This is a genomic window from Arthrobacter russicus, from assembly GCF_031454135.1.
GTDB classification, from domain to species: domain Bacteria; phylum Actinomycetota; class Actinomycetes; order Actinomycetales; family Micrococcaceae; genus Renibacterium; species Renibacterium russicum.
The window spans coordinates 230,686-285,707 of the sequence record NZ_JAVDQF010000001.1; the positions used below are offsets into that span (position 1 = coordinate 230,686).

Consider the following 55,022-nt stretch of genomic DNA (forward strand, 5'->3'; position numbering starts at 1 on the left):
GACCATCCCGGGTGTGGGAGTTCCGTGCGGGCGGGATCCAGGAGCAGTTTTTCGACCCGCAGGAGATCGGCATCGCGCGCGCCACGGTGGCGGATCTGCGTGGGCAGGACGCGCAATTCAATGCCCAAGTCGCCCGCGATACTCTGGCCGGTGCTACCGGACCGGTGCATGATGCCGTGGTCCTGAACGCTGCGGCCGGTCTGGTGTCGTTCGATCAGGAAAGCAACGGCAGCCTGACGGAGCGGATGGGCCGGGCTTTGGCACGTGCCGAATCAGCCATCGCGACCGGCCAGGCGAACGCCGTGCTGGAAGCTTGGGCCCGATTCAGTTCCGCGCATATCGCCGGGAACGGCTGAGCGGGCTCCGGCCGGTTCGCTGAACCGGCCGGAATCAGTGCTCGAAGCCGAGCGAGAACGCGGCGTCCAAATCGTGCTTGGAATAGGCGCGGAAGGAAATATGCGTCGTGGTGGCTTGGACGCCGTCGACCTTCGAGAGTTTGTCCGCAATGACATCCGCCAAGGCTTCGTGCTGGCTGACCCGGGCCACCGCGATGAGATCCCACTCGCCGGTCACCGAATACACCTCGCTGATGCCTTCGATTTCGGAGATCTCCTGGGCGGCTTCGGGGATCCGGTCCACGTTGGTCTTGATCAGAACGAATGCGGTAATCACAGCATCAGACTAACGCACGCCGGATCGTTCGGCCCGCTTCCGGATCACCAATCCGGCGATCGCGCGGTGGCCCAGCAGGAACAAAGCCAGGACGGCGGTGGCGACCAGCACGAAACTCCATTCGGCGGTCCGGCCGCTGAGCAGCCGCAAAAGCATCCCGGCGATTACCGTGATCAGCCACAGGCAGACGCCGTGCGGCCAGACCCGGATCGGGGCCCGCCAAAGCCGTCCGGCCAACCACCCCAGAGCGGCTCCGGCCAGAAACGGCCACGCCGTGGCCAAGACCCCGAGCACCGGGTTGGCTTCTTGATGGCTTGCCCGCCCGGAGACCGCGAAAACCAAGATCAGGAGGAGGTCCAAAAGCAGCGCGTACCCGACCAGGCCGCGACTCGTGGCCAGGGCCGGCCGAGCTTGGGATTCGGGAGATCGCATCTGGTCCATTCTGGCAGGCTAACAGGGCGTGCTGCAGGATGGGAAAACCGCGAAACCTGCCCAGTTGCGCAGTCGCCGGATCCGGCCGTTTTCACCGGCCAGCGGCTAGAGCGTGGCGCGGACCGCGATCTTTCCGCTGTCCGACCAACGCACTTCGACACTGGCGATGTCGGCCAAGGGGATGTCCACGGTGGCGATCGGCGAAACCACGGTGCCCTCTGAGGCGTCCCAGCTGGCCGCGATGGTTTCTTTGCCGTTTCGTTCGATCACCACAAGCTGATAAGGCGATGGCGGGCCACCGGTGTAGCCGGGAGTGTTCCGGCTAGCCAGGTAGCTGCAGCGCCATTCGATCTGGGTGCCCCAAGCGACCGGCAGCGCTTTGCCGGAAACCGTCACGGTCTGCGATTCGACCGCAGTGAAAATCAGTGGAACGCTTCCGGCTTGGGCTTCCGAAGCCGTCACGATCGGCACCACGACCACGGTGGCAACCACCGCCGAGGCGGCGACCGCTGCCGCGACCCCGATGCTGAGCAGCCGGCGTCGTATTTTCGAACGGCGGGCCCGCTTGGCCAACAATGGAAGGACGTCGGCGACCGAGTCCTCGGCTGCCTCCGGCGATTCCGGGGCGGTCAAGGCGATTGCCTGTTCCTGGCTGAGTCCGGCCAAAAGCCCGGGCATGCCGGCGAGTTCGGCCACGGCGGACGCGCAGCGTGGGCAACTCGCCAAGTGGGCCTCGAATTCGTGCCGTTCGGCGGGCGAGAGGGCACCAAGAACATAAGCGGCGTCCCACTGGGTGTACGGGTCCAGTGAATCGTTCATTGGGTTACTCCTCTCTCCTGCAATGCGAGCTTCATGGCCCGCAGCGCGTAATGCATCCGGGACTTCACCGTTCCCTCAGGGACCCCCAATGCTTGCGCAATCTCCCTGACGGACAGCGAACGGTAGTAGCCGTGCACCAATACCTGGCGGTGTTCCGAGGACAAACCGGACAGCGCCTCGGACACCAGCCATGAATCCAGCACCCGGTCGGTGGCATCGGCCTGGTGCTGCTCCGGCGGGGCGTCGGTGCCCACTTCATGGCGGTTCCGGGCGCTGCGCCAGTCGTCCACCACCAGGTTCCGGGCGACTGTGAAGAGCCATGCCCGGACGGCGGCTTCCGGACGTTCCAGGACGCCCGGCCGCTGCCAGGCCCGGAACAGGGTTTCCTGCGTGACGTCCTCGGCATAGGCGTGGTCTCCGGTGAGCCGGTTCACGAAGCGGCCCAACTCCGCGGCGTGGGCGTCGTGCAGGGCGCGCAGAAGCAGTTCTTGCCCCTCGGCGTGCTCATGGCCCATTTCGCCCTCCTGATTGGTCAAACGGGGCAGCCATCGAATTGGTTCAATCCCAGTCGGAAAATTATCCGAAGCCGATGCCGGCTCATCGCCGAAGCAATGCCGCGGAGAGTAGATCCGGCCGGCTCAACGCCAGCGACTCGGCATTCTCCGGGATGCTTTCCCAGCGCACGGAAGGATGCTGCCGGGACAGCTCGATGAGCCATTGCCGCTGCGGTTGCCGAAGTTTCCGGTCCGAGATCAGCAGCCGAATGGCTGGCTCCGGTGCGCTGAAGTCGTTGAAGCCGATCGGTTCGACGGCCGGCAGGGCGCGCTGGAACGGCAGGATGGCCCGAGCGTATCCGGCCAGTTCCGGGATCGCCAGCTGTTCGAAACCCGGTCTTTCGGCCGCTCGGCTGCGTACCGGCATCGGCAGCATGGCGAGCAGCCCGGCAGCAAGCCGCCTGGCACCGGTCCGTGGCGCCTCGGCACCAAAACCCCATGGGTCCAAAAGCAGCAATCCGGAGACGCGGCGCTCAGCCCGCCGGGCAAGTGCCAAGGCGGGCCGGGCGGAAGCCCCGGATGCCGCGATCCGCAATGGGCGGCCGGCCGGCTCGATCTCGGCGATGGCCTGGGCCAAACAGTCGGAACTCTGCTGGGCATCGGATATCGGCAACCGTTGCTGCGAGGCCCCGACTTCGCCCAAGGGCTCGGCTACCAGGACCCGATAGGCCCGGATCAGCGCCGGCAGCGCCTTGAACCAGGTGAAGCCGGGGGAGTCCTGACCGCCCAGCAACAGCAAAGGGGGCGCCGTCCGCGGGCCACCGCAATACATCCGGATGCTGCCGTGCGCGGTCTCGGCATCGTGGGCCTCGAAGTCGCCCGGAAGCAGGCCCAGTGCGTGTTGGTAGGCCGCCGCGTGGCGCTCTCGTGATTCGACGCTGTGGAACTGCGATACCGCCGGCCGCATGGTCACCTTCCTCGGTTCTGGCTTTCCAGGTTATCCGCTTCGGCTGAATATTCGGACAGATTATTTGTTCTTGACAAATAAAATGGTCGGTGGGAATCTTGAATTTATGGAAGAACTCGGCGTCATCGAAGATCCGGCCGCGGCCGAGGTGCTGCTGGACCCGATCCGGTCGGCGCTGCTGGCCGCACTCCGGGAGCCCGCCTCGGCTGCCGGCTTGGCCCAGCGGCTCGGATTGCCACGGCAAAAAGTCAACTACCACCTCAATGCCTTGGCGCAGCACGGTTTGGTTGCGCTGCTGGAAGAGCGGCGCAAGGGCAATATGACCGAACGCGTGATGCAGTCGAGCGCCCGCAGCTTCGTGATTTCACCGATCGCGCTTTCCGCAATCGAACCGGACCCGGCGAGGCATCCGGACCAGCTTTCGGCGCGCTGGCTGATCGCCTTGGCGGCGCGTCTGATCCATGACGTCGGACGTTTGCTCAGCGGCGCGGCAGCAGCCAAGCAAAAGCTGGCGACCTTCGCCTTCGATGGCGAAATCCGGTTTGCCAACGCTGCCGCCAGGGCCGAATTCGTCCATGAACTGAGTGCGCAGATCGACCTGCTGTCGTCGAAATACCACGACCGCGACGCGCCTGGCGGGCGCGCGCACCGAATGGTTTTCGCCCTGCACCCCAGCTTGAAAAAGGCACCCGCCGAACCGCATACCAAACCCCTTCTCAGCATCGGAGAATCAGCATGAGCCGGAAATTCGACGTCAACACCGAAGCGGTGGCCAACGGCCGCCCGGAGCAGGTCTGGGCGGCCGTCGTCGCCGGCGGTTCCGGTTGGCAGTGGCCGGCGGAGGTGGAACCCCGCCTGGGCGGCGCAGGCCCGTTCGGCAGCGAAGTCACCGCCTGGCAGCCGCCGAATCATTTCGGCATCGAGATGACCGGGCCCGACGGCTTTTTCAACATCCTGGACTACGTCTTCGAGGAACTTCCCGATGAGTCCACTCGAGTCCGCTACCGGCACTCCGGAATTTTCCTGACCGAAATGAGTGATGACGAGTGGGCCAATCAGTACGACGGCGTACGTCTGCACACGGCGTTCTACCTGCACACCTTGGGCCAGTACGTGCAATACTTCGCGGGCCGTCAGGCCGCTTTCGCGGACGTTCAAGGGCCTGATGCATCGGGCTCGGCTCAGGCCTTCGAGGTGCTCAAGCAGGCGATCGGGGCTGAGCAGCAAGGCCAGCAGATCAGTTTCGAGGTGCCTGGCATCGGGACCATTGCCGGAGAGCTGGACTATCTGACCGAGCACTTCGCCGGCGTCCGCACCGCAAACGCGATGTACCGGTTCTTCGGTCGGAATGCGTTCGGCCAGGTCGTGGGCATGACCATCCACGAATTCGGCGAGGCTGCCGAGGTGCATGACGCGCAGTGGCAGGAATGGTTGGCCGGACTCTACTGAGCCGGCGACCGGATTCGGCGGTGCGAATCCAAGCATTGACAGTCGACTTCTGTATGACTAGCGTCATAAGTAGACCGAATTCAATTCAAAGTTGTGGAGTCGCCGTGTCGCGTCCGATCACGTTGTTCACCGGCCAATGGGCAGACTTGCCTTTCGAGGAAGTGGCCCGACGGGCGTCGGAGTGGGGCTTCGACGGTTTGGAGATCGCCTGCTGGGGAGACCACCTGGATGTTTGGCGGGCAGCCGAAGACGACGCCTACCTGCACGACCGGCTCGACATCCTGGAGCGGCACCGGCTCAAGGTGTACGCGATTTCGAATCATCTCAATGGCCAAGCCGTGTGCGACGATCCGATCGATGAACGGCACCAGGGAATCGTCTCGGCCAGGGTTTGGGGCGACGGTGAACCGGAAGGGGTCCGGCAACGGGCCGCCGAAGAACTCAAGATGACCGCGCGGGCTGCGGCCCGCCTCGGCGTCAGCACAGTCACTGGATTCACCGGATCCGCCATTTGGAAAACCGTGGCGATGTTCCCGCCGGTGCCGGAGGCGATGATCGCCCGCGGCTACCGGGATTTCGCCGATCGTTGGAACCCGATCATCGACGTCTTCGACGAGGTCGGCGTCCGCTTCGCTTTGGAGGTCCACCCCTCCGAAATCGCCTTCGATTACTGGACCACCAAAGCGACCCTGGACGCCATCGGCAACCGGCCGGGCTTCGGCCTGAATTTCGACCCTTCGCATTTTCTGTGGCAGGACCTCGACCCGATGGGCTTCTTGTTCGACTTCCGGGACCGGATTTACCACGTGCACGTCAAAGAATCGACGAAGCAGCTCAATGGCCGCAATGGCCGGCTGGGATCGTTGCTGCCTTGGGGAGATCCGCGCCGAGGTTGGGACTTCGTCTCGGCCGGGCACGGCGAGGTCCCCTGGGACAAAATCTTCCGGATGCTCAATTCGATCGGCTATGCCGGCCCGACCAGCATCGAATGGGAAGATGCCGGCATGGACCGCATGGTTGGCGCGCCGGAAGCTTTGGGCTTGGTCCGGAAGCTATCTGCGATCACCCCGAGCGAGGCGGCGTTCGATGCCGCCTTCGCGACGAAGCGGTGACGCCGGCCAGGCATCGCCGGATTACTGGGACGCCTGAACGACCCGGGCCGCTCAGAAGATCTGCCGGGCGTTGCTGCGCACCAGGTCGATGAGTTCATCGCCCTTGCCGGACATCACAGTGCGCAGCGCATAGAGCGCGAAGCCCTTTGCCTGCTCTGCGGTGATGGCCGGCGGAATGGACAACTCCTGGCGTTCCGTGCGCACGTCGACCAAGGCCGGCCCAGGATGTGCGAATGCCGTCCGCAACGCTGCGTCCAAGCCGGACGAATCCTGGACCTGGATGCCCTTGATTCCCATGGCTTCGGCGACTGCGGCGAAATCGGGATTGAGCAAATCGGTGCCGAAGGTGCGGAAGCCGGCCGCTTTCATTTCCAACTCGACGAAGTTCAGCGACGAGTTGTTGAACACCACGACTTTGACCGGGAGCTGGTTCTGGGTCAGGGTGATCAACTCGCCCAAAAGCATCGCCAGCCCGCCGTCACCGGCCATCGCGATCACCTGCCGGCCCGGATTCGAGGCTTGGGCACCGATTCCTTGGGAGAGTGCGTTCGCCATCGAGCCGTGGCTGAACGATCCGATCAGCCGCCGCCGGCCATTCATGGTCAGGTACCGGGCCGCCCAGACCACTGGCGAGCCGACGTCCGGAAGGAATACCGCGTCTTCGTCGGCGATCTGGTCGATCAACCGGGCCAGATATTGCGGATGCACCGGCTGGCCGGCTTTCCGCGGAGTCGCCAGATCGTCAAGCCGCTTCCGGGTCTTGGCGTAATGGGCCAGAGCCGTCTTCAGATGCTTGCCGGGGCGCTTCGGGGCCAGCCGGGGGAGCAGCGCGGCGATGCTTTCCCTGGCTCCGCCGACCATGCCCAGTTGGATCGGGCTGCGGCGGCCGAGATTTTCGCCTCGCAGGTCCAGCTGGATCTTCACAGCATGCGCCGGATAGAACTGCGGGTACGGGAAATCTGAGCCGAGCACCAGAAGCGTGTCGCAGGCCTCCATTGCCCGGTAGCCGGAGGCGAAACCGAGCAATCCGGTCATCCCGACGTCATAGGGATTGTCATACTCAATGAATTCCTTGCCGCGCAGGGCGTGCACGACCGGTGCCTGCAGAGCTTCGGCGAGTGCGACCAGTTCGGCATGCGCGCCTTGGACACCGGCGCCGGCCAGAATTGTCACCTTCGACGAGGCATTGAGCAATTCGGCGGCCCTGGCCAGCTCAGTCTCGGCCGGAATGGTCGTCGAACGACTGGCTTCAATGCGGCTCACGGTTTCGCTGGCCGCCTGGGCGAGCGAAACATCGCCGGAAATCACCAGCACCGCCACGCCCCGTTTTTCCACCGCGGTGCGGATCGCGATATCCAACACCCGGGGCATCTGTTCCGGAGTGGAAACCTGCTCCACATAAACGCTGCATTCCCGGAAGAGTTCCTGCGGGTGGGTTTCCTGGAAATATCCGGTGCCGATCTCCGAACTCGGGATGTGGGCCGCGATCGCCAGCACCGGCACCCGGGAACGTTGGGCGTCATACAAACCGTTGATCAAATGCAGATTGCCCGGCCCGCAACTGCCTGCGCACACCGCCAGTTCACCGGTGAGTTCGGCCTCGGCTGAGGCCGCGAAGGCGGCCGCCTCCTCGTGTCGGACGTGCACCCAATCGATCGTGTCGGATTCCCGCAGCGCATCGGTGAAGCCGTTGAGCGAATCTCCGGAAATGCCGTAAACCCGCTGCACACCACACGCTTCCAGAGTTGACACAATGGTCTCTGCGACGTTGCTCATCTCCCGAGTCTAGGAGTTCCAGCCCGGAATTGATGCGACGTACGCCACATTCCATAGCCGGAAGGTGGACCTTGGGTAACAAACCGGTTGCGCTTTCCGAAGCGTCCATGGTTCTGCGCCGAATTGCGGAATTCGCTTGCTACCGTCGAATTCATGAGCAGCGAGAATTTCGGCGAAAGCATGGCACCCGAACGCGCCATTCCGGTGGACGCGTCATTGGTCACTGGAGTTTTGATCATGATTCCGGTGATGGTCTTCAGTACCGCACTGGGATTCTTCCTCAACATGTGGCTTTTCTGGACGGTCCCGGCTTTGGCCGGCTTGGCGATCTGGGCCGTGCTTTTTTCCAAGGTCCGGGGGCGTTTGGCCGAAGAGCCGGCGGCCGCCGAAGCCGACGAGTCCGCGCAGGGGTTCGATGTCGGGGATCTGGACGGCTTGAAAAACCGCGAGGATCCGAAGGGCGACTCCGCGAAAAGCGCCTGAAGCAGTCCGAATTCTTCAAGCCGGCCGGTTGTCCGGCTTCTATGCTGAATTCATGTTGAACACCAGCACTTTCACGGTTTCCGATTGGCAGTCCGAGGATATCGGCACTGAAATCCAGATTGCATTGCCGCTGAGCCGGGCCCGAATGGTCAAGGTTTTCCGCGGCGAAATTGTGGGACGATCGGAAACCCAATTCACGGCCGCCTATTCCGAAGCCACCGGCGCCGGCAGCTATGTCGCGCTCGAATCCTTCGAAGGTGAGATCTCCGGCCGGGCCGGAAGCTTCAATTTCCTGCACAGCGGCACTACGCTGGGCGAAAGCAAAGTGCATGAGATGCCGATGATCGTTCCCGGTTCCGGTACTGCGGAGTTCGCCGGAATCGCCGGAACCGGCTCCTTGCGGGTGGATTCCGACGCACTCATCACCTGACTCTGGAGTGGCGTATTGACTGAAGACCATCCTCGCTTGGCCGCTGTCTACGACGAGCTCAACAGCGGTAGTTGGGACGGCAAGGCCTTCGAACCGTCGGACAGCCCGGAAATCATCCTCATCGCTCACAACAGTTAGGGAAAACCATGGATTGGACTCTTGAAGTAGTGGTGTTGCCGGTCAGCGACCTGGCCCGGTCGATCGAGTTCTATCGGGACCGGGTGGGTTTCGATCTGGACCATGAAACCGAAAACGAGCACATGCACGTGGCGCAGCTGACGCCGCGCGGTTCGGGCTGCTCAATCGTCATTGGCAATCTGCCCGCCCAGAACGAGATGGCGCCGGGCTCGATGCGCGGCCTGCAACTGGTCGTGGCCGATGCGCAAGCGGCCCGTGCGGAGCTTCTGGAACGCGGAGTCGAAGCGAGTGAACTCACGGTGTTCAGTCCGGAGGACGGCGGCACCTTCTTCGGTTTCGCCGATCCGGACGGGAATACCTGGGCCGTACAGGAACTCAAGGTCCGGGCTGCGAAGCCATTGATCCCGATAGCAGACCGCGGGCGCTTCGGCGTCGCTGACTGATCCGGCGACGGGTTCACGGCGCGGATCGGCGGGGTCGTGATGTACCCCGGATCGGTATCGGGATCGCTCAGCACCGCGTCCGGCTCGGCGCTGAGCCGCACTCCGGCGAGCAGCCCCGCAGCGGTCAGCCGCGCCGACTCCGACGGATCTGCGGCGGCGCGGACCGTGAAGTCTGAATGTTCCCGGGCTGCGCGCATGAGCGTTGCACCCATGGCGCCCACACCGAAGATCCGAAAGCCCAGGGTCGTGCTCGACGTCATGCCAGAATCTCGTTTTCGAATGCGGTCGCACGGTGCGCCCGCAGGTACTCTATTCCATCGCGCTGGTGGCTCAGTCCTCGATCCGGATCCAGATTCCCGGCGGAGACCAGTGGGGGAGAGCCGGGTCGGAAAATCCCGACCAATCGTTGGGCGCATCTGGTGCGAATGCCTTATGACATTGATCGTGGGTCGGAGGAAACCATCATGCGAGCGAATTCAAGCTTTGCCATTTGGACGTTGCTGCTCTTGTCCTCCGTCTGGGCCGTCGGCAGCCTGTTCCTCGGCTTGCAATGGCAGTTCTTGTGCGCTGCTGCGCTTGCCGGGAGCGCGGCGGTCCGACTGGTCTGGCCTCAGCCGGTGGAAGCCCTCCCAGTCGAATTGCCAGCGATCGCGCCCGGCACGCCTCAAAGCACCGCGCGGCCGGATTTGCTGTTGGTTCCGGCCCCGGAACGCCAAGCCGAGGTCGTGCGGTTGCGGCTGGTCAAGCCGCTGCAACTGGAGCCGGCCGGATCTGATCTGCTCACGCCCTCGCTTTCGGCCTGACCTCAGGGTCGGCCGTCCAATCTGGTCCGCTCGGGCCGGGCCGCGGATGTTGATTGCCCGCAGGATGGTCGGCTGGTAGCCTGCCGGTCATGACCATCACCACAGCCTTGGCTGACTGGTTGCTCGACGCCGACCCTGCCCTGCGCTGGCAAGTCGAACGGGACCTCTTGCAGGAACCGGCCGAGGTCTGGCGCGCCACTCGCGGACAGATCGCAGGCTCCGGCTTCGGCTACCGGTTGCTCCAACTGCAGGGCCAAGACGGGCAATGGGCCGGTGGGTCGTTTTTTCCAGCGGGGTTCGATTTCGATGGCCCCGAGGCCGCGAACGGCGCCGGGCAACCCTGGACCGCCACGACCTGGTCATTGAACACCCTGCGGTACTGGGGCCTGGATGCCGTCGAGCTTGCCGGCACTGCCGAATTGCTGGCCGTCAACAGCCGATGGAGCTACGCGGATCTGCCCTATTGGCACGGCGAGGTGGATTGCTGCATTAACGGTTACACCCTAGCCAACGGCGCCTGGCTCGGAGCCGACGTTTCCGGCATCGCGGAGTGGTTTCTGAGCCACTCGATGCCGGACGGCGGCTGGAATTGCGATTGGCTGGACGGTGCCAGCCGATCGTCGTTCCATTCCACGCTCAATGCCCTGATTGGGATTCTGTACTACGAATCGCGGGTCGGTGGTGTGCCGGAACTCGCCGAGGCGCGGCACGCGGCCGAGGAATACCTCCTGCAACGGCATCTGCTCAATCGGCTGTCCACGGGCCAATCCGTGGGCCCTTGGGCGGGCCAGCTCGCTTACCCGTTCCGCTGGAAGTACAGCGTGCTGAAAGCTCTGGACTACTTTCGCCTAGCCGCGGAGCACGACGGCGCAGCACCGGATCCGCGGCTGGCCGAGGCCGTGGAACTGCTGTCAGGCAAGCGCCAGTCCGATGGCACCTGGTGGCAGGAACTCCGCCACCCCGGGCGCGCTTGGTTCGAGGTCGATGTCCCGCCGGGGCAACCGTCGAAATGGCTGACTCTCTACTCGCTGCGGGTTCTGGATTGGTGGGACCGCCGGCACTGAACCGCGGCTACCGCCGCCAACGGTACGGGGTCGTGGTGGATACCTTGACCAGGCCCGACCGTTCCAGGATCGGGCGGGAGAATTCGGTCGAATCGCTATTGATGAAGCGCTTGCCCAGCCGCAGCGCGGAACGGGCGCGAGCAGCGGTGAGCGCGCGATAGATACCTCGTCCACGCCATTCCGGGCGGGTCGCGCCGCCCCAGATTCCGGCGAAATCCGTACCGGCGACCGGTTCGAGTCGCCCGGCGCTGATCACCTCGCCGCCGGATTCTGCGATCCAGAGTTCGAGCCCGTCATCGGCGGTGAGCCGGTCGATCAGGGCTCTGCTGCCCTCCGGTGCTGGGGAGCTGCTGAACACTTCGTCCTGCATCGCGTTCATCCGCCACACATCGTCGGCTTCGGTGATCCGCCGAAGCCGGACCGAAGCCGGCAGGCTGATCTCGGCGGCCAAGCTCTGGGCCAGGCCCAGCATGATCGATTCGGCCTCCTCCGCAACGAAACCGTTCGTGAGCAGCGCGGTCTGCAGTCCCGGAGCCCGATCATGGCCCCGAGTCTTCCATTCCACCTCGATTACCTCGGGATCGGCTCGGAAATGGTCCAGCGATTCGGAGACCATCCGGGCGATTTCGCGGGGGGTGGCACCGGCCAGGTCCTGATAGGTGACGAAGCCCGAGCCACCGCGGAAGGTGATCAGCCACAAGGGACCTTGCCGAGCCACCGATAGCGCGTGGGCGGCTTCGCTCTGCGTTCGCAGCTGCGCATCGTAGGCAGCCAGCATCTGTGCGGGTTCGATTTGCGCAGGATCAACCGGTGAGGGTTCGGTGGGCACGTCGGCGCGGCCGGCTGGCTCGGCTGGAGAGATCATCGGCTTGCCTCGTTCGATCTGCCACGGTAACAGTGGGCGCGGACGGCTGCTGGCTCGAGAATACCCCGGGGCCGCGTTTGGCTCGGCGGGCGCAGCGCTACGTCAATTGTGAGCGAACAGATGCAGGTTTTGGCGCCACGAACCGCCGTCACTCCGGTTGACGGCGATCGACCGACGCCTGTAGAACGGTTATCAGGGCATCGACCGGTCGAACCCTTCGGCCCGGGGGAGTCCATGAAGCGACAGGAGTGCACCATGAGCGACAAAACACCGCGCGAAGAAGCCATTCAAAAAGAGGAAGAAAAGAAGGAAGAATGGAAGCGGCGCCGTGAGGAAGAAGAAGCCCGCCGTCTCGACGACTGACTGAACACCCACGAAGGGAACCGCTCAATGGCGCTACTGAATCCAGGATCGACCGGGACCGGTTCGTCCAGCAATTCCCCGCTCGTGCCGCAAAGCGTCGATGCTTTGCTGACCAGTTCGGCGATCTTCCTGGTAGTGGTGGTCAATGAAGATGCCGAGGCCATGGCCTCGGCCCGGGAAACCTTGGCAGGCCTGTCGGACCTGGTCAAGACCGTGGGCTTCCGTGACACCGCTGCGCAATTGTCCTGCACGGTAGGCATCGGCAGTCGGATCTGGCATCCTTTGACCGGCCGCGAGGCACCCGCCGAATTGCACCGGTTTCCGCAGATCAGCGGGCCGACGCACACCGCGGTGTCCACGCCGGGAGATCTGCTTTTCCATATCCGTGCCGAACGCGAAGACCTGTGTTTCGAGTTCGAACGGCTCCTGCTCCGGGACTTGGGTTCCGCGGTCACCGTCGTCGATGAGGTTTCCGGCTTCCGCTATTTCGACTCCCGGGACCTTCTGGGCTTTGTTGACGGAACGGCAAACCCAGTGGGTCCGGATCTGCCGGACGCCACGTTGGTGTCCGAAGAAGACCCGGAATTCGCCGGCGGCAGCTATGTCGTGGTGCAGAAGTACCTGCACTCTTTGGACTCCTGGCAGCGGCTGAGCACGGAGCAACAAGAAGCGATCATCGGCCGGACCAAGCCGGACAACGTCGAACTTGCCGATGCCGATTCCGGGCAGAAATCGCACAAGACCCTCGCCACGATCGAAGACGAGCAAGGCGAACACGACATCCTGCGGGACAACATGCCGTTCGGCCGGCCGGGCAATGGCGAGTTCGGCACCTATTTCATCGGCTACACCCGGCGCCTCTGGGTGCTCGAGCGGATGCTGGAGCGGATGTTCCTCGGCGACCCGCCCGGCCTCCACGATCGAATCCTGGATTTTTCCACGGCGCACACCGGAACCACCTTCTTCGCTCCGACGGCGACTCTGCTGGCGGGTTTGGGAGATCTTCCGGACCAATCGGCGGGCGCTGCCGGCTAAGCGCATTGCCGGACACCCCCCCGGATCAACCGGCGCACGGACTGAGCTGGTTCGACGCGGTTGACTGGTGCAACCGGGCGTCGGAACTCGTCGGGTTGCGGCCCGCGTGCCGACGCAGCGGCCGAACCGTCGACTGGAACCCGGCAGCCGACGGCTATCGTCTGCCATCCGAAGCCGAGTGGGAATTCGCTTGCCCTGCCGGCAGCACCGGACCGGGCTACGGTCCGCTCCACGACATCGCATGGACTGCAGCAGACGGTTTGCCCGGCCCTGCCCGGGTGGCGCGGAAACTGCCCAACCGGTTTGGCCGCTACGACACGCTGGGCAATGTCTGGGAATGGTGCTGGGACTATGCCGATCCGGCCAGATATTCGGACTACCGGTCGTTCCGGGGCGGCGGCTGGGCGGATCAGGCCTGGCATGTCCGGGCCTCAGTGCGGCGGAGCAGTGCTCCGGAGGTATCGCTCGAAGACCTCGGCTTCCGGATCGTCTGCGGCCCGGCGGCTGCGGAAAACGGCGCTGCCGCCCAGGGCTGGTCGGCGGCCGCAGACCAGCCCTGGGCGAAAACCAAAGGTCCGCTGCCGGTCTGTTGGACTCCGTTGCGCGTGGCGGAGAGAACGGCAACGCCAAGTGGGCGAGCCTCTCGAGCGGGATCTGGCCCGGTTCGGCCAGATCCCGGCGCGCGACCCTGAACTGCGCCACCCTGACCTGCGCGATGCCGACCTGTTAGTATGCAGAACAGGCTTTGCGCCATTTTTCGACCAGCTACGAAGTTCCCCGGGGCCAGTATGAGAATCCATCTGTCCAGCGTTTTCGTCGACGACCAGGACCATGCGCTGCAGTTCTACACCGAAATCCTCGGCTTCATCAAGAAGACCGAGGTGCCGCTGGGCAAGGACCGCTGGTTGACTGTGGTCTCCGCAGAAGATCCGGACGGCACTGAATTGTTGCTTGAGCCTTCGGGCCATCCTGCGGTGAAACCGTATCGCGATGCCTTGGTCAAAGACGGCATTCCGCTGGCTTCTTTCGCGGTGCCGGACGTCGCCGCCGAGTTCACCCGGTTACGCGCCCTGGGCGTGCGGTTCACCCAGGAACCGCTGTCCATGGGACCGGTCACCACGGCGGTCTTCGACGACACTTGTGGCAATTTGATCCAGATCGTGCATTCCGAGTAAGCCGAAGGCTGGCGCAGCGGTCCCGGATGGAGCAGGATGGACCCCGTGGCCAATCAACCCGAGCGCTGGACCGAAGCAACCGTGTACCCCGACATGTGGGCGGATCCGGACCAGGATCCGCGCAATAGCGAAGGGGTCTCACCGGATGGCGAACTCGCCACCCTGCAGGACTACATGCAGCATTATCGGTTGACCATCCTGATGAAATGCGAAGGTCTCAACGCCGAGCAACTCGCCCGACGCTCGGTACCGCCGTCGACGATGTCTTTGCTCGGCTTGCTCCGGCACCTGGTCGAAGTGGAGCGCGATTGGCACAACTGGATCGGCGACGGCGAACCGCTGCCGAAGCTTTACGGCAGGCGCGACGCCGATTTCGACGATGTGGTCGCCGAGCAGAGCATGGTCGACGCCGCCTATGCGGACCTCAGCAGGGAACAAGCTGCCACCGACGCCGCGCTGGCCGCACATCCCGATCTGGGCGAACGGGTCGGCGCCGAGCAGATTGCGGTACGCGAATTGATGGTGCACCGGATCGAAGAATACGCCAGGCATTGCGGGCACGCCGACCTGCTGCGCGAATGCATCGACGGACGAATTGGGCAATAGCCGCAGGCACGCCGGGCAGCCGGTTCAGCGACGGTAAGTGAGGTGCAGCACGCCGCTCTCCGCGGCCTCCGAAGTCACCGAGTAGTCGGCCTCCAGGCCACGCAGGTCATCCCAGAGCCGGATTCCCTGGCCGAGCAGAATCGGCGTGATCCCGACATGCAGCTGATCGACCAAGCCGGCCTTCAAAAACTGCCGCGCCGTGGTGACGCCGCCACCGACCCGGACGTCTTTGCCCTGCGCCACCGCCTGGGCACGGGCAAGCACGTCGGCCGGCTCCGCGGACAGGAACTCGAACGACGTGCCACCCGCCATCTGCAGCGTCGGGCGGGAAACGTGAGTCAGCACGAAAACCGGCACGCCGAACGGTGGTTCCTCGCCCCACCATCCGCGCCAATCCGGGTCATCCGGAAAATTGTGCAGGCCGAACATCCCGGCGCCCATGATTTCGGCGCCGATTCCCTCGAAGTAGGCCGCTGCGTACTTGTCGTCGACGCCGGTGGTGCCGGCGCCGTCCGTCTCGTGCAGCACCCGTGCGCGAAATGTCCGGGTAGCCACATACGGTGCGACGAGACGCCCCCAGTCCTGGCCCATCGGTTCTTCGGGGGTTTGATCGGTGGTGGTCGCGAAACCATCGAGCGAAATATTCAGATCAACGCGGACGGCCATGGTTCCTCCTGTTGTGCGCTTTTGTCTGTACTGTACTCGCTGGCGGCACGGGGTTGCGGCGGCGACGGTAGTATGGATGAATTGCCGCGCGGGGGATCGTGGCTTCCCGGAAAGAGGACCGATGTTCAACGCAATACTGCTTCCCTTCCGGCACCGGCTGAGGATCCGGGAAAACATCCGGGAATCGCTCATCGTGCTGCCGATCGCGGGGCTGGTCGGCTCACTGCTCCTGGCCGTTTTGACCGTGACTATCGATACATATGTCTCACAGTCGCTGACGCCCGGTTTGGACGATCTGGCGGAATCCAGCAAGACCGTGATTGCCGCCGTCGGCCCGGCCATCCTGACCTTCCTCGGCGTGGTTTTCAGCATCACCCTGGTCGCCCTGCAGATGAGCAGCGGGCAACTTTCCCCCCGGGTGGTGAGACTTTTCGTGCGCAACCGAATCGTCAAGCTGACTTTCACCTTTTTCATCGCCACCTTCTGCTACACGCTTCTGGTGCAGTACCTCTCGGTCCGGGAATCGTCGGTCCAGGGCGGCCAGTTCATTCCGTTCCTTTCCGGGCTGGTCACCATGCTGCTGGTGATCACGGATCTGATTCTCTTCGTGAGCTATGTGCACAGCACGATCAAGATGATGCGGCTCGTCGAAGTGATCAATGTGGTGACCCGGGAGACCCTGGCGCTGATCAAGGAGTATCAAAAAGGCAGCTATCTGGCGAGCACGGATCGGCCTGCCCGCTCGACCGACGTGGTGCGCTACCGGGGCAGGCCCGGGGCGCTCTGCGAAATCGACCTGCGGCGCCTGACCCGGCACGCCCGCAAACGCGATTTGTGCCTGCACTTGCTGGTTCGGCCCGGCGACTACCTGGTCGAGGGTACCCCGGTGTTCGGCTATTCCGGCTCCGGCCAGCCAAGCGGGCGTTTGCTGGTCGACTCGCTCGACGTCGGGGAGGAGCGCTCCATGCAGCGGGATATCTCCTTCGGGTTCCGGCAGATTGCGGACATCGGCGTCCGGGCACTCTCCCCGGCGGTCAACGACCCGACGACTGCGGTCCAGTGCATCGATCGATTGCAGGCCCTGCTCCGCGCGGCGGCGAGAATACCCGAGGGGCTGCGGGCCCATTCCGACCGGACCGGCGAAGTCCGCTTGATCGAGGAGTTGCCCACCTGGGGCTCACTCATAGACCTGGCATTTTCGGAAATGCGCCAATACGGAGCCGATGCCGCCCAGGTGACCCGTCGGCTGGCCGCGGTTTACACCGATTTCACCGAAAGCAAGCTCCCGGATCCGGAATCGGTGGTTTCCAAGCATATGAAGCTGCTCACGTTGTCGATGGAAGAAAAGGTCAACGACCAGGAATTGCGCCGCTTCGCTTTGACCCCGGATCGGCAAGGAATCGGCTGATTCCGGTCGATCGGGGGAGCCCCGGCAAAGGCTCTACGAACACTGCATCCGCCGCCTCGAAATGTGTGGCATCTCCAACTCTCAGTTGTGCGTTGACACACCGAGAACCCGTTCGGGAGGCTTGAAAGCGAAGGGGAGTAGTTCCGTCCGGCCGAGCGGCCGGACGCGTTGCGTCGACATGCTGGCGGTCATCAGGACCTGCCCGGTGCAACACCTCGGTCCTCGAGGCGAACGAGACCTTCGGCAGCCTCTGCGCGCGGCCGAAGCATCCCCGGTGCTCGCGACCGCGTCCGAACCAAGGACCTCACCTTATGCGCGCATCCGCTTGGTCGAAAATCGGCCTCTGTTTGGCCATCGCTCTTCCCGCCATCATTTTCCGGATCACCGGCTTCGCGCCGAATCCGGTGATCGACCTTTTCATTTTCGGCGCCGCGGTGGTCGCCGCGTCCTTCCTGCTCGCGTGGGGCGCCGAAGCTGCACAGAAAGACATTTCGGGCGCTCTCGCGATCGCCATCCTGGCCTTGATCGCGGTGCTTCCCGAATACGCCGTCGACCTCTACTACGCCTTCCGCTCCGGCAGCGATTCGGCCTACGAGCAATACGCTGCGGCGAATATGACCGGCTCCAACCGGTTACTGCTGGGTTTCGGCTGGGCGCTCGTGGTGATCGTCGCCCTGTCCGTGGCCAAGCGTGCCGCCAAGCGCGGCGAGGGGCCGCTTGAGGCTACCAAGGTACTGGTGCTGGACAAGAGCATGCGGCTCGACGTCGGGTTCCTGGCCGTGCTGGCGATCCTCGCCTTCGGGATTCCGCTGCTGGGCTCGATTCCGATCTGGTACGGCGCAGTGTTGATCTTCGCCTTCGGCTTCTACCTCTGGCGCGCAAGCCAGGTACACGACGAGGACGAAGAGGAACTGGTCGGGATGGCGGCGGAGATCGGGAATCTGCCCCGGACCCGGCGGCGCTGGACGGTCGCTGCGCTCTTCGTGGTGGCTGCCGCGATCATCCTGACCTCGGCGGAGCCGTTTGCTGAATCGCTGGTGATCTCCGGTTCCGCGCTCGGCATCGACCCGTTCTTCCTGGTCCAATGGCTCGCGCCGCTGGCATCGGAAGCCCCCGAGTTCATCATTGCGATCATGTTCGCGCTGCGCGGTATGGGCGCCGCTGCGATCGGCACCCTGATCGCTTCGAAGATCAACCAGTGGAGCCTTTTGGTCGGCTCGCTGCCGATCGCGCATGTACTCGGCGGAGGCACCTCTGGCGGGCTTCCGCTCGACGCGCGGCAGATCGAGGAATTCACCTTGACCGCGACGCAGACCGTGCTCGGCGTGGCGATCATCATCGGCCTGCGCTTCCACCGCTGGTCGGCACTGGCGCTGGGTGCGCTGTTCCTGGTCCAGTTCTTCGTCACCGACACTTCCGGCCGTTACGTGCTCAGCATCATCCAGGTGCTCGCGGCGCTGCCGCTGCTCTGGATCCACCGCCGCGACATCCTGCCCACGCTGGCAGCGCCATTCCGCCGTCCGTCGCGCAAACCAGCGCCAGAACCGGAATCGATCAAGCTCTAGGCGCACCAGTACCCCGATTCGGCAACCCAGCTAGGAGAAATGAACCCATGAGCAAGAACCGTGACCGGCTGATCAGGCTGGCTTCGCAGGCCATCAAAAAGGCGACGAGTAGCGGCAGCAGTGGCTCCGGTTCCAGTGGCACCGATTGGCGAGCCATCGTCCGGAAAACCGCGGAGACGTTGACCGGAGACGGCCGTCCGGGCAGCCAGCCCAACAGCCAGCCAGCGGGTTCGCCCGGCTTCGGTGCGGGCTCGGGCATCGGCAATCCGCAGCCCGGGCGAGCGGCCCCGGCCGCCGATGCTGCGGCGATTGCCCGCTACGACTACCTGGTCAGGACCGCCGACCCGGCCAACCTGGAGCGCATCCACCAGGAAGCGTTCGGCTCGCTGACTCCGGCGCAACGCGATGTGGTCGAAAGACGGATGCGCGAGGAGTTGCCGGCACACGAACGTCCGCAGACCGCGACCTCGCAGGATCTGGCCCGTGCGGCCACCCGCGCGGAAAGCATGCGGCCGGGTCGGATGCGGGGTCTGTTGGCCAGGGCCGGGACTGGAGCCGCGGTGGTCGGCGGGGCCGGGCTGGCGGGCGGATTGCTGGCCGGGGTCGCCGGCGCGGCGGTGGCGAGCGCGGCGGCTGCGCCGTTGCTTGATCAGGCGGCGAACCTCGGCGTCGATTTCGACGCCCTGGCGAACATGCTCGACGTCGGCAGCATCTCGGATAGCTTTGGGGGATTCGCGAGCGGTTCCGGAGAAGCGGTGTCCGGAATGACGGAGCAAGCAGGCAGCTTCGCCGACAAGTTGGGCAATCTGGGTGGTTTCCCTTTCGGTGACCTCTTCAAACGCTGAGTCCGGTGCGCCCGGCCGAAGGTAGACTCGGATGATGCCACGTCCTGCGGTGACCCGGATGGTCGAGGACTACGTCACACTCATTTGGAAGGCCTACGAATGGCCGGGCGGTCAACCGACCACCACGGACCTGGCCGCCCAGTTGGGGGTGACTGCCTCGACCGTCTCGGCGAACCTGAAAAAGCTGGCTCGGGACGAGTACATCCGCTACGAGCCGTACGGTCGGATCGAACTGACCGACACCGGCCGCTCGGTCGCCGTCGAAATCGTGCGGCGGCACCGAATCCTGGAGACCTACCTGCATCAGCACTTGGGTTTGGCCTGGGACCAGGTGCACGCCGAGGCCGATCAGCTGGAACACGCGCTTTCCGATTTGGTCCTGGAACGGATGGATGCCGCCATCGGGCATCCCAGCCACGATCCGCATGGTGATCCGATCCCGGATGCCGACGGTCGGATCGTCACGGCGCACAGCGGTCTGTTGGCCGACGCCGCGCCCGGCACCGAGGTCGTCGTGGTCCGGGTATCCGACCGGTCGCCGGACATCCTGCGCTATTTGGACGAACGCGGGATCACGATCGGTGCGGTGTTGCAGGTCGCCGCGGTGAACACCGCTGCGGCCTCGATCGCGCTGCACTCCGGGCAGGGCCCGATCGAAATCAGTCTCAGTGCCGCGAAGGCGGTCCGGGTGGACCGGCGCAACTGACGCGTTGGAAGGGCCGGCGACTTGGCCGGTTGACGGGCCGGGCGCCCTGGACCAGAATGGGCACGGCAGACCGGACCGTCGGCATTTGGCGGCGACCGATGACCGCCTAGCAGAACGGCACCGATGTTGGCCAAATTCTTCTCCGTCCTGGTTTCCGGGCTAACCACCGCAGCGCTCGTCGCCGGCTGCACGACCGGTGTGGGCGGAACCGCTGCGCCGGAACCGAGCGATTCAAATCCTGCGGCGATCGGGCTCCCGACGCCGGTGTTGCCACCGGCCGCAGCGAAATTCGACTATCAGCTCGGCGGAGCCTATGACCCGCCGAACGGCGTCACTGTGGTCGCCCGGGACCGGCTGGCCCCGCCGTCCGGCGCCGGGTACGACATTTGCTACATCAATGGCTTCCAGACTCAGCCGGCGGACTCCGAGGCCTTCCGGCAGGCGCACCCGGAGCTGCTGGTACAGATCGACGGGCAACCGGTCAGAGACCCGAAGTGGACCGACGAGTACCTCTACGACACGTCGAGTCCGCAAAACCGCGAGGCTTTGGCCAGCCTGGTCAAGCCATGGATCGAAGGCTGCAAGAGTGCGGGCTACTCCGCCGTGGAAATCGACAATCTGGACTCGTTCCTGCGTTCGCAAGGAAAGCTGACTGCTGAGCAGAACATTCTGTTGGCCGCCGAATACGCCAGGCTGGCACACAGTTCCGGTTTGGCGATCGCGCAGAAAAACACCAAGGAGTACAGCAAGGAGATGCGCGGAGCGGGTTACGATTTCGCCGTAGCAGAATCTTGTTTCCGTTGGGAAGAATGCACGGAATACCTGGACCACTACCCGGTGGTCTTGGACATCGAGTACACCGACGAACTGGGCGCGAGCGCGTTCCCTGCCGCATGCCAAAGCCCGGACCGTCCGACGGCGATGATCATCCGTGATCACTACCTGGTGGCCGCAAAGGACCCGGATTACTATTACCGCACCTGCTGAACCGCCTCAGCCGGTGAATTTGCCGCGCATTTCAATGGCGATCTCATCCGCGTCCAGAGTGTCCAGGGCATCGGCCAGCACTTCGGCATCGAAGATTCCATTGTCCCGGGCGTCGAGCAGCGCGGAGCGTTGCGCCGCGATCACCGCCAAGCGATGTGCCTTGGCGGCAGCGAATTTATCCGAAGGGCGATCGCCTTCGGCCTGCGGCGGCTCAGCGATGGATTCGGAGCTCGCCCGGAGCAACCGGAACAGCCTGCTCGCTTCGGTTTCAGTTTCAGTTTCCGGATCGGCGTTGGCGGGCCCGGCCTTCGGGGAAATGCGTCGGAGCAACGGCCCGATCGTGCCGCCCTGGAGCAGCAGGGAGAGCAAGGCGACTGAAAACGCGATGAGCACGAGCACGGAGCGCTGCGGGGTGTTTTCGTCCAGCGTCTGAGCGGCCGCCACCGTCACTGCGCCGCGCATCCCGGCCCAGATCACCGCGGTTCCCTCGCGCCAGCCGAGCGGCTGCTTGACGAAGTAGGCGATGTCCGCCAGCACGTGGGTGATCCGCCGGGCGAAGCGTTCGAGTTCCCGCTCACTGGCTTGGCGTCCCGGGCGCCGGCTCAGTTCTTCGTAAGTGGCCTGCTTGCCTTCCGAAGTCGTCATTTTCTGCTGCATGCCCCGCAGGCGTTCCTGCATCCGGAGGTCGTGCCGAACCCGCCAATTGAGGAAACCGAGCAACGGGCTGACGTATGCGGCCCGGATCAGGATGGTCAGCAGCAAGGCCCCGGCGGCGATGAGGAGCGCAGGCAGGACGCCGGCATGGTCGTTCTCCACGCTCTCGATAATCGACTTGAGCTGCAGGCCCATGGTCAAAAACACCGAACCCTCCAGGACCAGCTCGACGGTTCGCCAATTCTGCGAGTCGGAAAGCCGATGTTGCGGCGACAGGTCCCGGGGCGCGCGGATCCCGGTGACCAGGCCGGCGACGACGGCGGCAACCAGTCCGGAGCCGCCCAGCAACTCGGCCGGCACTGAGGCGAGGAAGGGGACAGTGAAAGAAATCACGGTATTGACCGTCGGATCAGTGATCCGTTTGCGCACCAGCAGATTCAGCCGGGCCACGAGCCACCCGAGCAGAACCGCAACCGCCACCGAGTAGACGAAGGTGCCCAGTGCGCCCCATAGCGAAAAGGCGCCCGCTGCCGCGGCGATCGCAGTACGCAGCAAGACCAGCGCGGTGGCGTCGTTGAGCAGGCTCTCCCCGTCTAGCATCGCAACCACGCGTTTGGAGACCGAAGCCTGTTTGATGATCGAGCCGGCCACAGCATCAGTCGGACTGATGATCGCGCCCAGTGCAACGCCCCAGGCAAAGCCGAGATCCGGAATCACCAGCATGAAGAACACGCCGAGCAGCAGTGAGCTGCCAAGCACCAGGAGCACGGAAAGTCCGCTGATCGCACCGAACTCGCGGCGGAAGTTCATCGCCGGCATCGATACCGCAGAGGAATAAAGCAGCGGTGGCAGCACCCCGGCCAAGATCCACTCCGGTTCGATATGCACCGCGCCGAAGAACGGCAAGAAGCTGGCTGCCACGCCGACCGCGACCAGCAGCAACGGCGAAGCTATGCCCAGGCGGGGGCCCAGGAGGGTAGTGGCGGCCAGCACCACGAGGGCGAGCACGATCACCATGAGCAATTCAGTCACGGGTACATTGTGGCAGCAGGCGATGCCGATTCTGCTGCAGAATGGCATTGCCGGGAAAAGGAACGGCTGCCAGACTGGGCAGATGACCGAATCCTTCGACGTTTCCTGGCAACTCGATGGCATCACGATGTCCGGAACCGTGACCCGGCCCGACGGCGTAGGGGAATTCCCGGCGGTGGTGCTGGTTGCCGGCAGTGGTCCTACAGATCGGGACTGGTGCTCACCGCTGCTGCCTGGCGACAACGGAAGCGCACGGCTGCTCGCCGAGGCGCTGGCCGGAGCCGGAATCGCCTCAATGCGCTACGACAAGCGGGCTTCCGGCCCGCACGTGCGGGAAAACCTCGACCAGTTGTTCGGTCGGATCAGCATGCAATCGCATCTGGACGAGTTGGTCGCCGCCGTCGAAGTACTCGTCGGACTGGACTTCGTGGACCGGGCCCGGATCATCGGCCTGGGGAACAGCGAAGGAACCTTGCACATCTTGCACTACGCGACCAGCGCTCAAGCGCAGCCATTCGCCGGAATCGTGCTGGCGGCGCCACCGGGCCGGCCCATCCAGGATGTGCTGATGACTCAGCTCGAGCGGCAGGCCGCGCAGCTTCCGAACGGCTCGGAAATGATGTCGAAAGTCCGTGAAGCTGCCCGGCGCTATGCCCAAGGGCGCCCAATGGATCCCGATCCGGCTCTTCCGGAGAGCGTACGGCAGGTGCTTGCGAGTTTCGAGGCACCGGCGAACTTGCCGTTGGCCCGGGAGCTCTGGGTCGAGTCGGCGGTGGATTCTTTGCCGGAGGTCCGGATTCCGGTCTTGGTCATGATCGGCGGCAAGGACATCCAGATCGAGATGCAGGCAGATGGCGAACCGCTCCAAGCGGCAGCCGTCGGGATGCCGAAGACGAGCTTTGCGTTCCCGCCCTTGGCGAATCACGTCTTCAAGGAAGAACTGCGGAGTCTGGAAGAAATTTCGGCGGCGCCGGGAACCGGGTACAACGAGCCAGGAACCCGTCTGGACCCGGAGAGTGTCCAAACGATCCTGGCCTGGATCGCCGAGACCCCGGGCTGATTCAGGACACCTGCACCGGCGAAGCGTCGCTGCGGTCGGCCGGCTGGTGCTCCTGTTTCCGGGACTGCATCGCCAGGACGATCAGCAGCACGGGGAGCAGTACGTCGTAGATCAATACCGCGCCGATGTTGCCCGGGGCGGTGTCGCCGTTCGCGATCCATTGGTAGAGGTGCCCCAGAGTCGCGCCCCAAAGGAACATTCCGGCACCGAGGCCGATGGTGACCCGTTCCCGATAGGGGGCGTGAACCGCGCGGATGCCCAGCACCGCGAGCCCCAGATTGGCGAACGCGATTTCGGTGACGAACGGCGTGTTCTGGAAACCGATCATTTCGGTCATGGTCTCCGGGATGGTCAGGAAGGATACGGTCATCCACAGCGACCCGCCGCCCAACGCGGCCACGGCCCACCAACGGAACCAGATTTCGGCCCGGGACAGCCGAGTGCGGCCGCTGCGCGAATGGATTGCAGCGCCGATCACGGCGACCAGCGGGAAGAACAGGGGAGTGGCGGCTTCAGCGAGATAAGTAAAGTTCAACATGGCTACTATTTTGCATTGTTAATATTGTTTATGCAAGATTCTGCTAGACTGAATTCATGGATGATGGACTTGCCGATCTGCTGCACCGAGTGGTTTCCCTGCTCGGCGGTCACGCCCGGGACCGGATGCCCGCCGACGACAGCCTCACGTACAGCCAGTTGCGGTTGCTGGGCACGCTCGATGAACTGGCTCCGCTGACTCAGCACCAGCTCGCCGAGGCTTTGGCTATATCCGACCCGGCAGTGAGCCGGGCGCTGCAACCGCTGCTGCATGACGGGCTGGTAGCCATCGGCCCGGATCCGGCACATGGCCGGCGGAAGCTCGTCAACATCACGGCATCCGGCACCGAGGCGTTCCACCGGACTGGACGTCCCTTCGCAGAACAACTCAAACAGGCTCTTTTGGCCAACGATTTCCCCTATGAACGCTACCTTGCGGATACCGCCCGACTAGCCGGAATTCTGGCCGACACGGCAACCGGCTGAGTACCTCGCGTCCGCTGGCGGAGAGCTTCGGGCACTCCGTCAGGCCGGGCTGGTCAGCCCAACTCTTCGACCAGGCCGATGACCATCTGCGCGGGGCCGCGGAGGTAGCAGTACCGGTAAAGCTGAAGATATTGGGCGATTTCGCCGACCAGTTCGGCACCATGCGGCCGCAGCCGCCGAAGCACGTCGTCGATATCGTCGACCACGAAGGTGAGCCGTGGGATGCCCGGAGTGTTCACTGGTAGCCGCGGTGCAGCCGCGATCGCCGGGGGTGAGCGGAAGGTCGACAATTCCACTCGTCCGCTGCCGTCCGGGGTGCGCACCATGGCAATGTCGGCTTGGACGCCTTCGAGCCCGAGCAGTTGGTCGGCCCAGACGCCACCGACGGCCGCCTCGCCTTCCAGTTCCAGGCCGAGTTCGACGAAGAAGGCGATCGCAGAAGGCAAATCTTCGACCACGACACCGACATGGTCCATGCGGGAAATCGTCATGGCACCCAGTGTAGATCCGGCCGTTGACCGGCGACCTGAGCAGGGCTACATTGGGCGGCATGCGAAAGCTCGTCGTGCAGCAGTGGGTCACGGTTGACAACATCGCGGCGGAACCGGACGGTGGCTTGAGCTTCGTCTCCGGTGCTCCCTTCGACGATTCGGTCACCGACAATCCATTCCAGAACCGGGTGATGGAACTGATCGACTCGGTAGACACCATGATCCTCGGGGCCAACACCTACGCCCAGGCAAAGGACTACTGGCCGTATGCCACGGAACAGGGCAAATACGGCCAGAAACTCAACGGACTCAACAAGTTCGTTGCGTCCCGTAGCCTCGACGATGCACCATGGGGCGAGTTCGCACCGGCTACCGTGCTGCGGGACCCGGGCGGCACCATCCGGAAGCTCAAAGCGCAGCCCGGCAAAGACTTGTGGATCTGGGGCAGCCTGCAGCTCATGCGCTCGATGTTCGAGAGCGGACTGATCGATGAAGTTCGGTTGTTGCTTTGCCCGACTTCAAGGGGTGCGGGCCTCCGGGTCTTCGACAGCAGCCAAGACTTGACTTTGCTGGAGGCCGCTGGATTCGACAACGGCGTGACCCTGCTGCGCTATGGCGTGCCGAGTTTGCGCAGCGCCTCCTCGTCGGCGCTTCCGGGCTGAGCGAAATAGACGTAAAGCACGTGTCCTTCCGGACCCGCCAAGGCGAACGTCTCGAACGACAACCGGAGGACGCCGGCGCCGGGCACGCGCAATTGCTTTTCTCCCATGGTGCGTTCGTAGACGTCGTGCGAATCCCACAGCGCTCGGAAAGGTTCGCTGCGCCGGCGAAGCTCCGCTACGAATCCGTCGAGTTCGCCACGCCGGGAGACCGCGGTGCCGCGCAGGCCGGCTACCGATTGCACAGCGATTTCCTGCCACTGCGGATAAACGGTTCCGGCCCGCGGATCGAGGAAGGTGAACTCGATCAGGTTGTACCCTGGGCTCCAGGCCGGATTGACCTGGGAAGCCAGTTCCCTGCTGGCCAGGACGTCGCGATTCGGTGCGACCACGAAAGCCGGCAGGTCTGCCCAGCGGTCGAGCAATTGAAGCACTCCGGGCCGCACCGCACCGCCAGGCGGTGCCTGACTCGTGCTGGGCATCGGGGGCGGCATCACCAAGGACCAAAGGTATGACCGTTCGGTATCGTCCAGGCGCAGCACCCGGGCGAGGGCAGCCAGAATTTCCGCGGAAGGGTGATTGTCCCGCCCCTGTTCCAACCGGGTGTAGTAAGAAGGACTGACGCCGGCCAGGAGTGCTAGCTCCTCGCGGCGCAATCCTTTGACCCGCCGTCTCGTGTTGTCGACTACACCCGCCGACGTGGCATCGACCTTTTCCCGGCGGCTGCGCAGGAAGGACCCGAGTTGATTGTCGTCATGTGCCATCCCGACCTAGATTACTCTTCGACGGGGTCTGCCCCGGACTGCTCTATCCTGACCCTGCCAGGGCCACCCCCAAGGGGGAGTGGTATCGCTTCAATGCGCCTGTTTCGATGGAACCATGACGAATGAAACGAGTGAAACGAAAGTCTGGCTGATCACCGGATGTTCCCGGGGGCTGGGCCGCGCCTTGGCCGTCTACGCTCTGGATCGGGGCGATCGGGTGGCGGTCACGGCGCGCAATCGGGCGGCCGTGGTCGACCTGGCCGCTGCCTACCCGGACCGCGCTGTGGCTTTGGCCCTGGACGTCACCGATCCGGCCTCGGTGGCCGCGGCGGTCCGAGAATGCGAACAGGCGCTCGGCCGCATCGATGTCCTGGTGAACAATGCCGGATACGGCTATCTCGCTGCGATCGAAGAAGGAGAAGACTCCGCGGTCCGGGCGTTGTACGACACCAATGTGCACGGCGTGGTGACGATGCTCAAAGCAGTGCTGCCCGGCATGCGCGCCCGCGGCAGTGGGCAGATTGTCAATATCTCTTCTTTCGGCGGACTCGCGGCGTTTGCGGCTACCGGCTACTACCACGCCACGAAGTTCGCGCTCGAAGGCTTGTCCGAGTCGCTCGCGGCGGAGCTCGCACCGCTCGGCATTTCGGTGACCATAGCGGAGCCCGGCGGGCTCCGCACCGACTGGGCGGGCGAATCCATGCAGCAGTCGTCGATCCGTTTGGCGGATTACGAACCGACGGCCGGAAAGCGCAGGGCCGCCACCTTGGCCGTTTCCGGAAAACAACCTGGAGATCCGGCGCGCGCTGCAGCAGCGATCGCGGTCGCCGTAGACGCCGAGCTGCCGCCGCTGCGCTTGCTGCTCGGTTCCGATGCGCTCGGCGGGGCACGCGCCCGCCTGGATCGGATGCGGCGCGACATCGACGCCAACGAGGCGTTGACCGTGAGCACGGACCTGGTCGCCGCGCGGACCGTGGCGGAACGATGAGCCGTCCAGGCGCCTTCGTGGTGGTCGGTGCCGGTCCGGGCTTGGGCGCCTCGGCCGCCGCCCGGTTCGCCCGGGCTGGCTATCCGGTCGGGCTCATTTCGCGCAATGCCGAAACCTTGCGGCAGCTCTCGGCCGACTTGGGGTCCACCGGTGCGACGACAGATTTCGAAACCGCCGACGTCACCGACGAACTGGCGCTCAGCACAGCACTCGAGCTGTTGCGGGCCCGGCTGGGTCCGATCGAGGCGGTGCTGTTCAGCCCCCGGCCGAGCCTCGGCTGGATCAAACCGGTCGTCGACACCACGCCGTCGGACCTGGAAAATGCGTTGGCGCTGAGCGTGCAAGCGGCCGCGTCGGTGGTCCGCGCGGTGGTACCTGATATGCGCCAACGCCGCAGCGGCAGCTTGTTGTTCACCAACGGTGGTGCTGCGGTGGAGCCGCACCGGGACCGGGCCGTGTCCGGAGTCGCCTATGCCGCAGAGTCCGCCTACGTCCGGATGCTCCATGACACGGTTGCTGCAGACGGCGTCTATGCGGCGCAATTGACCGTGGTCGGCCCGATCGGCCCCGGAGCCAAGCATGCACCGGAAGCGGTGGCCGAAGCACTCTGGCGGATGCATACGACCCGCGAGCAGGCACTGCTGGTGCTTCGCTGAACTGTGTGCCGGCGCCGATCCGGGTCAGCGCCCCGGCTGGAACTCCAGCCGGGGTCACCCGTCCTGCATGCCTACTACGCCTGCGCAGCAGCAAATTCCCCAGCGGATTCCGCGGGTTCCATGGAATCCGGATCACCGGCCAAAAGCCCGAACCGGCGCAAATCGCTGAGGTATTTTCGGATCAACGCTTCGTCGAGATGTGGAAGGTCCTGTTCGACGCCCACCCCGGCCGCTTTCACTGCGGCACGGAACTGCCGATTCGCGGACGACTCGCCGTCCGAAGGCGAGCCCGGCTGCGCGAAAGCTTGCAGCAACGGGAGAACCGATTGCCGCCGTTGCTCCGTTGGCAATGCTTTCATCGCGTCTTCGAACCTGGTCAACCATTCTCGATAGTCCGCGACCCGGGCGAGCGGCACTCCGGCGGCCTCGATCCAATCGACGAAGACATCCTGCGAGACGCCGTCGTCGTGCCCGTTGAGCACGTTGAAGGTGTGGTAACCGGAATTCGCCCGGAGCCCGAGCTCCGTGATCGCTTCTGCAGTGAAATCGACGGGCAAGCCGTCATAGTGGGCTCGCTGCGGCCGGCCCTGCGCATCGAGCCGGTAGAACGAGCGCGGAGCCAGACCGGTGGCCGCGATGCTGAGCAGCAGCCTGGTGAACATATCGGGCAAATTGAGCTGACCGGCATATCGGCTGTGCGCCAGAATCATGTCAGAACGGAACACCGCAACCGGCAGCCCGGTCAGATCGTGCGCCTCGCGGAGCAACACCTCGCCGGCCCATTTGCTGTTGCCGTAACCGTTCGCATAGCTCCCATCGATCGGCCGTACCGGATTGATCTCGCGGATGTCCACCAATTCGTCGACCAAGCTGCCGTCCGGAAGCACTGCGACGGCCACCGAAGAGACATAGCTGACCGGTTTGCGCGTTGTGGTGATGGCCAATTTGATGATTTCCGCGGTGCCGACCACGTTCGCCGTGAAAAGCTGGCGGTAGGGGAGCACGTGATTGACCAGTGCGGCGACGTGCACGATCCGGTCCACGGTGCTTGCCAACCGCAGCCAGGTCGCATCGGCCAAGCCGAAATTGGGCTCGCCGAGGTCTCCTGCCAAGACCTCGAGGTGCTTTTCGGCAAGCTCCTGGAAGCGCGCGGTCAGCTGTGCGTCCGGTCCTTCGAACGCCTCGGCGACTCGGGACCTGGCTGCCTGGTCATCGCTGCCGCGGGCAATGCAGACCAACGTTCCGCCGGTTTCGGCAAGCCGTTCGAGCCATGCCAAGCAGACGAATCGCCCCAGGTACCCATTGGCTCCGGTCAGCAGAACGGTCTTCGGCTCGGTGTTGGCGTCCGGCAAGGCGGCGGCCTGAGCGAGGGTCCGGCCGTCGATGAACTTCGCCAAGCTGAGATCCGAGGCCCGAATCACTCCGCTGTCCGCGCCGTGCACCGAAGCGAAGCTGGCCCGGTCGGAAACTGCGGAGCGCTCCCGCTCGATGTAGTCGGCGATGCTGCCCAGGCTCGCGGTAGGGCTGTTCGTGGTTTGGATCGGCACATCGATCTGGAAGATGTTCTCCAGCATCGAGGCGAAGCTGAAGGCGGCGAGCGAATCTCCGCCGAGGTCGCCGAAATTCGATTCCGCCGTGAGCGCGGTCAGGTCGAGGCCGAGGGTCAGCTGCGCGGCCCGGCGCACGGTCTCCAGAAGGGGCAATGCATCGCGCCGGGCCCGGAGCTCGTCAACTTGGCTCAGCCGCTTGTCCTCGATGTCCCGGTAGACCGCGTCAAGCTGCTCACCGTAGCGGGCTTTGAGTGCCGGGCGGAGCAACTTTCCGAGCCCGGATAGCAACCCGTTTTCCTGGCTGAACGGCGTCCGTTCCAAGATGAAGTCCCGTGGGATCTCATAGGCATGCAACCCCGATTCGGCTGCGATCTTCTGGATCGACGCGGTGATTGCGGAACGTGGGTCCTGTGCACCGATCGCCTCGAGATTCGGCACCACGACGGCGAGCAGGAACGATTGCTCGCTGCTGCCGTAGACATAGATCTGTTTGACGAGCGGGCTGCTCGCTAGGCTGGCTTCGATATTGGCGACCGCGACGAATTCTCCTTGGGACAGCTTGAGCACGTTTTTGCTGCGGTCGACGTACACCAGCTCGTCCGGACCGACGAGCGCCATGACGTCTCCGGTTTTGTAGAAACCCTGTTCGTCGAAAACCTCCGAGTTGAGTTCCGGACGCCGGTAATAGCCTGGGATCTGCGTCTCGGTCTTGACGTAGAGTTCGCCGCGCGGGTTCGGTTTGTCGGTGCTGAAGTAGCCGAGCTCTGGAACGTCCACCAACTTGTAGTCGATGACTGTCGGACGGATGATTTTGCCGTCGGCAAGCACCCCGCCTCCGGTTTCCGTGGCACCATAACCGTCCCGGAGATGGAGTCGCAGGCAGGATTCGATGAAACTGCGGATTTCCGGCGACAGCGGGGCGCTGCCGCAAACTGCGGAGAGTACCCGGCCGCCGAAAAGCTGCTCTCGGAGTTCCGTCATCACGTCGGCTTCGCGTTGCCCGGAATCGACGGGCGAGCCGTCCGATTCGGATCCGGCCAGTCGGCTCAGTTCGCTGTGGAAGCGCTGGAACACCACCTCGCAGACCCGGGGAACCAAGCACAACGAGGTCGGACGAACCAAGAAAAGGTCCTCGAACAGGGTGGACATATCGCTTTTCGCGGCGAAATAGGCCACGCCGCCGCTCGCTATGGTGGACACCAGCCAGGCCCGGCCCATCATGTGGCTCATCGGCATGTTCTGATAATGCAGCGCCGGTATCCGTTCCTCGGTGCCGAAGAATCCCCTTCGCCACAGTCTTGCGACCATGCTCTGGGTGTAGATCGCACCCTTTGGCGTTCCGGTGCTTCCGGAGGTGTAGATCAAGCAGGACATCGGGTCCTGACCGGCTTCCGGCACGAAAAGCGGCAGCTCCGGGAGGTCTTGGCCGGATTCCAGTTCCTGATCGAGCGTCCGGACCTTGACCCGCGGCGCAGCCTCCCGGAGGACCTTTGCTGCGGCGTCGAGCCGCTGCCGGTCCTGTTCGAAGTCTGCCGAATAGTCGAAAACCAGAATCTGCTCGAGGGAACCAAGCTCGGGGACCACGGCAGCGGCAGTTTCAAGATCTTCGATGCTGACGGCCAGCACCCGCGGCGCAATCTCTTGGAGGATCGGCGCGATCTGTTTCGCCGTCGAGCTGGTTTGCAGGGCCACCGTGACCGCACCCATCCGCGCAGCTGCCAAGTCCACCACGGTGTAATCGATGCTGGTGAATCCGAAGACTGCGAGGAAGTCGCCAGACCGGAGCCCGGCGGCATGCAAGGACCGAGACAGGAGGTCGATCCTGCTGCGAAGTTCGCGATAGGAAATCGCCTGGAAGGAATCCAGCAGGCCGGTGCTGAATTTCCCGGTCCGCGGATCCTGCACCAGCTGACGGGATCGCGCAGCCAGAGCATCCCGGTCCGCATAACCGGCCAAACAGCGGTCGATGATCTCCGCCAAGGCGAGCCCTGGATCGGACATCGACTCGATGACCGCGGGCAGCGGTCGGGCGGTCGCAAACTGGCGGTCATGGGCCGAAAGCTGCTCAATTCGTTCATCCAACTCGCCACGGTCGCGGACGTCAATCATCTCAGAACTCCCCTTCAACCAACTTAGTTCGGTTAGGCAACAGGTTATGGTTCGATTCTGATGATTGGCTGAAAACTGCTCCAGCGCTGGCATGATCCTGGTCGCACTCGTCGCAGGGCGTGGCGAAGCAACGAAGGTCCATCCACGGTCTTCTCGCCGCGGACTGGGGCTCTGACACTGACCCGACGTGGCCGGGGAACAGATCAGCTGGGCGGCGTGGTCTTTCTGACGTTCGCCCCGGAAATGAGAACCCAGTGCGCATCGTCGCATTGCGCGACTGCGGTGAGCGCCCCGGAACCGGTGGGCACGACTTTCGACTGGTCAGCATCATTCGGTTGAACCAGATCCCAAACCCCGGTGAGCACTGCGGTGCGGTCCGAGGCCTGGTTTTTGTCGATGCTGCTGAATTCCAGTTTGGCCGGCGCCAGCCGGCTGCTGAAGGCCTGGGCATGCCCCTGTTCGATGCCCGACCGATTTCGCATCACGGTGCCGTAGATGTTCACGAAATTGGCACGATCGGCGAACAATCCGGCCAACCGAGCCGCATCGTGCTGATTGAAGGCGTCGGCGAATTGCTGGAGCAGATCCGCCGGGTTCGTTTGGCAGGCAGCAGCCTGACCGGCAGGATCAGCCGCCTGCGTCGCGGCGCAACCGGAAATCCCGCACCCTGCCCCGGTAGCCAGCATGAGCAAGGTGGCAAGGCGAAGCGGCTTGATCGGCTTAGCGGAATTCGGCATGCTCGGGGCTCCTGATCGGGAACGGAATGCGGACCTGCCCAAGGTTTCATGCGGACTGCCGGCAATCCAGCGCGCGGCGGCAAACCTTCCCTTTCGGGCAACTGCTTCGGGCAACGCAGCGGAACCGGAAGGCGGTTCGCAAACCGTCCCGGGACATTGCGTACCCGCCGGGCTAGTGACACCATGAGCCGCATGAGGAGAGTGCATCCATGATGATCCGCACCGAACAGCTCGGCGAGCTGATCCAAGGCGCCGAGGAGATCGAGCCGACCGCGAAAGGACTCAGGCCGCATCGTCTACCGGCTTGGGTCCGAGCTCAGTTTCCGGATCCGCAATTGCTGTTGGTCGAGGCCCAACCCTCGGGTGTTCGGCTGGCGATGAATACCGAGGCGCGGGCCATTGAGCTCAAGATCCATTCCACCCGGGTCGGCTACCTCGGCATGGAACGGGCGCGTGGCGCCGTCGATGTCCTGGTCGACGGCGGGTTCCACGATCGGGGGATACTCGAGGCCGGGGACCTGATCGAGGTCGATCTGGAAAACGGCAGCTCCGGCTTTCGCCCGGGAGCCAGTCAGCTGATCCGTTTCGAAACGTTGCCCGAGGGCAGGAAGCAGGTCGAAATCTGGCTGCCGCACAATGAATCGGTCGAATTGATCGAGCTGCTTGCGGATGCACCGCTGGCCCGTACAGCAGACCATCGACCGGTTTGGTTGCACCACGGCAGTTCGATCAGCCACGGCTCGAACGCCGCCGGTCCCAGCGAGATCTGGCCGGCGATCGCTGCGCACGCCGGCGGCGTCGCGCTCCACAACCTAGGTTTTGGCGGCAGTGCGCTGCTCGACCCGTTCATGGCCCGGGTCATGCGGGACCGTCCAGCCGATCTGATCAGCCTCAAACTCGGCATCAACGTGGTCAATCTCGACGGCATGCGATTGCGCACTTTCGGACCCGCGGTGCACGGTTTCTTGGATACCGTCCGGGACGGGCATCCGGAGACTCCGCTGCTGCTGATCTCCTCGGTCCTGTGCCCGATCCACGAAGACACTCCAGGCCCCGGGGCCTTCGATCCGCGGAGCTTGGGCACCGGGACCGTGAGCTTCATCGCGACTGGCGACCCAGCCGAGGTCGCGTACGGAAAGTTGAATCTGAAGGTCATCCGACGGGAGCTCGCGGCCATCGTCGAACAGCGTGCAGACCCGAATCTGCACTATCTCGATGGGACCGTGCTGTACGGAGAAGCTGACTCGGCAGCGCATCCGCTGCCGGATGCCCTGCATCCGGATACCCGCACGCACCGGATCATCGGCGAACGCTTTGCCGACTTCGCCTTCGGACCGGGCGGACCGTTCAAGGCCTGAGCACCTGGGGTCAACCGCTCTTGCCGGTAGAAGACATCGAATCGCCGGAAGTCAGTTTTTACCTCGGCGGCGCACAACCGCGGGCCGAACTCGAGTGGACAACCCCGGAAGTACCGGGACAGCGCGCCGGGTTCTTCCTCGACGAACTCGGCACCGAGCCGATCGACATCGTAACCATCGATCGCCGCGGGGCGGAACGCCCTGTCCACCTCCGGCCCGAAGCCGAGGAGGCAGAACTCGGCTACATGTTCCTGAATTCCAGGTGGGGGTCCGGCTACGCCATGGAGACCGCGAATCTCAGTCGGTTTTGCCGACGATCAAGGCGAGTCGCCCCTTGACGCCCCTGCCCTCACTGAGCCGATGGGCTTCGGAAATGTCATCGAGCCGGAAGACTTTGTCGACGGACAACCAGAACCGGCCCGATTCGATCAGCTCGCCGATCGTCTCCAGCGAGCGGAACGCATGACCGTCCTCGGATCCACTGCTGAAGTGCACTCCGTATGCCTCGGCGCCCGCGAAATCCGCCAAAGTCAGCACGGCGGCCACATCGCCCGTGAGGCCGATGAGTTCCGGGAGCACTCCATTGCCTGCAACATCGACTGCTGCAACGGGCGCGCCCGCCAAAAGAAGACGGACCTGCTCCAGCATTCCCTCGCCGTAGACCACCGGTTCGGCGCCGAGCAACCGCAGGTAGTTCTGATTCGCGGCGCTTGCCGCGCCGATCACCCGGAGGCCCCGGGCGACCGCCAGCTGCACCAAGGTGCTGCCCACGCCGCCGGATGCACCGTTGACAAACAGGACCCGTCCGGATTGGACATCGAGCCGGTCCAAGGCACGGGTGGCCGTCTCCACAGCGGCCGGGAGCACCGCCGCATCCACGAAGCCCAGCGGCTCCGGAATCCGTGCCCGGACGGTCAACAACGCATACTCCGCTGCGGCCCCGGTGTCGGATGCGCCGAACACGCGGTCACCGACCGCCACGTCGGTCACTCCCGCGCCTAGTTCGTCGACGACGCCCGCGACGTCCCGCCCGGTCATCTGGGGGAGTGGATCGCCGAAGTCGACCGATCCGGATCGGAGCTTCACGTCAGTGCCGCTGATCCCGACCGCCCGGACTGCAATCCGCACCTGGCCCGGTCCAGGATGCGGATCCGGTAGGGCGACGATTTCGAAGACTTCGGGACCGCCGAGGCGGCTGAATTGCGCGGCTTGCATCAGAATTGAACCTTTCGGGTCTGGCGAGTCTCAGGACATCGCCTCATGCGCTGGAACGCTGTCCATGACTTGTTCGAAACTGCCCGCGTTTCGATCAGACACAGCTGGTCATCTGAGGTCGCGGAAGAACTCGGTGAGCTCGCGGGCGAACAACTCGGGCTCTTCGTGCGCAGCAAAGTGGCCGCCCCGGGGCAACTCACGGTAGCTCGTGACGTGATAGATGCGTTCGCACCAGCTCCGAGGCGGCCGGGCCAGGTCGCCAGGGAACAACGCGACCGCGGTCGGAACCTCGACCCGTGCCACCCGCCGCGTCAGTTGCCGGGCATATTCGTAGTACGGCCGCATCGATGTGGAGATCGTATTGGTGAACCAGTACAGCGACGCTTGGGTGAGCAGAAAATCATCGCTGAACCGGGAGGACAGATCCCCACCGCAATCGCTCCAGGCCCGGTATTTCTCCACGAGCCAGGCCAGCAGGCCGGTCGGGGAGTCGGCCAGCCCATAGCTCAACGTGATGGGGCGGGTGCTCTGCTCATGCTGGTAACCGCCTTCCTCAGCAGACCAGGCCGCAACGGCGTCGAGGTAGGCTCGTTCTTCTGCAGTGATGCTGTCGGCGTCGTAAGCGACCGGGCTGGCCACAGCCATCAAGTGGATGCCCAGTACCGCCTCCGGGTGCGCTTCGGCGAGCCGTGAGGTGATCCCTGCGCCCAAGTCGCCGCCCTGTGCCGCATAACGTTCGAAGCCCAGCTCATCATGCATGAGCTGGTGCCAGATCTCGTGCGTCTGCGGCGGCTCGGTCAGCGAGGGACGCTGTGGAGAAAACCCGAAGCCAGGCAGTGAAGGAATGATGACGGTGAAGGCGTCGCTTGCCGAGCCGCCGTATTGCGACGGCGACGCCAACCGGCGCGCGAGGCTGGTCAGTTCGAGAAATGAGCTGGGCCAGCCGTTGGTAAGCACGATCGGCAGGGGAGCGGGGCCCTCGCCGTCGAAGCGGAGGTAATGCACCGGGGTTCCGGCAATGTCGGCCAGATACGAGGGGAGGGCATTGATCTCTGCCTCGTGGACGCGCCAGTCATAGTCGGTGGCCCAATAGGAGACGAGGCGGCGAAGTTCCGCAGCATCCGTGCCGGCTTCCCAGCCGGCCACGGGCCACGGCGTGGGCCAACGGGTATTGCGCAGTCGCGAGCGGAGGTCGGCGAGTTCGGCATCGGAGACGGCGATCGACATGGAAGGCTCCTTTACATCGGGTGATAGGAGGCGGAGCGCAAGGCGTCAATAACGCTTGGCCAAGCCTTTCGAACCGTGCCGAACTCCTTTGTTCAGCGAATCTTTCGGTAGATTTCTTATCTCTGCGGCACCTAGAGATTGCCAAGGCCAAGCCCGAAGCCCGTCATGAAATACGGTACTGCATGACCAACAGGCCAAACGCCCCAACAGCCGGAAGACCATGGTTATTCCGGATTTCGCTCCGGTTGGACTCCGGCGGGGCATCGCTCGGAAGGAAACCCCAGCGCAGGGTTGAGTTTTCAATTTTCCAGATACTCCGTAATGAGAGCGCATATTCCGAACTGTTTGGGCTGTGAAAGCGCCCCGACTAGCTAATTCAGGCCTTGGCTTCTGAGCAGCAGACCCATGCCGCCAAATCCATGCGCGCGCCATTGGTTTTGAGTTCCGGATACTCCCGGGAGGAAGCTCGGTTATCGACTTTGGTAGCCGCACCGGAGACACGCCACCGAAGGGCGCTACGGGCCGGACGGTGCCGGGATTCCGGGATTGAGGTCCACCTTACAGCGAGAGTTGGAATTTTGCCGAAGAGCCTTCTAGTATGGGCTTCATTTTTTGCTTAGTCCGGGCCAGAGTCCCTCTTACCGTTGCCTGCGTGAGCCGAGTTTCTTCAGCAATTTGTTCGTAGCTGAAGTTGTCCAGCTTCCTCAACTGCCAGCAGAGACGTTGCCTTTCGGTCATGCCGTGGTTGATGTGATGGACGACCATGGCTAGCTCTTCCTTGAAAACAATCCAGGACTCCGGTTCGGGAACCAGCCGTGACGGTCTTTCGTCGTGGGACTCAACCGGAAGGTCATGGCTTTTTCGCAATGCATCAACGGCTTTGTTCTTCACGATCCCCATAAGCCAGGACTTCGCCTTCTGCGGATCGCTCAGTTTGTCAATTCCCAGCCAGGCGCTGACGAAGGCCTCCTGAACGATGTCATCCGCGTCGATGCCCGATCTGCCAAGAATTTTGTGAGCTTGGATGAGCGCCTGTTTTTCGTAGTACCTAAAGAACCGCTCGAAGGTCACTTCGTGGTCAAATCGCTGCTCGTCCAGCTGCCCGGCAGTACTCTTCAGGTCGGGGGAGTACCGCGATGCCTGCACTACCGGGGCGCTCTTGCGCGCAACCGCGATGCTCATGCCGGCCCGCCAAACTGCCGGGCCGGAAGGGCAGCATGCGGCGAGCCGATCGTCATATCGGAATGAGAGCTGATGGTGAACGAAATCCTCTGCTCGAGGAACGGGGCGCCGAGAATGAACTCCAACCGGGGAAAGACCCGCTCGCCGACTGCCGCCATGGTCCGATCCGCTGCTGACCCCTGAGCCAGGATAAAAGACGCATGAAGGTTTGGCTCTTTCGCGCTGCCCGATATCCGCAGCCATGCCGCCTCGACACCGTCGATGGTCTCGGCGAGCCGGCTACCCGTCGCAGCTACCTGGCGAAGCACTTCGGCTTCCAAGCTGTAGAAGGAACTTGCCGCAGCGCTTCGCAGCGAGACAGGTTCGGTCAGCGAAGACTGAATCTGCATTGACCGCTCTGGCGTATTCACAACACTCATTTGACGTCCTCGATTCACTCTGTCGACAACTGGTTCAACACTTTCACAAACTTAGTAGCCTGTCTAGCAACTAGATAAACTGGTCAATTGCCTGGTCATCAGTTGGGATGCCGGGTATCAAGATCTATGGGGGTAGATGGGTTTCGATCAGCAAGGCGGGAAAATTTTGGACAAAGGCATGTCTCGGGTAGCGAAGGCGGGCACTAGACCTTCGGGCGGGGGCTATTGGTACCCGGAAGCCCGGAGGCCGTCCAGCGTGGATGTGCTCAACTTGCTGCGCAGCTACCGCGAAAGCGAACAGAAGATGCGTGCGCGCACTCGGTCCTCGATGAAGATGGGCGAGTCGGACCTGATCGCCCTGCGTTTCCTCCTACGCGCCCAGAAAGCCGGGGAAATCGTGTTGCAAAGAGACATCGCGAACCTGCTGAATATCACTTCGGCCTCAACGACATCCCTGGTGGACAGACTGTGTAAAAGCGGACATGTCCGAAGAATTCCACATCCTACCGATCGCCGAGCCGTGGTCGTGGAAGCAACCGTGGAGACCGACCAAGAAGTCAGGGAAACTCTGGGAGTCATGCACGCCAGGATGATCGAGGCCGTCGACTCGCTCAGCGACGAAGACGCCGATACCGTGGCCCGATTTCTCATCCTCCTCAACGATGCCATCCGCGAAGACTGAACAAACCAGCTCAGTGCCAATAGCCTTTTGTCGAAAATTGATCGAGCGCAAGCCGGATTCGGCTCCCGAGCCGACCGTCGCGCCAATGTTTTGCTAGACCTGAACCCGGGAGTCCGAATCCATGCACACCGACATCGCCAAAACGCCGGGACCGGTCAAATCACTCCTGGTCCTGCTGGCGTATCTACTCCTCTCATCGATCGCCGCAGCCATCGGCGTGCTTGCGAACTTCACCAATATCGATGGCTGGTACGCCACGGCGGACAAGGCTCCCTGGTCCCCGCCAAATTGGCTTTTCGGTCCGGTCTGGACCTTCCTCTACATCGCCATGGCCATTGCGGCTTGGCTGGTTTGGCGCAAACTCCGCGGTTTCCGCCCGTTGTTGGGGCTGTACGGAGCCCAGCTGTTGCTCAATGCAGTCTGGAGCCCGCTGTTTTTCGCTTTGTACCCGGCCTTGGGCGCCCCGGCGCTCTGGCTGGCGGCCGTCGTCATCGTGGCGCTGGCGGTTTCTCTGGTCTTCTTGATCCGGGAGTTCTGGGCAATCAATCGCTGGGCAGCTGTCCTCTTGATCCCTTATTTGATCTGGGTGACATTTGCTAGCAGCCTTAACGTTTTCGCCGCCCTTCACAACTAAACTCAACCACTTCATCAGAGGAGGCCAGCCACGGAACAAAGATCAGCGGTACGCAGGGTTCTTGTGACCGGAGCTACCGGTTACATTGGTGGACGATTGGTGCCACGACTGCTCGATGCGGGGTATCGGGTGAGCGTCTACGTCCGCAGTCCGGAAAAACTGAGCGACGTGCCATGGCGCACCGACGTGGAGGTGATCCAAGGCGACTTGGACGATGGACCGCGGCTCGCTGAGGCGCTCAGACGCTGCGATTCGCTCTACTATCTGGCGCATTCGATGGGCTCGGGCGGCGATTTCGAATCGAAAGAACAGCACATGGCCAAGGTGGCCGCGCAGGCCGCCGAACAAGCCGGCCTGTCCAGAATCATTTTTTTGGGTGGATTGCACCCCGAGGGCCTCCAGTTGTCGCGGCACATGCGCTCGCGGGAAAAGGTGGCTCAGGTCTTCTTGGAATCGTCGGTGGACGCGGTGGTGTTTCGGGCCGGTGTGATCATTGGTTCCGGTTCGGCGTCATTCGAAATGATCCGGAATCTCGCCGAACGGCTGCCGGCCATGGTGGCACCATCCTGGGTAAAAAACCTAGTCGAACCGATCGCCATCCGGGATGTGCTCGCCTATCTGGTAGCCGCCGCTGATCTTCCCGGCAAAATCAACCGCGAGTTCGATCTGGGATCAGGCGAGGTCCTGCCCTACGCGGAACTCATGAACCAATACTGCGATGTGGCCCAGCTACCCAGGCGCAAGATTCTGGTCGTTCCCATTCCAGCAAAAAAGCTCGCCGGGCTGTGGGTAGGTTTGGTCACTCCGATTCCGCTGGGCCTGGCCTTGCCGCTGGTGGAGTCCTTGCAGCACGATGCAGTGGCCGGGGAAAACGATATCGACCGATACCTGGCCGAGATAAGGGGAGGACTTCTGAGCTATCGGGAAGCAGTGCAATTGGCCCTGGGCAAGATCTCAGCCGCCGACGTCGAAACCACTTGGGCGAGCGCCACAAACGACGCGCAAGTCGCTGCCCCCCTGCCGAGTGATCCGGAGTGGTCCGGACGCAAGGTCTTCGTCGACGAACGGCGCTTCGAGACGCCGGTAGGCGTTGAGTTCTTGTGGCAGGTCATCGAAGGCATCGGCGGAGACAACGGATGGTATTCGTTGCCCTTGGCCTGGACGTTGCGTGGCTGGATGGACAAAATCAGCGGCGGCAATGGGCTAGTTAGAGGTCGCAGGAATCCGACCCGACTGCGGGTCGGTGAGGCTGTGGACTGGTGGCGGGTCGAGAACATCGAACGCGGCCGCCTGCTCCGTTTGCGTGCGGAACTGCGGTTGCCCGGAGCAGCGTGGTTGGAACTGGAGGCGGTCAAAGGGACGGACGACGGCTCCGAAAACACCTACCGACAACGGGCGATCTTTTTCCCGCGAGGCCTCTCCGGCCGACTTTATTGGTATTCGATTTTGCCCTTCCACGCAGTAATCTTCGCAGCCATGGGCAAAAACATCGCGAAAGCTGCCGCTGAACTGGCAGCGCACCAAACAACTGAACAAATTTGACTTAATGCGATCCTAAGCGCTGAACGCCATATGCGATGCGCTGAGCAGGAGGGAACCCGCAACAAGAGATCCCTGAGGAGGTATCCAACCAAACCAATGCGGAGATATTTCCCTGAGACGTTGGCGCCGGAATACTTTGTAACACTCTTCGTGGGGCCGCTTTTTCACCAGCCTGATGGTAAGCAGCCCCACGAAAGTAATCCCGTCAATCAGTAACAGTAAATGCGAGGGTTATAACCTTTAGAAAAAATGTTGGTTTTCCTCGTGAACGCTAACTTCCCGCCCAAACCAGCCTGGCATTGAAAAGGCCACCTCGTGTTTCGAGCGTAGCTGTTTCACCGGAACTTGAACATCCCTTAATTTCTGGACCGACGGCGTCAGCCCTCGCTCCTAGCTGGTTGGCGCCCCCAACCGGCTGGTTTCCGTTTGCCAAGGGGGAGATGTTCGTCCACTGCGCTCCCTCGGCAGGTTTGATATCGATTCTGGTCCGACTACCCATGCCCAACGGCCCTCCAGAGCTTTTCAGTTGGCCATTCTCCCTGATTCCATAAAACGCTCCGAGCCACGCCCCGTTATGAATTACCAGGTTTGAGAAACACTGGAAATCCGTGCGAGCGTGGAAGACAAAGTTCAAATAGTATCTCCCGGTAAGACCGTGATTGTTGATTGGATCCGCAGGTTCCCAATCATCGTTGTCTTTTTTGATTGCACCAATATGCAAATGAATGAAGTTGCCATAAAATGGTTGAGGCGTATTGTCGACAAACTCCAAAATTGTTCTCATTAGCTCAACCCTAACGCCAGCATCCTTTGCGAGGATAATCGAAGTGCTTGGGCGGCAACGATATTCTTTGGAACCGACCGGGCGATCGCCAGTGGTTATATCATTTGCGACACAAAGCATATCGACAACTCGACCTCGATAAATAATACGACTGAGATCCGGTTCAAATCTCTGTTCCGGGGTACTAGTAACCATAAATCCGGTAAATGGGCGACTGTAATTTGGCTTCGATACGCTTAGTGCAAATTTTTGAATACTTTCACCGTACTTTCCTTTAAGATCAAGAAATTCGCCAAGATTTCCCTTGGCATCTGGTAGCCAGGATGCGGTAATGTCATGAAATGTCTGTGGCTCAAGAGGGCTCGGCAGCGTATCCGGGCGATCGCTGTCTTTGCCAATAAAATAATTCATAATCGCTGAACCGATAGCCTCACCAACTTGTTCAATGAGTAGGCCAATCTCAATCGCTTCTCCGACTACGGGGATAGATAGTGAAATGACGAAGGCGCTCAACCCTACGATGCTTTGTATAAGTTGTTCTTTATTGTCATGTTCTGTCGCATCAAAAATGTTCGCTAGATCGCCGAGTCCCGGGACGTTTCCTGCCAAGGCGACCATCTTGTCGAAGGCGCTCTGATTGGAGCTCAGGGGGCCACTCAACTGTGCCATGTTCAGCGCAAAGTTCACAGCCATATTCTTAGAATCTATATCAGCTCTGAGGCCTCGGAATCTGCCGGTGTTTACCGCGAAATCATAGTTTTGTTCGATCTTGTTTCGAGAAATTTCATTTTTATTGAGTGGACGTTCCGGTACGGGTCGGTTAGCCACATATTCGTCGTATGTGCTCTGTGCTGTGGCTTTCCCCTCATCGATACCTTTTCGGGTGCTCAACGAGCAGCCAGTTACTGCCCGTGGTGATCTAGTGTCCCGTTTTGCCAGACGTGCCGGTCCCTCGATGCATTCTTGCTGTGTCTGGAAAGCTTGACGATCATCTTCCCCTCGTCGATTATCGGCTCCGTTTTCCAGCCGATCAAATCTGACGGAGAGTTCCACATTTGCTCGGGATGCTTGTTCCCATTGAAAAATATACTCGAAACCCTCCTCTCCTTCAGCAATAGGCCTTTTGAGTGCAAAATAGTCGCTTCCTTTATGCTTTTCTTTAAAGGCATCACTATCCAAGCCTTCCAACAAACTCACGGAAGCGGGTATGCCTAAGTCTCTTTTTATTTCCTCCGCGGAACCGGTCACGTCAAAGATCTCAGTTTTTCCAGGAAACGTTACCTCTATAACGGCTCCTGCATGACGATAGTCGTTCGGGTCATTGGTCGTCGCGTATCCTGCAGCAATGCTCTTTCGGTCAGTTGTATAAAATCCCTTCCAATTATCATCTCCATTTCCTTGCGACCCTGAAGCCGGACGTTTTATTCCGTTTGCTATAACCTGATCTATATCGCCGTATTTTAAACCATGATATGCTTTGAAATTGTTTACAATCTGGTGCGGAGGGAAGACCATTGGCTTTACCACGGGCAAATTTGCAGTTCCGCTTGCTGCTATTGCCGGCGCGTATCCCATGGTGCAAACGATTGCAACAACTGTAAAAGGTGCCAGAATACGTTTCAGAAAATTTTTCATCTATCATCCGCTTTCGATTGTTAGCGACCCTACCTTGAAGTTAGGTAAGCCTCACTAAGGCTTACCTAACTTCAGCCGCTTGGCTATGCTTGTTCACATTGTGGACACAGTGGGTCCACAGCGTGAGCGACGAAGTAGGGCTGACGACGGTTGCGAACAGATAAGTAGGGGAGCTTAGAGCGGCAACTTTTCACGCTGCAAATCGAGTTGATCGACTACGACTCGTCTGCGGCTTGGTTCGCTGCCTATTTGGAGCACTTCTTGCTGGGCGGCGAGTCTGGCCGCATCAGCCTTGGCCTGCAGCCCTCGGTACGTAGGGCTGCGCATGAACGTTTTGGCCCTATCGTTGCAAGCCCGAGAGAGCGACGGTGCAGGGGACAGCGCTAAAGCTGCGCCACGCCGTTAATGTGGTCTGGGTTGAGTCCCGGGTGGTCTGTCAGGTAACGGCTCGAAGTGACGCGACGCGATGGCTGACGAGCTTGATGCAGTTGCTGCTGGTGTTTTTGCGCGGCCTATCCGGTTAGGCTCATTCTCGGTGGGGGAGTGTCTTGGCGCGGCATCGGGATCCGTAACTGCCAATTGGCAGGATTTCGGCAATGTGGGCCGGGTCTTCTGTGCTGAGCAAGAGGTTGACGGCACCTGCGTTCTCGGCAATGCGATCGGCGTTTCGGGTGCCGGAAATTGTCACGATATGCTCACCTCGGTGAGCAGCCATGCGAGGGCAAGCTGGGCTGAAGTGACATCCTCGGATTTGGCTAGGGCACCGAGCTGGCGGGTGCTTCGGCCGCGCGCCGACAGGCCGGATCGCTAACTGCTGCTTCATCTAAAAATGACTACTTTACATAATGTGGATTATCGGCACATTTTGTGGGCGTGTAAGGACCTCGAACCGTTCTTACCCGATCAGCGCCGCGTGGACGGCGCTACGCGCTCAGCCGCACAATGACGCACCTTCAATACTCATGCAGAGAAGGCAACCACAGGCAATTTCTTCAGCGAGAAATCCGCAACAAGCTCACGTAAGAATCAGCAGCCAAAGTGGCTCCCGAGGATTGACCGATGACCAGCTCAACGAAATCTCCGGCATTGAGGAAGGAACCTTCCTCAGCCCAGATCGTGATCGTCCCCCAAGGGCGGTCGTGCGTAGGTGAGGCAACGAGATAGCGCTTTTCGACCGTGCCGGCCCGGTTGACGTCCAATCGCGCTTCACGCGCCCCGATTGCTGATCTCGCCCAGTTGGTGCGACCGGTCGGCCGAGAAACCGGTGCATCCAATTCATCAGAAATATCGATTCAGAGCTTCGGAAACAACTGTTGGACAGATTGACTCAGCCGCTGGATGCTGGCTTAAAACCTCCAGTGCATCCGATGCCGTCGGAGCTGAAAGGCAGCCGCCCTGTGAACCACCAACGCATCCGTCCGTTCAATACCAAGGACACATACCCCGAGCAGAACCTGGACAACGATCTTTGCCAAGCCGTCGTGGCCCAGGGCGTCGTCTACCTCCGGGGTCAGATCGGCCAAGACCTGGACACCCGCGAATCGGTGGGCATCGGCGATGTCGCCGCGCAGACCGAACGGGCGATGGCCAATATCGACCTGCTGCTCAAGGAAGCCGGCAGCAGCCTGGACGACATCGTGAAGATCACCGTCTACCTGGTGGACCCGCGTTACCGGGAGCCGGTCTACCGGACGATCGGCAAATGGCTCAAAGGCGTCTTTCCGGTTTCCACCGGAATCGTGGTGCAGGCTTTGGCCCGCCCCGAGTGGTTGGTGGAGATCGATGCCACCGCTGTGCTTTCACCGGAGCCTGCAGCATGACGTTCAGCATCGCGGCGACGGACGGGGCGGGCAGGTTCGGTCTCGCAGTAGCCTCCTCCTCCCCTGCCGTAGCGGCCAGGTGCGCACACCTGCGCGACGGCGTCGGCGTGGTCAGTTCGCAGAACATCACCGATCCGCGCCTCGGCCCTGAGCTGCTCGACCAGATGCAAGCCGGCGCCTCGGCCCGGCAAGCACTCGACGCGGTCGTCCGGGAAACACCCTGGGCGGACTTCCGCCAGCTGGTCGTCCTCGATTCCTCCGGCCGCGGCGCGGCATTCAATGGAACCGGCACCTTGGGCAATTTCGGCGATGCCCGCGGTGCGCACAGCGTGGCTGCCGGCAACATGCTCGCCACTTCCACTCTCCCCCAGGTGCTCTGCGAAACCTTCGAAGCCGCCGGCGGCGAGCTGGAGGAACGCCTGCTCGCCGCCTTGCAGGCTGCCGAATCCGCCGGCGGCGAAGCAGGACCGGTTCATTCGGCCGGAATTTCCGTGGTCTCCGGACACGGTTGGCGCGATACCGATCTGCGCGTCGACTGGCACGAGCAGCCGATCGCCGAACTCGATCGGCTGCTCCGGTTGTGGTTGCCGCAGCGCCAGGACTATGTGGTTCGCGCCTTGGACCCTGCCGCTTCGATCGGTTACGGCGTACCCGGCGATGACCGGTAGTCAGCCGGGGTCCCGGGCCGGGCAGGCCCGGGACCTGCAGCGCGGCCGAGTGCTGTCCGCGGTGGACAGGCAGATCCCGGACTTGGTCCGGTTGTCCGAAACCTTGCATGCCAATCCGGAGCTCGGCTGGCAGGAACACCGGGCTGCAGCTTGGACTGCCGACTATCTCTCGGGACACGGATTCACCGTGCAGCGGGAGTACCTCGGATTCCCGACCGCAATCCGCGCAGTCTTCGGCACCGGCTCCCGACGGGTCGGGCTGATGGCCGAGTACGATGCGCTGCCAGGCCTCGGGCACGCCTGCGGGCACAACATCATCACCGCGATTTCCTGCGGCTCCGCGGTCGCACTTTCCGGATTCGCCGCGGAACGCGATCTGACTGTGGAACTCTACGGCACGCCCGCCGAAGAAGGCGGCGGAGGGAAAATCGAGCTGCTCAACAAAGGTGCTTTCCACGGCTTGGACCTGGCACTGATGGCCCATCCGGCGCCGGTCGACTCGGCCGAAGCCCAGCCGTACGCGGTTTCGCACCATCGCGTGGCGTACCAAGGCAAAGCAGCACACGCCGCGGCCTATCCGGAACAAGGCGTCAACGCCAACGACGCCTTCCTCATCGCCCAGTTGGCCCTGGGTCTGCTTCGCCAGCAGCTTCCCGCCGGCACCCGGGTCCACGGCATCCAGACCCGCGGCGGCGAAGCACCCAACGCGATTCCGGAGCGTACCGAAGGCCGCTGGTACATCCGCGCCGAGACCCTCGACCAACTCGGCGAGCTCGAAGAACGGGTCATCCGTTGCTTCGAGGCCGGAGCCCTGGCGTCCGGCTGCGAGCTGTCGATGACCCCTGAATCGGAGCCCTACTCGGAATTCCGGACCGATCTGCGGGCGTTGGAACTGTATCTGGAGCACGCCGAGTCCCTGGGCCGCAGTTTCGATGCGCCGCCTGAGCAAGCGACCATGAACCGGGCGTCGACCGATATGGGCAACGTCTCCCGAATCGTTCCGGCGATCCATCCGTACATCGGACTCGGCTGCTTTCCCGCGGCCAACCACCAAGCTGAGTTCGCCGCGCACTGCATCGGCGAGCCGGCGAACCGGGCCATCCATGATGGTGCCGTTGCGCTGGCGCTCACGGCACTGGACCGCTTGGCGAAATAGCCCGGCAGGCTTTCCGAGTTCCTCCTTTTCCGAAAGGCCCCCATGACCGAGCCACAGCACCCCGTTACGGCAGGATTCCGACCGGAACGTGACAGCCTCGGCGAGGCCGAGGTACCGGCTGCTGCCTACTGGGGAATCAGCACTTTGCGGGCGATCGACAACTTTCCGGTCAGCGGAAGAACCATCGGCGCGCAACGCTCGCTGGTCTGGGCCCTGGGTGCGGTCAAATTCGCCGCAGCCCGTGCGAACGAGCAAGCGGGCGTGCTGAGCCCGGTCAAGTCAGCGGTGATCCAGGAGGCAGCCCGCGAAGTCATGGACGGCCGTCTGGACGGACAATTCCTGGTCGATGCGATTCAGGGCGGCGCCGGGACCAGCAGCAACATGAATGCCAATGAGGTGATCGCCAATCGCGCGCTCGAATTGCTGGGCCACCGCAAAGGCGACTATGCCCAGTTGCACCCGATCGACGACGTCAATCGCAGCCAATCGACCAACGACGTCTATCCCACGGCAATCAAGATCGCCCTGCACCGGGAAATCGTCGAATTCTGCGCCGAACACGGGAAGCTGGTGGACGCGTTCGACGCCAAAGCCGCAGAGTTTTCCGAGGTGCGCAAGATCGGCCGTACCCAACTGCAGGACGCCGTGCCGATGTCGCTGGGCCAGGAGTTCGGTGCCTTCGCCGAAACCTTGCGTGAAGACGGGAAGCGGCTGCGAGAACTCTTGCCGCATTTGTGCGAAACCAACCTCGGGGCCACCGCCATCGGCACCGGAGTCACCGCTCCCCCGGGCTATCGCAGCGCCGTCATCGAAGCGCTCAACGCGCTTGCTCCGCTGCAGCTCACTCCGGCGGGCAATCTGGTCGAGGCCACGAGCGACACCGGAGTCTTCTTGCTGGTCTCCGGGCTGCTCAAACGAAGCGCGGTCAAACTCTCCAAGATCTGCAATGACCTGCGGTTGCTCTCCTCCGGTCCACAAGCCGGTTTCGCGGAGATTTTCCTGCCCCCGGTTCAGACCGGATCCTCGATCATGCCCGGAAAGGTCAATCCGGTGATCCCGGAAATGGTGAACCAGGTAGCCTTCCGCGTGATCGGCGCCGATGCCACAGTGACCTTCGCAGTGGAAGCCGGCCAGCTCCAACTCAACGCCTTCGAGCCGGTGATCGCCGACGCCTTGTTTGAATCAATCGCCTGGCTCTCGGTCGCCTGCAGGCAGCTTCGGACCCACTGCGTCGCGGGCATTCGGGCGAATACCCGGCTGCTCGAACAACGCTTGGCCGGCTCGGTCAGCGTGGTCACCGGCCTGGCACCGCTGCTCGGGTACGCCATCGCTGCGGAATTGGCGAAAGAGGCATTGGCCACCGATCGCAGCATCACGGATCTGGTCCTAGCCCGCGGGCTTTTGAATCCTTCGGAACTCGAAGCAGCGCTCACGGCAAGCGTCGGGCTCGGCGGCTAACCGCACCCGACGCGCCGGCAATCAGTTGGCCGGTTCCGGAACCAGGGCGTCCAGTTCGTGGTGTGCCAAGTAACCGCGCTGGATCGCGATGTGATCGGCCAGGTACTTCGCATCGTGCCAGACGCCCCAGATGAAACTGGATCCGCGACGCGATTGCCAGGGCAGCCCGAGGAAATAGACCCCGGGTTCGCTGGATACTCCCCGCTGTTGCCTGGGCCTCCCCTGAGCATCGAAGGCATCGACCTGCAACCAACCGTAGTCGACTGCGAACCCAGTCGCCCACACGATCGACGTCACTCCGGCAGCGGACAGATCCAGTTCCTGCAGCGGAGCGGTCAGGCAATCCGGATCCGGACGCACGGACCGGGCTCCGGGTTCTTCCGGAAGATCCAGGCCATTGCGCGCCGCATAGGCGTCGGCTTCGTCGAGCAAGGCTGAATAGCTCGCGTCGCCGGCTGCGATATTGCGCTGCAGGTCCGAATCGAAACCCACGACGCCGGCGTGGAATCCATTGGTCCGGCCGACCAATGTGATGCCGTCCTCGGCGAGTTTTCGGAAGTCCACGGTCTGGCCGCCGTCGGCGCCGCTGACCGCGATGGTCACGTGTTCGGCTCCCGCTTCCGGCGCTGCGGCATCCCATTTCCCCAGTACGCCGAGCCACCAGCAGAAGTCCCGTCCGCGATAACTGCGCGGCGGCCGGTCGTGAGGCCCGACGGACAGGAAGACTTGCCGTCCCGAGCGTTGAATCTCCGCGGCAATCTGCACTCCGGACGACCCAGCACCCACGACCAGAACCGCACCTTCGGGCAATTGCTGCGGATTGCGGTAGTCGCTGGAATGGATCTGGAGAAGGCCGGCGTCGTCGGGAACCAGTTGCGGAATGACCGGGCGCTGGAACGGCCCGGTTGCCGCGACCAGATAGCGTGCGCTGAGTTCCCCGGACGAGGTCGAGACCTGGAATCCCGGGGCGCCGGCTTTCCGCCGCACCGAACGCACCGCTACGCCGCACTGGATCGGCGCCTTGATCTGTTCGGCATAAGCTGCGAAATAGTCCGCAACTTGATCCTTCGACGCGAATTCGCCGGCGGACAACTCCGCGAAACCAAGACCTGGGAACCGGTCATGCCACGCCGGGCCGTTCGCGACCAAAGAGTCCCATCGCATCGACCGCCAGCGTTCGGCGATCCGTTGCTGTTCCAAGACCAGGTGCGGAATCCCCCGGTCCGTCAAATGTTCGCTCATCGCGATCCCGGCCTGCCCGGCACCCACCACGAGGACTTCAACGTCCGGATTCGACATGACGATCTCCTCTTGTTGCGAAGCGCTTGCACCGAATGGGCCGCTGCCGAACCGGGCGGCGAGTTCCGCTTCTTCTACCGATTGCCGGATCCAGTCTTTCGTCTACTCCTGCATCTGCATAGCGAATAAATTTGGTGAATTGCATCCGTTCTTCAGATGCACTCAGTGGCCGGCGCAAAGACGTGAGCTGCATCACGAAAAGCGATGAACTTCTCCAGAAACTACCTGTTGAATCGATTCCCTTCCGTCCTTACGATCGGTGGACCAGCGAAACACAATGAGCGCCGTGGCAATGCGGCTCGGGGCACCCGAAAGCGCCCGCGGACATCGGCAGAAGATGGAAGGCCCGGCAATGGCGCAGGATAAGTTTCAAGTGGAAAAATACTCCACCGACTTCGTTCCGCACGCCGAGCGCTACGGCAAAGCGCGAAATCTTTTTTCGCTGTGGTTCGCGATCAATATGAATATCCTGACCATCGCCACCGGAGCCATCTCGGTCGCGCTCGGCCTGCCGCTGCTGTGGGCCGTGGTCGCGGCCATCATCGGGCATGCCCTCGGGGCCATTTTCATGGGACTGCACTCGGCCCAGGGCCCACTGCTGGGGATTCCGCAAATGATCCAAAGCCGGGCGCAGTTCGGCTATTTCGGTTCGATATTCCCGCTGCTTCTGGTCGTCCTGATGTATATCGGCTACTTCGCAGTCGCCGGGGTGCTGACCGGAAACGCAGTCGCCAGTTGGTTCGGCTGGGATGTCAATATCAGCATCATCCTGATGAACACCCTTGCTGCGGTGATTGCGATCTACGGATACCGATTGCTCCGCGCCTCGGTGACCGTCTTGTCCTGGATCAGCGGCATCGCCTTTCTGGTGCTGACCACCGGTTTGCTGGCCCGCAATGATTTGACCCCGGCCCTGGCACAAGGCGAATTCAGCTGGGGCACCTTTTTGCTCGCGGTAACCCTGGCCGCGACCTGGCAGCTCACCTACGCACCTTACGCCGCCGACTACAGCCGTTACCTTCCGGCCAACACCACCATCCGGGCCTCCTTCTGGTGGGCCTATCTGGGCAGCGCCACCTCGTCGATCTGGATGTTCGCCTTCGGCGCGGCGGCAGCAGCAATGGCTGCGGATTCATTTGCCGGAGGATCCGTATCCTTCGTCGTGGAACAGGCCGGATTCGCGCCCTGGATCTTCCTCCTGGTGATCGGCGCGGGCAATGTGGTGATCATGGGCATCGATGTGTACGGAGCTTTCATGACCACCACGACGATCAGCGGAGCCCTGCGCAATTCCAAAGCGGTCAGCCGGGGCGGCCGGGTGTTCACCATGTCTGCGATCGCGGCTGCAGGCACCGTGCTCGCGATCGCCGGGCGCGGTGACTTCCTGAACAACCTGATGAACTTCATCGTGCTGCTCACCGTGATCCTGGTGCCCTGGACCGCGATCAATCTCGTGGATTTCTACTTGGTGCGCAAAGGCCAGTACGTCTTGGCGGCCATCTACGACCGCAAGGGCCGCTACCGGGGTGTGGACTGGCGTGCGATGACCGCATACGCCATCGGCGTGCTCAGTGAAATCCCGTTCATGAGCACGCCGGTATTCACCGGATGGCTGGTGGAACCGCTGGGCGGCGGCAACATTTCCTGGCTGGTCGGCGTGCTGTTCGCCGGTGGGTCCTACTACTACCTCATGCGCCGCTATCCGAAGCGGCACGGCTACCTGCCGGTGCCGACCAGCCAGGCGGACGATCCAGCAGACCGGAGAGAATCAGCCGCACGCTGAACCGCAGCAGCACACCCGGCTCGGATCTGCGCTCAAACCAGCATGAGGTTCATCAACGCGGTGCCGAGTCGTTCGACCCGCTCGATGTCCAAACGGTAGAGCACAAAATTTCCCTGGCGTTCGACCCTGACCGGGCCGGCCTTTTTCAGCGCCTTCAGGTGCCGGGAAACCACCAATTCCGGCCGACCACGCCTCATTGGCCTCCCGTCCGACCGAGGTCACCGATCTGATCGTGGAAGCGGACACCGAGCTGAGCTGATCCAGCACGGGTCCGATTCGGCCGAGACGAAAACGGACCGCTTGGCCACGTCGAACCCGGAGACCAGATCTCAAGATTCGGTGGCTTCACGTCGGTAAACCGGCTTGCCGCCAGCCAGGGTCAAATCGACTTTGATCTCGCCGAGGTCTGCTGCTTCGACGGCATACGGATCAGTGTCGAGCACCACCAAGTCGGCTGCCCTGCCAAGCCCGACCGAACCGCGTTCGGCATCTTGCCGGTTGGCCCGAGCCGAACCTCGGGTGTAGGCCATGAGGGCGGTGTGGAGCGCGATTGCTTCTCCAGGCAATAGCGGAGCACTTTGCGACCGCGTATCGGCAGCGTGCGGATCGGTACGCGGAGCCGTACGATTTACCGCGGTATGCGCGCCCCAGAGGGGATTGGGGCTGGATACCGGCCAGTCGCTTCCCATGGCGAGCGGGATTCCGGCCCGGTCGAAGGTCTTGAACGCGAAGTGCAGTTGCTGATGCATTTCGTCCAGATACGGCAATTTCGTCTCCACCAATACCGGGTCCTGCCGCGCCCAGAGCGGTTGGATGTTCGCGATCGCCCCGAGCCGAGCGAAACGCTCGATATCCAAGCGGTCGATCAGATCCAGATGAGCGATCTGATGACGGGGTTGCCAGTCCGGTCGGCTCGGCAGATCAAGCGCCGTCAGAGCATCGCGGACCGCTTGATCGCCCACCGCGTGGAGGTGCAGGTCGAACCCCTTTTCATCCAACACCGAGGCGACCCGCCGCAATTCGTCGACCGGAATCATGCTCATGCCGCGTTGCCCCGGATGCCCCCGGTACGGTCGGGTCAACGAGGCGGTGAAGTTTTCACAGACCCCGTCCAACATGATCTTCACTGCCGTGGTCCGAAATCGCCCTGCGGCCCTAGTCCTCCGGTCCAGGAGGCTCTGGATTTGGCCCAGGCCTTCGTCAATCTGCCACCACAGTGCACCGGTTACGGCAGCCGTGAGCAAGCCGTCTGCTTCGAGGGCGAGATAGTGCTCGAATGGGTCCGGTGTGCCAAGCGCCTGGCCGACGGCAGCGTCTTGCCAAGAAGTAATCCCGAAGGAGTGCAGGGTGTCCTGCGCGCACAGCAGCGCGCTTCTGAGGTGAGCGTCGGCTGGTGCTGGGATCAGCGACGAAACCAGATCGGCAGCGCTCTCCAGCAACATTCCGCTAGCCCTGCCAGCGCCGTCCCGGACAATTCGTCCGCCCTCCGGGTCGGCCGTTTCCGCAGTGATTCCGGCACGCCGCAAAGCTTCGGTATTCACCCACGCGCTGTGCGCATCGTGACTCATCAAGAACACCGGCCGGTCGGCCACGAGTTCGTCTAGCAAATCACGGTTTGGAAAGCCGCCGTCGAAGACGTCGCCGTACCAACCAGCACCGGTGATCCATTCGTGCTGCGGGTGCCGATGAGCGAAATCCACGATCAATCCGACGTAGTCCTTGAGACTGTGCGTTGTGCTGAGATCGCAGGAAAGCAGCTGCAGACCGGCGGTGAGGGGATGCACGTGGGCATCTTGAAACCCGGGAAACAGCGCGCGTCCGGCCAGATCCACGACTTCCGTGCCGGGTCCCCGCCAGTCCAGTGCGTCCGGCCCAACGGCCACGATCCGGCCCCCGGCCACCGCTACTGCTTCCGCTAGTGGGCGCACTGGATCCATGGTGTGCACCGCGCCGCCACTGAAAATCCATTCCGCATAGGTCATCCGACAACCTCCGGACTCAGCCGAATTGGATCCACGTGGTTTTCGGTGCGGTGTAATTGTCGAAAGCATGCAATGAAAGATCCCGGCCGAAACCGGATTGCTTGAACCCGCCGAATGGAGTGGTGTTGCCCAATGCGTCTACGGTGTTCACCGAGACCGTACCGGCCACCAGTTCGCCCGCCACCCGATGCGCACGGCGGAGGTCTGAAGTCCACACGGACGCGGCCAGACCGTAATCCGTCGCGTTGGCCAGGGCCACGGCTTCGGTCTCGGTGTCGAACGGGTGAAGTACCGCAACCGGTCCGAAAATCTCGTCCCGATGCACATCGTGTTCCGCAGCCAAACCAGCCAAGAGGGTCGGCTCCAGGTAAGCGTCCGAGCCGCAGATGGTTTTCCGGCCGCCGCCGAACAGCACCTCGCCGTCCTGCCGGCCCCGGGTTATCCAGGCCGCGACGTCGTCGGTGTGCGCGCTGCTGATCAGGGCGCCGTTGCCCGCCGCATCGGCCAGCGGATCCTCGGGGGCGAAGGCTTCGGCTGCCTGCTGCAACAGCGTCGCGAACTCTTCGTAGACCGGACGCTGGACCAGGATCCTCGAGTTCGCCGAACACACCTGGCCTTGGTTGTAAAAGGCGCCGAAAGCAGCCTTCCCGGCAGCCGCGGCCAGATCGCCGGTATCGGCGAAGACCAGATTCGAGCTCTTGCCTCCGGCTTCCAAGCCGAGCCGCTTGAGATTGCTGGCTCCCGAGGCGGCCAGCAAGGTCCGGGAAACCGCCGTCGAACCGGTGAAGGCCAGCGCATCGACGTCCATATGCCGGGCCAATGCCGCACCGACCTCCCGCCCGGAACCGGTCACGATATTCAGCACCCCGTCCGGCAGGCCCGCCTCAGCAGCCAATTCGGCCAGTTTCAGCACGCTCAATGAGGTCTGTTCGGCCGGCTTGAGCACTACGGCATTGCCGGCAGCCAGCGCCGGGGCGAGTTTCCACACCGCGATTTCCAGCGGGAAGTTCCAGGGCACGATGGCGGCGACCACCCCCAACGGTTCTTTGGTCACCATAGCCACCGCTCCCGGCGGCACAGCCGGCAGTTCCCCGTGGAGTTTGTCCGCCGCCTCCGCATACCAGCGCACCGTGGAAATCGCTCCGGGGACGT

Annotated in this window: 55 protein-coding genes (2 of these 55 only partly in view); 32 read left to right on the forward strand and 23 right to left on the reverse strand. The window is 62.9% G+C overall.

What is annotated here, in order from left to right:
* On the forward strand, window positions 1–356 hold the end of the coding sequence (trpD, locus tag JOE69_RS01025; RefSeq protein WP_309795309.1) for an anthranilate phosphoribosyltransferase. It extends 730 nt beyond the left edge of the window; the window shows 356 of its 1,086 coding nt (coding positions 731–1,086); the start codon falls outside the window, past its left edge; it ends in the stop codon at window positions 354–356.
* A 34-nt stretch (window positions 357–390) separates the two neighbouring features.
* Here the strand turns inward: trpD and JOE69_RS01030 are convergent, their stop codons facing one another.
* The 5 genes from JOE69_RS01030 to JOE69_RS01050 all read right to left on the reverse strand — a co-directional run bounded on the left by JOE69_RS01030 (window position 391) and on the right by JOE69_RS01050 (window position 3,384).
* Window positions 391–672: an Lrp/AsnC family transcriptional regulator gene (locus JOE69_RS01030; RefSeq protein WP_309795311.1), complete on the reverse strand. Its 282-nt coding sequence runs from the start codon at window positions 670–672 to the stop codon at window positions 391–393.
* A gap of 9 nt (window positions 673–681) precedes the next feature.
* On the reverse strand, window positions 682–1,113 hold the full coding sequence (locus JOE69_RS01035; protein ID WP_309795313.1) for a DUF3054 domain-containing protein: 432 nt from the start codon (window positions 1,111–1,113) through the stop codon (window positions 682–684).
* A 96-nt stretch (window positions 1,114–1,209) separates the two neighbouring features.
* Window positions 1,210–1,923 (reverse strand): anti-sigma factor family protein, encoded by a 714-nt coding sequence (locus JOE69_RS01040; RefSeq protein ID WP_309795315.1) that lies wholly within the window; start codon window positions 1,921–1,923, stop codon window positions 1,210–1,212.
* The gene (locus JOE69_RS01045) at window positions 1,920–2,438 is read right to left on the reverse strand and encodes a sigma-70 family RNA polymerase sigma factor (RefSeq protein WP_309795316.1); all 519 of its coding nucleotides are present in this window, start codon (window positions 2,436–2,438) and stop codon (window positions 1,920–1,922) included. The genes JOE69_RS01040 and JOE69_RS01045 overlap by 4 nt, the downstream gene beginning before the upstream one ends.
* An 82-nt stretch (window positions 2,439–2,520) precedes the next feature.
* Complete coding sequence (locus JOE69_RS01050; protein ID WP_309795318.1) at window positions 2,521–3,384, reverse strand: alpha/beta fold hydrolase; 864 nt, start codon at window positions 3,382–3,384, stop codon at window positions 2,521–2,523.
* A 106-nt stretch (window positions 3,385–3,490) separates the two neighbouring features.
* On the opposite strand from JOE69_RS01050, the gene JOE69_RS01055 reads away from it, so the two are divergent.
* The 3 genes from JOE69_RS01055 (at window position 3,491) to JOE69_RS01065 (ending at window position 5,945) form a co-directional block, all read left to right on the forward strand.
* Window positions 3,491–4,123: a winged helix-turn-helix domain-containing protein gene (locus JOE69_RS01055; RefSeq protein ID WP_309795320.1), complete on the forward strand. Its 633-nt coding sequence runs from the start codon at window positions 3,491–3,493 to the stop codon at window positions 4,121–4,123.
* Entirely contained in the window at window positions 4,120–4,833 is a 714-nt protein-coding gene (locus JOE69_RS01060; protein ID WP_309795322.1) for an SRPBCC family protein, read from the forward strand. The genes JOE69_RS01055 and JOE69_RS01060 overlap by 4 nt, the downstream gene beginning before the upstream one ends.
* A gap of 104 nt (window positions 4,834–4,937) precedes the next feature.
* Entirely contained in the window at window positions 4,938–5,945 is a 1,008-nt protein-coding gene (locus JOE69_RS01065) for a sugar phosphate isomerase/epimerase family protein (protein ID WP_309795324.1), read from the forward strand.
* 51 nt (window positions 5,946–5,996) lie between these two features.
* Here the strand turns inward: JOE69_RS01065 and poxB are convergent, their stop codons facing one another.
* The gene (poxB, locus tag JOE69_RS01070; protein WP_309795327.1) at window positions 5,997–7,721 is read right to left on the reverse strand and encodes a ubiquinone-dependent pyruvate dehydrogenase; all 1,725 of its coding nucleotides are present in this window, start codon (window positions 7,719–7,721) and stop codon (window positions 5,997–5,999) included.
* Window positions 7,722–7,874: 153 nt separating this feature from the next.
* On the opposite strand from poxB, the gene JOE69_RS01075 reads away from it, so the two are divergent.
* The 5 genes from JOE69_RS01075 (at window position 7,875) to JOE69_RS01095 (ending at window position 11,082) form a co-directional block, all read left to right on the forward strand.
* Entirely contained in the window at window positions 7,875–8,204 is a 330-nt protein-coding gene (locus JOE69_RS01075; protein ID WP_309795329.1) for a hypothetical protein, read from the forward strand.
* Window positions 8,205–8,256: 52 nt separating this feature from the next.
* A complete protein-coding gene (locus tag JOE69_RS01080; protein WP_309795331.1) occupies window positions 8,257–8,634 on the forward strand; it encodes a DUF3224 domain-containing protein in 378 nt (125 codons plus the stop codon).
* Window positions 8,635–8,780: 146 nt separating this feature from the next.
* Window positions 8,781–9,215, forward strand: a complete 435-nt coding sequence (locus tag JOE69_RS01085) for a VOC family protein (protein WP_309795333.1) — start codon at window positions 8,781–8,783, stop codon at window positions 9,213–9,215.
* A 464-nt stretch (window positions 9,216–9,679) separates the two neighbouring features.
* The gene (locus JOE69_RS01090) at window positions 9,680–10,018 is read left to right on the forward strand and encodes a hypothetical protein (protein WP_309795336.1); all 339 of its coding nucleotides are present in this window, start codon (window positions 9,680–9,682) and stop codon (window positions 10,016–10,018) included.
* Between the two features lie 89 nt (window positions 10,019–10,107).
* A complete protein-coding gene (locus JOE69_RS01095; RefSeq protein ID WP_309795338.1) occupies window positions 10,108–11,082 on the forward strand; it encodes a squalene cyclase in 975 nt (324 codons plus the stop codon).
* Between the two features lie 7 nt (window positions 11,083–11,089).
* Here JOE69_RS01095 and JOE69_RS01100 read toward each other — a convergent pair whose 3' ends face one another.
* Window positions 11,090–11,860, reverse strand: coding sequence for a GNAT family N-acetyltransferase (locus JOE69_RS01100; RefSeq protein WP_309801073.1), 771 nt, complete (start codon window positions 11,858–11,860; stop codon window positions 11,090–11,092).
* Window positions 11,861–12,337: 477 nt separating this feature from the next.
* Here JOE69_RS01100 and JOE69_RS01105 point away from each other — a divergent pair, with 477 nt between their 5' ends.
* From JOE69_RS01105 to JOE69_RS01120, 4 genes are all read left to right on the forward strand, one after another.
* Complete coding sequence (locus tag JOE69_RS01105; RefSeq protein ID WP_309795340.1) at window positions 12,338–13,345, forward strand: Dyp-type peroxidase; 1,008 nt, start codon at window positions 12,338–12,340, stop codon at window positions 13,343–13,345.
* Window positions 13,346–13,350: 5 nt separating this feature from the next.
* Window positions 13,351–14,037, forward strand: coding sequence for a formylglycine-generating enzyme family protein (locus JOE69_RS01110; protein ID WP_309795342.1), 687 nt, complete (start codon window positions 13,351–13,353; stop codon window positions 14,035–14,037).
* A 96-nt stretch (window positions 14,038–14,133) separates the two neighbouring features.
* On the forward strand, window positions 14,134–14,520 hold the full coding sequence (locus JOE69_RS01115; protein ID WP_296362016.1) for a VOC family protein: 387 nt from the start codon (window positions 14,134–14,136) through the stop codon (window positions 14,518–14,520).
* Between the two features lie 36 nt (window positions 14,521–14,556).
* Window positions 14,557–15,126: a mycothiol transferase gene (locus tag JOE69_RS01120; protein WP_309795345.1), complete on the forward strand. Its 570-nt coding sequence runs from the start codon at window positions 14,557–14,559 to the stop codon at window positions 15,124–15,126.
* 24 nt (window positions 15,127–15,150) lie between these two features.
* Here the strand turns inward: JOE69_RS01120 and JOE69_RS01125 are convergent, their stop codons facing one another.
* Window positions 15,151–15,792 (reverse strand): dihydrofolate reductase family protein, encoded by a 642-nt coding sequence (locus JOE69_RS01125; protein WP_296362019.1) that lies wholly within the window; start codon window positions 15,790–15,792, stop codon window positions 15,151–15,153.
* Window positions 15,793–15,913: 121 nt separating this feature from the next.
* Here JOE69_RS01125 and JOE69_RS01130 point away from each other — a divergent pair, with 121 nt between their 5' ends.
* The 5 genes from JOE69_RS01130 (at window position 15,914) to JOE69_RS01150 (ending at window position 21,303) form a co-directional block, all read left to right on the forward strand.
* On the forward strand, window positions 15,914–17,200 hold the full coding sequence (locus JOE69_RS01130; RefSeq protein WP_309795348.1) for a DUF2254 domain-containing protein: 1,287 nt from the start codon (window positions 15,914–15,916) through the stop codon (window positions 17,198–17,200).
* Between the two features lie 311 nt (window positions 17,201–17,511).
* Complete coding sequence (locus JOE69_RS01135) at window positions 17,512–18,765, forward strand: calcium:cation antiporter family protein (RefSeq protein WP_309795350.1); 1,254 nt, start codon at window positions 17,512–17,514, stop codon at window positions 18,763–18,765.
* Window positions 18,766–18,812: 47 nt separating this feature from the next.
* A complete protein-coding gene (locus tag JOE69_RS01140) occupies window positions 18,813–19,610 on the forward strand; it encodes a cation-transporting ATPase (protein ID WP_309795354.1) in 798 nt (265 codons plus the stop codon).
* 34 nt (window positions 19,611–19,644) lie between these two features.
* Entirely contained in the window at window positions 19,645–20,316 is a 672-nt protein-coding gene (locus JOE69_RS01145; RefSeq protein WP_309795356.1) for a metal-dependent transcriptional regulator, read from the forward strand.
* A 123-nt stretch (window positions 20,317–20,439) separates the two neighbouring features.
* Complete coding sequence (locus JOE69_RS01150) at window positions 20,440–21,303, forward strand: endo alpha-1,4 polygalactosaminidase (protein ID WP_309795358.1); 864 nt, start codon at window positions 20,440–20,442, stop codon at window positions 21,301–21,303.
* 6 nt (window positions 21,304–21,309) lie between these two features.
* Here JOE69_RS01150 and JOE69_RS01155 read toward each other — a convergent pair whose 3' ends face one another.
* On the reverse strand, window positions 21,310–22,989 hold the full coding sequence (locus tag JOE69_RS01155; RefSeq protein WP_309795360.1) for a cation:proton antiporter: 1,680 nt from the start codon (window positions 22,987–22,989) through the stop codon (window positions 21,310–21,312).
* An 82-nt stretch (window positions 22,990–23,071) separates the two neighbouring features.
* Between JOE69_RS01155 and JOE69_RS01160 the strand changes: the two genes are divergently transcribed.
* The gene (locus tag JOE69_RS01160; protein WP_309795363.1) at window positions 23,072–24,049 is read left to right on the forward strand and encodes an alpha/beta hydrolase family protein; all 978 of its coding nucleotides are present in this window, start codon (window positions 23,072–23,074) and stop codon (window positions 24,047–24,049) included.
* Window position 24,050: 1 nt separating this feature from the next.
* On the opposite strand, the gene JOE69_RS01165 is transcribed toward JOE69_RS01160, so the two are convergent.
* Window positions 24,051–24,587 carry a DUF6790 family protein gene (locus JOE69_RS01165; protein WP_309795365.1) on the reverse strand — a complete coding sequence of 179 codons (537 nt, stop codon included), beginning with the start codon at window positions 24,585–24,587 and terminating at the stop codon, window positions 24,051–24,053.
* A 56-nt stretch (window positions 24,588–24,643) separates the two neighbouring features.
* Between JOE69_RS01165 and JOE69_RS01170 the strand changes: the two genes are divergently transcribed.
* Window positions 24,644–25,072, forward strand: coding sequence for a MarR family winged helix-turn-helix transcriptional regulator (locus tag JOE69_RS01170; RefSeq protein WP_309795367.1), 429 nt, complete (start codon window positions 24,644–24,646; stop codon window positions 25,070–25,072).
* A gap of 53 nt (window positions 25,073–25,125) precedes the next feature.
* Here JOE69_RS01170 and JOE69_RS01175 read toward each other — a convergent pair whose 3' ends face one another.
* Entirely contained in the window at window positions 25,126–25,563 is a 438-nt protein-coding gene (locus tag JOE69_RS01175; RefSeq protein ID WP_309795369.1) for a VOC family protein, read from the reverse strand.
* A gap of 59 nt (window positions 25,564–25,622) precedes the next feature.
* Between JOE69_RS01175 and JOE69_RS01180 the strand changes: the two genes are divergently transcribed.
* Complete coding sequence (locus tag JOE69_RS01180; protein ID WP_309795372.1) at window positions 25,623–26,225, forward strand: dihydrofolate reductase family protein; 603 nt, start codon at window positions 25,623–25,625, stop codon at window positions 26,223–26,225.
* Here JOE69_RS01180 and JOE69_RS01185 read toward each other — a convergent pair.
* Window positions 26,174–26,986 carry a helix-turn-helix domain-containing protein gene (locus JOE69_RS01185; RefSeq protein WP_309795374.1) on the reverse strand — a complete coding sequence of 271 codons (813 nt, stop codon included), beginning with the start codon at window positions 26,984–26,986 and terminating at the stop codon, window positions 26,174–26,176. The two genes, JOE69_RS01180 and JOE69_RS01185, sit on opposite strands and share 52 nt — an antisense overlap.
* 115 nt (window positions 26,987–27,101) lie before the next feature.
* Here JOE69_RS01185 and JOE69_RS01190 point away from each other — a divergent pair, with 115 nt between their 5' ends.
* On the forward strand, window positions 27,102–27,974 hold the full coding sequence (locus JOE69_RS01190; RefSeq protein WP_309795375.1) for an oxidoreductase: 873 nt from the start codon (window positions 27,102–27,104) through the stop codon (window positions 27,972–27,974).
* Complete coding sequence (locus JOE69_RS01195) at window positions 27,971–28,630, forward strand: SDR family NAD(P)-dependent oxidoreductase (protein ID WP_309795377.1); 660 nt, start codon at window positions 27,971–27,973, stop codon at window positions 28,628–28,630. Before JOE69_RS01190 ends, JOE69_RS01195 begins: the two co-directional genes overlap by 4 nt.
* Window positions 28,631–28,704: 74 nt before the next feature.
* Here the strand turns inward: JOE69_RS01195 and car are convergent, their stop codons facing one another.
* Both car and JOE69_RS01205 read right to left on the reverse strand, forming a co-directional pair.
* Complete coding sequence (gene car, locus JOE69_RS01200; protein ID WP_309795379.1) at window positions 28,705–32,289, reverse strand: carboxylic acid reductase; 3,585 nt, start codon at window positions 32,287–32,289, stop codon at window positions 28,705–28,707.
* A 203-nt stretch (window positions 32,290–32,492) separates the two neighbouring features.
* Complete coding sequence (locus tag JOE69_RS01205; protein ID WP_309795381.1) at window positions 32,493–33,026, reverse strand: YybH family protein; 534 nt, start codon at window positions 33,024–33,026, stop codon at window positions 32,493–32,495.
* 209 nt (window positions 33,027–33,235) lie between these two features.
* Between JOE69_RS01205 and JOE69_RS01210 the strand changes: the two genes are divergently transcribed.
* A complete protein-coding gene (locus JOE69_RS01210) occupies window positions 33,236–34,384 on the forward strand; it encodes a GDSL-type esterase/lipase family protein (protein WP_309795383.1) in 1,149 nt (382 codons plus the stop codon).
* A gap of 297 nt (window positions 34,385–34,681) precedes the next feature.
* Here JOE69_RS01210 and JOE69_RS01215 read toward each other — a convergent pair whose 3' ends face one another.
* The 4 genes from JOE69_RS01215 to JOE69_RS01230 all read right to left on the reverse strand — a co-directional run bounded on the left by JOE69_RS01215 (window position 34,682) and on the right by JOE69_RS01230 (window position 38,427).
* Window positions 34,682–35,599 carry an NADP-dependent oxidoreductase gene (locus JOE69_RS01215; RefSeq protein ID WP_309795385.1) on the reverse strand — a complete coding sequence of 306 codons (918 nt, stop codon included), beginning with the start codon at window positions 35,597–35,599 and terminating at the stop codon, window positions 34,682–34,684.
* Window positions 35,600–35,707: 108 nt separating this feature from the next.
* Window positions 35,708–36,826: an epoxide hydrolase family protein gene (locus tag JOE69_RS01220; RefSeq protein ID WP_309795387.1), complete on the reverse strand. Its 1,119-nt coding sequence runs from the start codon at window positions 36,824–36,826 to the stop codon at window positions 35,708–35,710.
* A gap of 558 nt (window positions 36,827–37,384) precedes the next feature.
* Entirely contained in the window at window positions 37,385–38,008 is a 624-nt protein-coding gene (locus JOE69_RS01225; RefSeq protein ID WP_309795388.1) for an RNA polymerase sigma factor, read from the reverse strand.
* A complete protein-coding gene (locus JOE69_RS01230) occupies window positions 38,005–38,427 on the reverse strand; it encodes a hypothetical protein (RefSeq protein WP_309795390.1) in 423 nt (140 codons plus the stop codon). The genes JOE69_RS01225 and JOE69_RS01230 overlap by 4 nt, the downstream gene beginning before the upstream one ends.
* A gap of 136 nt (window positions 38,428–38,563) precedes the next feature.
* Between JOE69_RS01230 and JOE69_RS01235 the strand changes: the two genes are divergently transcribed.
* The 3 genes from JOE69_RS01235 (at window position 38,564) to JOE69_RS01245 (ending at window position 41,285) form a co-directional block, all read left to right on the forward strand.
* Window positions 38,564–39,109: a MarR family winged helix-turn-helix transcriptional regulator gene (locus JOE69_RS01235; RefSeq protein WP_309795393.1), complete on the forward strand. Its 546-nt coding sequence runs from the start codon at window positions 38,564–38,566 to the stop codon at window positions 39,107–39,109.
* Window positions 39,110–39,230: 121 nt separating this feature from the next.
* Window positions 39,231–39,743 (forward strand): TspO/MBR family protein, encoded by a 513-nt coding sequence (locus tag JOE69_RS01240; RefSeq protein WP_309795395.1) that lies wholly within the window; start codon window positions 39,231–39,233, stop codon window positions 39,741–39,743.
* Window positions 39,744–39,842: 99 nt separating this feature from the next.
* Window positions 39,843–41,285 carry an SDR family oxidoreductase gene (locus tag JOE69_RS01245; protein ID WP_309795397.1) on the forward strand — a complete coding sequence of 481 codons (1,443 nt, stop codon included), beginning with the start codon at window positions 39,843–39,845 and terminating at the stop codon, window positions 41,283–41,285.
* Between the two features lie 271 nt (window positions 41,286–41,556).
* Here JOE69_RS01245 and JOE69_RS01250 read toward each other — a convergent pair whose 3' ends face one another.
* A complete protein-coding gene (locus JOE69_RS01250) occupies window positions 41,557–43,704 on the reverse strand; it encodes a hypothetical protein (protein WP_309795399.1) in 2,148 nt (715 codons plus the stop codon).
* Window positions 43,705–45,101: 1,397 nt separating this feature from the next.
* Between JOE69_RS01250 and JOE69_RS01255 the strand changes: the two genes are divergently transcribed.
* The 4 genes from JOE69_RS01255 to JOE69_RS01270 are packed head-to-tail and all read left to right on the forward strand — an operon-like array spanning window position 45,102 to window position 48,806.
* Entirely contained in the window at window positions 45,102–45,524 is a 423-nt protein-coding gene (locus JOE69_RS01255; RefSeq protein WP_309795401.1) for a RidA family protein, read from the forward strand.
* The gene (locus tag JOE69_RS01260) at window positions 45,521–46,192 is read left to right on the forward strand and encodes a DUF1028 domain-containing protein (RefSeq protein ID WP_309795403.1); all 672 of its coding nucleotides are present in this window, start codon (window positions 45,521–45,523) and stop codon (window positions 46,190–46,192) included. Before JOE69_RS01255 ends, JOE69_RS01260 begins: the two co-directional genes overlap by 4 nt.
* A complete protein-coding gene (locus JOE69_RS01265; RefSeq protein WP_309795405.1) occupies window positions 46,182–47,348 on the forward strand; it encodes a M20 family metallopeptidase in 1,167 nt (388 codons plus the stop codon). Before JOE69_RS01260 ends, JOE69_RS01265 begins: the two co-directional genes overlap by 11 nt.
* A 42-nt stretch (window positions 47,349–47,390) precedes the next feature.
* On the forward strand, window positions 47,391–48,806 hold the full coding sequence (locus JOE69_RS01270; RefSeq protein ID WP_309795407.1) for an aspartate ammonia-lyase: 1,416 nt from the start codon (window positions 47,391–47,393) through the stop codon (window positions 48,804–48,806).
* A gap of 21 nt (window positions 48,807–48,827) precedes the next feature.
* Here the strand turns inward: JOE69_RS01270 and JOE69_RS01275 are convergent, their stop codons facing one another.
* On the reverse strand, window positions 48,828–50,105 hold the full coding sequence (locus JOE69_RS01275; RefSeq protein WP_309795409.1) for a flavin-containing monooxygenase: 1,278 nt from the start codon (window positions 50,103–50,105) through the stop codon (window positions 48,828–48,830).
* Window positions 50,106–50,457: 352 nt separating this feature from the next.
* Here JOE69_RS01275 and JOE69_RS01280 point away from each other — a divergent pair, with 352 nt between their 5' ends.
* A complete protein-coding gene (locus JOE69_RS01280; protein WP_309795411.1) occupies window positions 50,458–51,888 on the forward strand; it encodes a purine-cytosine permease family protein in 1,431 nt (476 codons plus the stop codon).
* A 32-nt stretch (window positions 51,889–51,920) separates the two neighbouring features.
* Here the strand turns inward: JOE69_RS01280 and JOE69_RS01285 are convergent, their stop codons facing one another.
* From JOE69_RS01285 to JOE69_RS01295, 3 genes are all read right to left on the reverse strand, one after another.
* A complete protein-coding gene (locus tag JOE69_RS01285; protein WP_309795412.1) occupies window positions 51,921–52,085 on the reverse strand; it encodes an ArsR/SmtB family transcription factor in 165 nt (54 codons plus the stop codon).
* Window positions 52,086–52,217: 132 nt separating this feature from the next.
* Window positions 52,218–53,870 carry an amidohydrolase gene (locus JOE69_RS01290; protein ID WP_309795413.1) on the reverse strand — a complete coding sequence of 551 codons (1,653 nt, stop codon included), beginning with the start codon at window positions 53,868–53,870 and terminating at the stop codon, window positions 52,218–52,220.
* A gap of 16 nt (window positions 53,871–53,886) precedes the next feature.
* A protein-coding gene (locus JOE69_RS01295) for an aldehyde dehydrogenase family protein (protein ID WP_309795415.1) crosses the window boundary here: on the reverse strand, window positions 53,887–55,022 show its 3' portion. 358 nt of this gene lie beyond the right edge of the window; only the last 1,136 of its 1,494 coding nucleotides appear in the window; its start codon lies off the right edge, out of view — the gene reads right to left on this strand; the stop codon is at window positions 53,887–53,889.

What these genes read in the sequence shown, in the direction of transcription:
- JOE69_RS01180 (WP_309795372.1), top strand. Translation starts at nt 25,623, where the DNA reads ATGCGAAAGCTCGTCGTGCAGCAGTGGGTCACGGTTGACAACATCGCG.
- JOE69_RS01050 (WP_309795318.1), bottom strand. Translation starts at nt 3,384, where the DNA reads ATGCGGCCGGCGGTATCGCAGTTCCACAGCGTCGAATCACGAGAGCGC.
- JOE69_RS01130 (WP_309795348.1), top strand. Translation starts at nt 15,914, where the DNA reads ATGTTCAACGCAATACTGCTTCCCTTCCGGCACCGGCTGAGGATCCGG.
- JOE69_RS01035 (WP_309795313.1), bottom strand. Translation starts at nt 1,113, where the DNA reads ATGGACCAGATGCGATCTCCCGAATCCCAAGCTCGGCCGGCCCTGGCC.
- JOE69_RS01115 (WP_296362016.1), top strand. Translation starts at nt 14,134, where the DNA reads ATGAGAATCCATCTGTCCAGCGTTTTCGTCGACGACCAGGACCATGCG.
- JOE69_RS01090 (WP_309795336.1), top strand. Translation starts at nt 9,680, where the DNA reads ATGCGAGCGAATTCAAGCTTTGCCATTTGGACGTTGCTGCTCTTGTCC.
- JOE69_RS01075 (WP_309795329.1), top strand. Translation starts at nt 7,875, where the DNA reads ATGAGCAGCGAGAATTTCGGCGAAAGCATGGCACCCGAACGCGCCATT.
- JOE69_RS01040 (WP_309795315.1), bottom strand. Translation starts at nt 1,923, where the DNA reads ATGAACGATTCACTGGACCCGTACACCCAGTGGGACGCCGCTTATGTT.
- JOE69_RS01285 (WP_309795412.1), bottom strand. Translation starts at nt 52,085, where the DNA reads ATGAGGCGTGGTCGGCCGGAATTGGTGGTTTCCCGGCACCTGAAGGCG.
- JOE69_RS01175 (WP_309795369.1), bottom strand. Translation starts at nt 25,563, where the DNA reads ATGACGATTTCCCGCATGGACCATGTCGGTGTCGTGGTCGAAGATTTG.
- JOE69_RS01120 (WP_309795345.1), top strand. Translation starts at nt 14,557, where the DNA reads ATGGACCCCGTGGCCAATCAACCCGAGCGCTGGACCGAAGCAACCGTG.
- JOE69_RS01220 (WP_309795387.1), bottom strand. Translation starts at nt 36,826, where the DNA reads ATGTCGATCGCCGTCTCCGATGCCGAACTCGCCGACCTCCGCTCGCGA.
- JOE69_RS01100 (WP_309801073.1), bottom strand. Translation starts at nt 11,860, where the DNA reads ATGCTGGCTGCCTACGATGCGCAGCTGCGAACGCAGAGCGAAGCCGCC.
- JOE69_RS01095 (WP_309795338.1), top strand. Translation starts at nt 10,108, where the DNA reads ATGACCATCACCACAGCCTTGGCTGACTGGTTGCTCGACGCCGACCCT.
- JOE69_RS01215 (WP_309795385.1), bottom strand. Translation starts at nt 35,599, where the DNA reads ATGCAAGCCGCGCAATTCAGCCGCCTCGGCGGTCCCGAAGTCTTCGAA.
- JOE69_RS01135 (WP_309795350.1), top strand. Translation starts at nt 17,512, where the DNA reads ATGCGCGCATCCGCTTGGTCGAAAATCGGCCTCTGTTTGGCCATCGCT.
- JOE69_RS01275 (WP_309795409.1), bottom strand. Translation starts at nt 50,105, where the DNA reads ATGTCGAATCCGGACGTTGAAGTCCTCGTGGTGGGTGCCGGGCAGGCC.
- poxB (WP_309795327.1), bottom strand. Translation starts at nt 7,721, where the DNA reads ATGAGCAACGTCGCAGAGACCATTGTGTCAACTCTGGAAGCGTGTGGT.
- JOE69_RS01105 (WP_309795340.1), top strand. Translation starts at nt 12,338, where the DNA reads ATGGCGCTACTGAATCCAGGATCGACCGGGACCGGTTCGTCCAGCAAT.
- JOE69_RS01210 (WP_309795383.1), top strand. Translation starts at nt 33,236, where the DNA reads ATGATGATCCGCACCGAACAGCTCGGCGAGCTGATCCAAGGCGCCGAG.
- JOE69_RS01055 (WP_309795320.1), top strand. Translation starts at nt 3,491, where the DNA reads ATGGAAGAACTCGGCGTCATCGAAGATCCGGCCGCGGCCGAGGTGCTG.
- JOE69_RS01235 (WP_309795393.1), top strand. Translation starts at nt 38,564, where the DNA reads ATGGGTTTCGATCAGCAAGGCGGGAAAATTTTGGACAAAGGCATGTCT.
- JOE69_RS01195 (WP_309795377.1), top strand. Translation starts at nt 27,971, where the DNA reads ATGAGCCGTCCAGGCGCCTTCGTGGTGGTCGGTGCCGGTCCGGGCTTG.
- JOE69_RS01190 (WP_309795375.1), top strand. Translation starts at nt 27,102, where the DNA reads ATGACGAATGAAACGAGTGAAACGAAAGTCTGGCTGATCACCGGATGT.
- JOE69_RS01270 (WP_309795407.1), top strand. Translation starts at nt 47,391, where the DNA reads ATGACCGAGCCACAGCACCCCGTTACGGCAGGATTCCGACCGGAACGT.
- JOE69_RS01165 (WP_309795365.1), bottom strand. Translation starts at nt 24,587, where the DNA reads ATGTTGAACTTTACTTATCTCGCTGAAGCCGCCACTCCCCTGTTCTTC.
- JOE69_RS01045 (WP_309795316.1), bottom strand. Translation starts at nt 2,438, where the DNA reads ATGGGCCATGAGCACGCCGAGGGGCAAGAACTGCTTCTGCGCGCCCTG.
- JOE69_RS01080 (WP_309795331.1), top strand. Translation starts at nt 8,257, where the DNA reads ATGTTGAACACCAGCACTTTCACGGTTTCCGATTGGCAGTCCGAGGAT.
- JOE69_RS01060 (WP_309795322.1), top strand. Translation starts at nt 4,120, where the DNA reads ATGAGCCGGAAATTCGACGTCAACACCGAAGCGGTGGCCAACGGCCGC.
- JOE69_RS01140 (WP_309795354.1), top strand. Translation starts at nt 18,813, where the DNA reads ATGAGCAAGAACCGTGACCGGCTGATCAGGCTGGCTTCGCAGGCCATC.
- JOE69_RS01085 (WP_309795333.1), top strand. Translation starts at nt 8,781, where the DNA reads ATGGATTGGACTCTTGAAGTAGTGGTGTTGCCGGTCAGCGACCTGGCC.
- JOE69_RS01250 (WP_309795399.1), bottom strand. Translation starts at nt 43,704, where the DNA reads ATGAAAAATTTTCTGAAACGTATTCTGGCACCTTTTACAGTTGTTGCA.
- JOE69_RS01170 (WP_309795367.1), top strand. Translation starts at nt 24,644, where the DNA reads ATGGATGATGGACTTGCCGATCTGCTGCACCGAGTGGTTTCCCTGCTC.
- JOE69_RS01205 (WP_309795381.1), bottom strand. Translation starts at nt 33,026, where the DNA reads ATGCCGAATTCCGCTAAGCCGATCAAGCCGCTTCGCCTTGCCACCTTG.
- JOE69_RS01185 (WP_309795374.1), bottom strand. Translation starts at nt 26,986, where the DNA reads ATGGCACATGACGACAATCAACTCGGGTCCTTCCTGCGCAGCCGCCGG.
- JOE69_RS01150 (WP_309795358.1), top strand. Translation starts at nt 20,440, where the DNA reads ATGTTGGCCAAATTCTTCTCCGTCCTGGTTTCCGGGCTAACCACCGCA.
- JOE69_RS01230 (WP_309795390.1), bottom strand. Translation starts at nt 38,427, where the DNA reads ATGAGTGTTGTGAATACGCCAGAGCGGTCAATGCAGATTCAGTCTTCG.
- JOE69_RS01280 (WP_309795411.1), top strand. Translation starts at nt 50,458, where the DNA reads ATGGCGCAGGATAAGTTTCAAGTGGAAAAATACTCCACCGACTTCGTT.
- JOE69_RS01125 (WP_296362019.1), bottom strand. Translation starts at nt 15,792, where the DNA reads ATGGCCGTCCGCGTTGATCTGAATATTTCGCTCGATGGTTTCGCGACC.
- JOE69_RS01240 (WP_309795395.1), top strand. Translation starts at nt 39,231, where the DNA reads ATGCACACCGACATCGCCAAAACGCCGGGACCGGTCAAATCACTCCTG.
- JOE69_RS01145 (WP_309795356.1), top strand. Translation starts at nt 19,645, where the DNA reads ATGCCACGTCCTGCGGTGACCCGGATGGTCGAGGACTACGTCACACTC.
- JOE69_RS01160 (WP_309795363.1), top strand. Translation starts at nt 23,072, where the DNA reads ATGACCGAATCCTTCGACGTTTCCTGGCAACTCGATGGCATCACGATG.
- car (WP_309795379.1), bottom strand. Translation starts at nt 32,289, where the DNA reads ATGATTGACGTCCGCGACCGTGGCGAGTTGGATGAACGAATTGAGCAG.
- JOE69_RS01290 (WP_309795413.1), bottom strand. Translation starts at nt 53,870, where the DNA reads ATGACCTATGCGGAATGGATTTTCAGTGGCGGCGCGGTGCACACCATG.
- JOE69_RS01225 (WP_309795388.1), bottom strand. Translation starts at nt 38,008, where the DNA reads ATGAGCATCGCGGTTGCGCGCAAGAGCGCCCCGGTAGTGCAGGCATCG.
- JOE69_RS01260 (WP_309795403.1), top strand. Translation starts at nt 45,521, where the DNA reads ATGACGTTCAGCATCGCGGCGACGGACGGGGCGGGCAGGTTCGGTCTC.
- JOE69_RS01265 (WP_309795405.1), top strand. Translation starts at nt 46,182, where the DNA reads ATGACCGGTAGTCAGCCGGGGTCCCGGGCCGGGCAGGCCCGGGACCTG.